This window comes from Evansella sp. AB-P1 (assembly GCF_029688925.1).
Taxonomy (GTDB): Bacteria; Bacillota; Bacilli; order Bacillales; family Salisediminibacteriaceae; genus Evansella.
In genome coordinates, this window is sequence record NZ_JARUKY010000012.1 from 1 (window position 1) to 57,671 (window position 57,671).

The following is a 57,671-nucleotide window of genomic DNA, read 5'->3' on the forward strand; positions in this document are numbered from 1 at the left end:
TCTATGTTTTTGTCTATAGACTTTTGTTCTTGCGCCTACCACCAATAGAACAATTATGTTATAGTATGTTTATTAAAAAGTGCGAATATTCAAAAAACATTAATCGACCCCATGATAAAATGCTTCGACCTCGAAAAGGCAAGTTGAATCTTGAAAACTATTTTAAGGAGATTTGTAGAAAGATCACCTTAAAAGTGGAAGCTAGGTAAAGGAGATTTGTATATATCGATAGTTTGTATCACTCCACGTATGCAAACGAACAATAGATTAATAGTATAGTATAGATTGCTTTAAATATAATGTTAAATATCTGAATATTCTTAACAATGAGGGGGGAGAACTATGGAAAATAGCGGCTTAGTGGGAGGGTTTTATCGATTATCTGAATGGATCATGCGATTAGCCTTCTTAAATATACTTTGGATCATTTTCTCAATTGCAGGTTTACTATTATTCGGCATTACCCCAGCTACCGTTGCCGTTTTCACTATTATTAGGAAATGGTTTATGGGTCAGGTAGATATCCCTATTTTTAAAACATTTACTAGTGTATTTAAAGGTGAATTTGTCAAAGTGAACGTATTAAGTTTTCTAATTGGAGCAATTTGTATCATTATATATATAGATTTTATATTGATTGCTTCCTTTGGGGGGATAGTACAAAGCCTCTTGTTTGCTGTCTTAGTCATTGTCAGTTTACTACTTTTAATAATAACCCTTTATATTTTTCCCGTTTATGTTCATTATGATTTAAAGTTTTTTGACTATTTAAAATGGTCATTAATCATTGGGTTACTTAATCCTGCAGCGACAATTACAATCATGGTTGGAATCATCGTCCTCTATCAAATTTATACCTTCATCCCTGGGTTTATCCCATTTTTTAGTATGAGTTTAATTGGTATGGCCATCATGGGACCAGCATATTTTAGTATCCAAAAAATTGAGGACAGAAAAAAGACATTACAAGAAAGTAATTAATAGTAGAATGACAATCAGGAATCTCCTATGCTTTTTTTATCAAACGTATCCTATCTAGAAATGAGTGTATCAAATGAAAAGGTGGCAAGAATTTTCATTAAAAACGAAAATGTTCGCAGCATTTTCTACAGTTGTTCTGCTACTAATTGCTTTCACATGCCTTTTGTTTTATTTTACAAATGTCTATGAAATGAAGCGTCAAACACAGTCCCTTTCTAGTGTTATTTCCATGCAGTTTAATAAAACACTAGAATTATATATTCAAGATATTGAACGACTATCGACCGTAATTTTTACAGATACAGTCATTCAAAGAAGTTTAGATAGTCATTATGACATGTATGATCCTAATGAACATATTAATATTAAAAATGATATCTTTCCAAGGCTATTTAATTATGCCTATCCGATGCATGATGTTGAGAAAATTTCCTTATATTCAACGAATAGAATCATGTACAGTTATTTTAAAAGAGGAGATATAGAAGTTGAGAGTAATGTAGCAAAGGAAGACTGGGAAGAAAAATTGGACAGTCTTTCCAAAACTGATTTTTTTCTTTTACCAACAACAGAAATGATATTACCAAATGGCAACCGTGAACAAGTCATTTCATTAGTAAAAAACATTTATCAAATTCCACGTAGACATAAAATAGGATCCATGAAGATTCAAGTGAATGTAAAAACTTTAGATGATTTACTAGTACATAATGATCATTTTGGTTTAGGTGATAATATTAGAGTTCTCATTATGGCAGAGGATAATAATGTGATATATGACAATAACGGTCAGCATACAGGAGAAACTATTAGTAACTTTGAATTCATCTACGACTATGACGAATCACATCAAGGAATGGTTAGTTGGGAGAACAAGGATTACTTATATACATTTGAAAGATCACATTATACAGATTGGAATACATTAATCTTAATTTCTAACGACTTTATCGTTTCAGAGCAGCGGAAAATACAATCCTATATTATCTTTTTTGGGCTTTTTTCTACCATCATTATTGCGATCGTTTCTTTTTGGCTATCGCATACCATTACAGAACCACTAGAAAAAATGATGAAAAAAATGAAACGTGTAGAGCAAGGAAAGTTAAGAGAAAGAATGGATTTGACAGGAAATGAAGAAATAGATGTTTTAAATCGTGTTTATAACAATATGCTTGATAGCATTAATCGCTTGATTAAAGAAGTATATGAAGCAAAACTAACGGAAAAGGATGCAAAAATAATTGCCCTTCAATCTCAAATTAATCCACATTTCTTGTATAACACATTAAACACAATGAAATCGATTAGCCGTGTAAAAGGAGTGGAGGAAGTAGCTGAAATCTCTGAAGCACTATCTGATTTATTCAAATATAGTATGAAGCATTTGAGGGAGCCAGTTAATTTATATAGCGAATTAGAACATGTACAAAATTATATGAAAATACAAAACTATCGATTCGGAGATCGATTTAAGCTTATCAGTAATATAAATGAAGAATTATATACAGCTTCATTACCTAAATTAACATTACAGCCGATTATTGAAAATGCCGTGAACCATGGTTTAAAAGACGTGAAAAAAGGAGGGTTAATAGAGTTAACAGGTGAAAAACATGGTGATATTCTACACCTCATTATTAAAGATAATGGAAAGGGGATAGAGGAGGATAAGTTAGCCGTTCTAAAACAAAAATTATTATCCTCTAGTTTCCAAGAAAAATACGGTGATGATCAAGCAGGGATTGGTCTTATTAATATTCAAGAGAGAATTCAACTATTATATGGGAAAACATTTGGTCTGAAAATTGATAGTAACCCAGAGTCAGGTACAACGATAACATTAGAAATACCTTTTGTGAATCATGAAAGGAAGGAGTTGGACCGACAATGAATATCTTTTTAGTAGAGGACGAACCTTGGGCATTAGCTGAATTAGTAGCGTTATTTAAACGTTATGAACCAAAACATACAATCTATTCCTTTGAAAATGGGGATGATGCTTATGCTGAATTGAAAAATGTTCGTCCACACCTAGCTATTTCAGATATAACGATGCCTGGAATGGATGGATTAGAATTTATTAATAAAGTGATGGAACTAGACCCTTCTATTAAATGTATTATATTAAGTGTCCATGATCAGTTTGAGTATGCACAACAAGGGTTAAAAATGGGAGTATGTGATTATTTACTTAAACCAATTAAAAAGGAGCAGTTATATAAGACCATTGACAGTGTTATTGCCTCAATAGAAAGTGAAACGATAAAAAGAGAAGAAGAGGAAATGCTGTCTATTACTAAACTCCTTTATACTACTTCAGAAGAAGAAAACGAGCATTATCTTTTTTCTAAACCATACTATCTCGTCTCTTTAATTATAGAAAACTGGAAAGGGAAGACTAGCTGGCAAGATACCAACATCTCGAAGGAGGAAATGAAAAGTTACCTTGCTATGAACGGAAACGAAAAAGGGGAAATATTCTGTTTAGATTATGACGGTCAATGTAGAATATTACTTATTCCTATATTAGACAAGTCAAACCAATCTACTATAGAAAAACACATTAAAAGGATTTTTGAGCATTTAAAAAACAAAGTGACAGTTCATGTTAGCTATCTTAAAAAAAATGAATATGAAAGTATTGCAACGGTGTTTGATTTAGTAAATAAAAAGTTAGTAGACCATATGAGATTTGGACAATCAACATACATTCCTCCAGAAACAGTGAAGGACGAATTAGATTTAACCAATATATGGGTAAAAATCAGGGTAATTGAAACACTGATCCTCAAAGGGGAATTATTAAAAATTAAAGGAATAATTTATAGTATAACTTCACAATTGAAGTTAAAGAGTATTACAATGTTGCAGCTAAAGCTTCTAATAAATAATATTCATTATGCTTTAAAATATAGATTAAAAGAAAACTTAGGTTCAAATACGGATATTGAATCTATCCAAGTTAATTTAGATACTTTAGATACCTTTTCAACTTTCGAGGAACTAGCTGACTGGCTCGAGGAAATAATACTTCGTATAGCAGAACACTTTACACCAACATTAATAGAACCGAAGAATCTTATACCAAAAGTTATCCAATGGATCCATAGTAACTATCAACAAAATCCACTTTTTCAAGATTTCGCCAACGAACACCACGTTAGTTTGAGTTATTTATCAAGGGAATTTAAAACACAAACTGGATGTACCTTTTCTGAGTATATAATGAGATATCGAATTGAAAAAGCAAAGGAGTTTTTCAGTGAAGGATTAAAGAGAACTAGTGAAGTTAGTAGCCTTGTTGGTTACGATGATCCGAAACACTTTAGTTCTGTTTTCAAAAGAATAGAGGGGATTTCTCCAAAGGACTTTAAAAAAACAATTCAATATATCAATCATTAAAAAAAGTCCCCACCTACCATTGGTGAGGACTTTTTTTATGATTTTTTCAGAACACCTTAGATGTTTTTTTATATATTTTTTGTCTTTTATCGAAACTGTCTTTTCATAATAGTAAAATACACCCCCCTAAATTGTAAAATGAAAGCGTTTTAGTTTGCTAAAATTCATAATATTATGAAAATACAAAATATTAATAAATGAAACGGGAGGGGAATTATGATGAATGCTATGAAAAAGTTATTTTGTTTGATTTTTATACTAATGATATTTTCATTAGTAGCCTGTAATTCTGATGGATCAACAAGTGGAGATGGGGGAGATGGTAATGAAGAGGTAACCCTTACACTTCTGTTAACCTCTACCCAAGCAAATGCTGGTATGGAAGCTGTTATCGAGGAGATTGAAAATAGGTACAATATTATAACGGAAGTAGAGATTCGACCAGCTGGAACAGAGGGGGATAACTTAGTAAAAACTAGATTAGCTACTGGTGATATGACAGATATCATGGTGTATAATACTGGAGCTCTATTTGATGCACTTAATCCAGAGGAATACTTTGCTGACTTAAGTGATGAACCGTTTATGGAAACGATCGAAGAAACGTTCTTGGATACAGTTACAGTAGATGGGAAGAGTTATGGCATTCCTGTATCAACTGCACAAGCTGGAGGGTGGATCTATAACAAGAAAGTCTATGAAGAGCTTGGACTTTCCGTTCCAACCACTTGGGACGAATTGATGGCAAACAATCAAGTGATTAAGGATGCTGGAATTGTACCTGTTGTTGCATCGTTCCGAGATACGTGGACATCCCAGTTAATTCTTTTAGCTGATTACTATAACGTACACAGCGTACTTCCAACTTTTGCAGATGATTATACACATAACAAAGCAAAATTCGCCGATACTCCGGTTGCCTTAAGAGGGTTTGAAAAAATGCAAGAAATTCATGATGCTGGCTTCTTTAATAATGAAGAAACAGCAACCTCTTATGAAGATGCTATTAGAATGGTAGGAGAGGGTTCAGCTGTTCATTATCCGATTCTAACTCAAGCACTCCCTGCATTTTCTGATGATCATATCAATGATATAGGCGTTTTCGGTCAACCAGGTGATGACCCAGATAATCATGGACTAACCTTATGGATGCCAAATGGGGTTTATATTAATAAAGAAATAGAGAACTTTGATGCTGCAAAAACGTGGTTTGAGTTTTTCGTTTCCCAAGATGGGCAAGATTTATATATGACTAATTTTGCACCACAAGGACCATCTGTAGTAAAAGGAATTGAATTACCGGATGATGTTTACCCAGCAGTAAAGGATATGCTTACCTACGTACAAGAAGGGCGAGTTGAAGCTGCATTAGAATTCCACTCTCCTTTAAAGGGACCAAACCTTGAACAAATCTTGGTTGAAGTAGGCTTAGGAATGACATCCGCAGATGATGCAGCTGAAAATTACGATAGAGATGTACTGAGACAAGCGAGACAATTAGGTTTAGACGGTTGGTAAGAAGAACTAACGAATAGTTCTCTATTTAATAGACTCTGTTAAAGATTACTGTTGCTTTTAATATTGAGAAGTGTAGAACGTAAGGCGCAACACACTAGCGCACCTTGTTTAGTTAGAGTCCCTATTCGAAAGGGACTCCAACTAGCAAGGGAGTATATGAAGGGAAAATCAACCTCAAAGTTTAACAGAGCAATTTTATAAAATTAGTGAATTAGAATGACTTATTAATTGGAAAGACTCATCAAAACTTTCAGATGGACCCTTTCCATTAAACATTCTGTTCACTAGATTTATTGAATAGAGATAGGGATAGGGAGTGAACAATGTTGAAATCCAAGAGTGTATATACCTATACTTTACTAATTCCTGCAGCAATAATCTATGGTGTTTTGTTCATTCTACCAACTTTACTATCATTCTTTTTTAGTTTCACTAGATGGAATCTTCGAGAATGGGAATGGATTGGTTTTGAGAATTTTATGATGTTCTTTGAAGAACCGTCACTAATGATAGGTTTTCAGAACACTTTAATATACGCTGTTCTCACTATGGGTTTGAAGGTTGTTTTAGGATTAATATTTGCCGTTTTCTTATGTTCTAAATTAAAAACAAAGAGTTTTCTTCGGGCAACTGTTTTTTTCCCAACATTAGTTAGTACGATTGCTGTTGGTATTACATTTAGTGCCTTAATGCATCCTTCACAAGGTCTCATAAATCAAACTTTGGGGTTAATTGGTATAAACGGACCTGATTGGCTTGGAAACCCCAGTTTGGCTTTAATTTCAGTGGCTTTTGTTGATGTTTGGAAAGGTGTCGGCATTGCAACTGTTATTTTTATTGCAGGTATCATGTCCATACCGAAAGATTATTATGAAGCAGCTAAGATAGATGGGGGTAATAAATTTCATGAGTTTTGGAATATTACCATACCTTTATCAAGACCGGCTATTAATACAGTAATCATCCTTGCATTTATAGGTGGTCTTCGTACCTTTGATTTAGTCTGGGCTATGACTGGGGGAGGACCTGGTTTTAGTTCTGATTTAATCGCATCTATTATCTATAAGCAATATCAAGCTGGCTTCTATGGGTTATCTACAGCTGGTAATGTCATCTTATTCATGTTAGTGGCAGCCATTGCTTTTCCTTTATATATGTTTCTCAATAGAAAAGAGGTGGATCTATGAAACCACAAACAATTCAATCCAACTCTAACGTAATTTTGAAAAAGAAAAAAGACAAAAAAAAACAAACGAATATTTTAGTTGAAGCAGTAGTAGTGTTATTTTCTGCCGTAATATTTTTAATTCCATTTTATTTTATAATTATTAATTCTTTTAAAACAAGTGAAGAAGCCAGTAGGATGTCTATCAGTTGGCCAACGGAATTCCATATAATACAGAACATAACAGAAGTTTTAAATGCGAGAAATGGCATGCTATTACTTGCCTATTTTAATAGTACAGTCATTACGATCACTTCTATCGTTATTTTAGTTTTAGTATGTTCCATGACTGGCTTTGTGCTACAACGTCGAAGTGATAAAAAAACAAATGGTATTGCCTTTGTTTTTATATCAGGATTAATGGTTCCAACGGCAATTGTACCTACTATATGGGTACTGGATAAGTTACATTTGTTTAAAACTCTACCAGGAATTATTTTAATAATGGTTGCAATAACGATTCCTTTTGCCATTGTACTATACCGAGGATTTATTGCTACTATTCCTAGGGAAATTGATGAATCAGCAATTATTGACGGATGTGGCGGTTGGATGTTGTATTTTAAAATAATCTTTCCATTGCTAAAACCAATTCACGCGACGGTCATTATCATCTCGGCAGTGAACATTTTTAATGACTTTGTTCATCCTTTGTACTTTTTCCCAGGTGCAGAGAATGCAACGTTGCAGTTAACCCTTTACAATTTCATGAGTATGTATGAAACGTCTTGGAATCTATTATTTGCAAACGTATTACTCATTACGATACCTCCTTTTATCTTATTTTTGTTCTTCAATAATAGAATTGTTGCTGGTATGACTGCAGGGTCTGTAAAGGGATAGATATGTGTCTGAATCAGTTTGGTGTAGGATACAATCCAATAAAAAGAAAGGTGATAGGTACGATGACGAAAAGAATATTAATTTTAACGGGAGATGCGGCAGAAACTCTTGAGGTAATTTACCCATTATATAGATGCATCGAAGAAGGGTTTGAGACTACGGTTGCAGTACCGAACAAAGAAGAAGTTCAAACAGTTGTCCACGATAGACAACCTGGAATTATGGAAGTTTCTACAGAAAGATTGGCCTATCGTGTCCCAGCTCAGAAGAAATTTAGCGAAGTGAATCCTGAAGACTATGATGCTCTTATTATACCAGGGGGAAGGGCACCAGAACATATCCGTACCAAACCTGAAGCCGTTCATATTGTAGGACATTTCTTAAGAGAAAATAAAGTTACTGGAGTGATTTGCCACGGAGCAATTGTTTTTCTCATTCCTGAATTGAAAGAACTTGTATTAAACAAAAAAATTACAGCTGTCCCAACATGTCGTTTTGAAGTAGAGGAATCAGGTGCGCAGTTTAGTGAAGAATTGGTGTTTACAGATGGTAATATTGTATCTGCGCAAACATGGAGAGACCTTCCTGGATTTATGAAGCAATTCCTAGAGGCAATTGGTAAGTAGGGAAAAAACGTATAGTCCTTATGTTAATACCATAGGGACTACTTTTTTGTGAGATGTACTTAAGGTATGAAAATCCAAGCCGTGAATGAATCTAACTATTGTGAGGATGATTAATATGTATAGTTTTGAAGGGAAGACGGTATTCGTTACGGGAAGTAGTACGGGAATTGGGAAGGCCACTGCAATTGCGTTTGCTCAACACGGGGCAGACGTCATTATCCATTATAATAGTAGTGTTCACGAGGCTGAAAAAGTTAAAGGTGAGATTGAAAAGCTAGAAAGAAGATCACTACTTCTTCAAGGTGATGTATCCGACTCCCAACAAGTAAATAAAATGGTAGAGAAGATTAAAGAGGAATTTGGAACAATCGACGTTCTAGTTAATAATGCAGGGTCAATGGTAAGGCGTTCTAGATTAGAGGATCTAGATGAAGGATTATGGGATCAAGTTATTGAAGTAAACTTAAAGTCTGTTTATTTAGTAACAAGAGCTACACTGCCATTACTCAAAAAAACAAAAGGGAAAATTATAAATGTCACTTCTATTGCAGCTTCCAATGGTGGGGGAATTGATTCTGTTGCTTATGCTACTTCCAAAGGGGGAGTAAGTACTTTAACTAAGGCCCTTGCAAAGGATTTAGTGGAATATCATATTAATGTAAATGCTCTTTCACCAGGGGTGATAAGTACGCCATTCCATGATAGGCATACTTCTGCTGAGAAACGTCAAAATGCAGTAAAGACCATACCGATGGGGAGAGAAGGAACGCCAGAAGAAACGGTAGGGGCTACCCTCTATTTAGCATCAGACTATGCAGCATATGTAACTGGTCAAATAATAGAAGTTAATGGCGGCCAACTTATGTAATAGTTTACTAGAATTTAGTTATGAAGGAGGAAAAGTGATGAAGACGAAGCAACAAATCCATTCAATATCAGATTTATTCAACAAAATGAAAATCGTTGATTTAACCCATACGTTAGAAGAAAACATTCCTGCGGTACCTATTCATTCTAAATTTGGACATCAACTATGGAATTCCTACCATTTAGGTGATCGTGCCTTAACCTATAATCTATCCATGAATGAACATACTGGAACACATGTGGATGCCTTCTCGCACTTTATTAAAGAGGGAGAATCGAATCAATTTATCAATGAGATCCCATTAGAGAAATTTTGTGGACCTTACTTAAGGATGGACTTCTCGTCACTTGGGCCTAAAGGGGAATTAACGAAAGAACTTATTGTTGAATGGGAAAAAAATCATAGGGGAATTCAAGAAGGGGATATTGTTTTACTTTATTATGGCTGGTCAAAGTATTGGAAAAAACGTCCTGAAGATAAACAATTTATTCAAGATTGGCCTGGAGTTGGACGTTCCGCAGCGGAATACTTAGTTGAGAAAAAAATTAAGATGATAGGTGTAGATACTATTAATGTAGAAGTATATGAATCGAAGCTTTTCCCGGCCCATCATACTTTACTGGAACATCAAATTCCAATTGCTGAAAATCTAAATAACCTAGATATTATTGAGGAGACAGGTTATTTCATGGCGTTCCCTTTACCAATTAAAGGGGGATCTGGTTCACCAGTGAGGGCTGTGGCCTTTATAGAACAGTAATGTGCAATTTTTTTTTACATTAGTCTTGTCATTGTTTGGGATTTTAGTTGGAGAATTGTAAGTAGAAGAAAGTCGCAAGGAGGAGACAAATTGAGAGTATACAATATGCGGACAAATAATGTGACTAATCCTTTAGGGTTTGAACTAGACAATCTAAGTTTATCTTGGGTGGTTGATGGAGAGGGAAGTGATTCTAAGTACCAATCGGCTGCTAGAGTGGAAATAGCTTCATCATCGGATTTCAATGATATTCTATTTGATAGCGGAAAAAAAGAAGACATAAATTTTCTAGGATACGAACCAACATTAGAATTACAACCACGTACACGATATTATTGGCGGGTAACTGTGTGGGGTGACAAAAGTGATAATACAGTTAGTGATACAGCTTGGTTTGAGACAGGGAAAATGAAAGAAGAGTGGAATGGGAAGTGGATAACGCCTAGTTTACCATCCGATACACACCCGATTATTAGGCGACCATTCGAATTGGAAAAAGAAGTAGAAACAGCAAGGATTTATATTACCGGACTGGGAATCTATCATCTTGAATTAAATGGGAAGAAAGTTAGTGATGAGTTTTTGACACCTGGATTTCATTCTTATGATTTCTGGCTGCAATACCAAACCTACGATATAACAGATGATTTAAAGGAAGGAAAAAATGCTCTTGGTGTCATGTTAGGAAATGGGTGGTATAAAGGACGTATCGGATTTTTCCAAGGATATGAGAATGTATATGGCGATTCCTTTTCTCTTATAGCTGAAGTGCATATTACTTATAAAGATCAAACAACCGAAATAATCGCTACAGATGACACTTGGAAGTGTATGGAAGCTCCAATAACTTTTAGTGGTATTTATGATGGTGAAATATACAATGCCAATATGGAAGATCATTTGTGGAGTTCTCCGGAATTAGGGGAAGAACCAGCTGGAAGTGTCTCTTATTGTGATGGATTTAGTAGTTTACAAGGACGATACGGTCTCCCAATTAAAGTGATGGAAGAATTGAAGCCGATAGAACTCATCCATACTCCAGCAGGGGAAGTTGTTTTAGATTTCGGTCAAAATATGACAGGATGGGTTCGATTTACGACCAGCGCGAAGAAGGATACCAAACAAAAACTAGAATATGGAGAAATCCTGCAAGATAGCAATTTCTATCGAGATAACTTACGAACAGCAAAGGCACAATACACCTATATCTCTGATGGGAAGGAACGACTAGTGGAACCGAAGTTTACTTTTTATGGTTTTCGCTATGTTAAATTAGAGGGCTTTGGTGAAAATCCTTCATTAGAAGATTTTACAGGCTGTGTTGTTTATAGTGAGATTGATGAAGTAGGGGCCATCGAAACTTCCAACCCGCTAATTAATAAGTTGTTCCAAAATGCCATGTGGGGACAAAAAGGGAACTTTCTTGATGTACCAACGGACTGCCCACAACGTGATGAACGGATGGGGTGGACAGGGGACGCACAAATATTTGCGTCTACTGCTTGCTTTAATATGTATTCCCCTGCGTTTTTCAAGAAGTATATGCATGATTTAAGGAAGGAACAACAGGCCCTTGAAGGTTCTGTGCCATTTATTGTCCCAATGATTAAGCCAGAGGGTGTAAAAGGGTTTATCATGGGTCATGGTTCCACTGCATGGGCAGATGCAGCAACAGTTATACCATGGATGACATACTTACATTACGGTAATAAGAGTTTGTTACGTTCTCAATTTGAAACGATGAAAGATTGGGTTGATTATCTCTATAGTATTGATGAAAGTGCTGGTAGTTCCCGTTTAATTACAAAAGGGATTCATTTAGGGGATTGGCTTGCCTTAGATGGGAAGGATCCGAATGAAGGGAAATTAGGAGGAACAGACCAATTTTTTATTGCTTCTGCTTATTATTATTACTCTACTACTCTTGTAGCGAAAGCGGCTTTTGCTTTAGAAAAACAGGAGGTAGTTAAAAAGTATGAAAAGCTAGCTTTCGAAATAAAGGAAGCAATCATCAACGAATATGTAACTGCGAACGGAAAGTTAGCAATCGATACTCAAACAGGGTTCATTCTTGCTCTCTATATGGATTTAGTGAATGAGGATCAGAAAGGAAGAGTAGCAGAGGACTTGAAACGAAAACTTATTGATAGTGATATGCATTTACAAACTGGTTTTGTAGGAACTCCATATTTCTGTCATGCATTATCAAGTTATGATGGAAATGAATATGCTTATAGTTTGTTACTAAATGAAGATTACCCTAGTTGGATTTATGCCATTAAACTTGGTGCTACAACGATCTGGGAAAGATGGAATTCTGTTTTGGAAGATGGAAGTATAAGTAGTACAGGAATGAATTCACTGAATCATTATGCTTATGGATCAATCGTCGATTGGATGTATCAGCATATGTGTGGTATTCAGCCAAATGATAGTTACCCTGGATTTCAACGATTTACATTAGAACCTAAACCAGATGGCAGGTTGACGTATGCAAATGGAGAGATTGTATCGTCTTCAGGAACCATCAAATCTGGTTGGAAGTTGTCAAAAGATCAGACCATTACTTTTACATTTACTGTTCCATTCAATACAACGGCAGATGTTGTTTTGCCAGATGCTGCTGTTGATTCAATAAAAGTTGTAGGCGGAACTATTGAGTCAATAAAGGCAGAGCAGCGAGGAGAAGCCGTTGTTGGTCAGCTAACTCCAGGAGAGTATGAAATAACTTATACACTTCAAAAAGAGTATGTTAAGACGTACAACCTTGACAGCACATTAAGAGAATTACTTGTTAATGGAGCAACAAGAAATATAATTGAGAAAGAACTACAATATCATAATGAAACACAAGAGCTATATAAGGGAGAGTTACTAGACATCCCACTTCGAGACATCAGAAATATTGAAATGGTTAGAAGCTATGTTTCAGAAGAGAGATTGGCGAAGGTGGAGGAGATGTTGAGGGACATACTAGGGACTTTGTCCCAGTAGAATTCATCAAAAGCGGGAAAAATCACAAATAAAATAGGTCTTAAAAGGTTTCCATAAATTTAATTTTGTGGGAACTTTTTTTTGTGGGAACTTTTTAAAAAGCTGAAACGTCAAAATTATGAGGTTTTACTGTTAATAATAGGATTATTTTTTTTAAAAGAAGGGAGGAATTTAATATTGTTATTAAATAACACCATTTTTTAAGTTTCTTAGTATAGGTGTTTTCACTTATATCAGTGAAATTAAATGATCAATATGCAGATAGTGAAGATCGTTTTTTATGAACTAATTGATTGGAAAACAATGTTAAACTAATGGGGGGGATTCCGGAACTAGTAACATTGTATAAAATAAAAAGGTGGGTTAATCATGAAAAGTTTTTTTCAATTATTATGCGTTTTATTATTTTTTTCAATACTTTCCATGGGGTGTCAGAGTAAAGATAATAACATTATTAAAGATTATTTTGTAGGTGTCGAGGAATACCTTCACGAGATCGATACCTTTATAAAAGATATCCCTGAACTTGTTCAAAATAATGAACTGGAAATGTCGAGGATCAACCTCATTGAAAATAGAATCGAGCAAATGAAAGAAGAAATTGAACTCTTCAGAAGTTTAGTTCCTCCAGAAACCTTAAAAAAACAGCATGAAGCCGCCCTTACCTATAATAATTCGTTTGAATTTTTACTGGAGCAATCCTTAAGAGAGATGAAAAAAGAAAATTTCCTATCCGAACAATCCAAGTTTTTTCTAACGGGATATTTTTCCACTAACGTTCAAAATAACTTGTCTCATCATCTAAAATATTTGATACTTGAAAAGAAACAAGAGGTGGGACATGATGGGATTAGCTTTGTAGAAGGGTAATAAATGATAGAAGTAGAATAATTTAAAAAGCAATAGTTTCTTGAATGTATTTTGGGTTTATGTTTTTTTCTAATGGAGGCGTTAGTATGAGAGAACACATTATTGAAGTAGTTAAACAAATTGAGAAAGATAACTGTGTAAAAATATTATTCGCTTGTGAATCTGGCAGTAGAGCATGGGGATTCCCTTCTAAAGACAGTGATTATGATGTTCGGTTTATATATATCCATAATCCAAACTGGTATCTATCAATTGATCAAAAAAAAGATGTTATTGAAATACCTACTAGGGATCCTATATCAATTCCGATTCATCCTTTATTAGACATAAGTGGATGGGAGTTAACAAAGGCACTTAGACTATTTAGAAAATCAAATCCTCCTCTTTTAGAATGGCTTAAATCAAGTATTGTTTATTACAAGTCCTATTCAACAATAGATAAAATGAGAGAACTAGATAAAAGTATATTTTCACCAACTTCTTGCTTATATCATTATTTGAACATGGCAAAAGGAAACTTCCGTGATTATCTTCAAGGAAATGAAGTTAGGATAAAGAAATACTTTTATGTACTTCGTCCAATATTAGCTGCGAAATGGATTGAAAAATATAATACTATCCCACCAATGGAATTTCAATCATTATTAGAAGATATATTGCAACCTGGAGAATTAAAAGAGTCTGTTTCTAAATTATTAAAACGTAAGATAGCAGGAGAAGAGTTAAGTTTTGATACAAGAGTAGATATTATTAATGAATATCTAAACAAAACAATAGAACATTTAGAAACTTATACAAAAGGAATAAAATTAGATATTCCTGATCCGACTCTGGAGCTTGACAAGTTATTTAGAAGTACATTAAAAGAAGTTTGGAATGAAGAGTTAACGGAATAATATTTTAGTTAATAAGCATAATCTGGTTCATAGGGAAAGGAAGGGTTAACATGGATTTTTTCATGGCAATTGCTCCTGTAGTAATAGTGGGAGGGATTGTAGTATTTGTGATTAAAAGGATTAATCATAAATATAACCAAGGTGACATAGTGGAGAAAAAATCAAAAAAGGATCAAGATTTATTAATTAGTTTAATACCAATGGGAATGCTTATTGGTTGTGTTATGGGCGTTATTTTAGGCTTGATTATCCCAATCTCTTTACTAACTACAGTTAGTTTATGCACTGGAATAGGCTATTTATTTGGATATTTTGCATTTGAAATTTATAGTAAGAAGGAAACTATCATTCATTAGCTAGATATATTCCAAAAACTGAGATCAGTAAGAGAAATGTTAGATTATTTAGGACGGTTGAATAAAATCAACAATATTCTAACCTTCGTAAACCTGTACAGATACACAAGGAGGAAACCTGATGTTCGAATCTTCTTTATACTTGTTAATTAATTCTTCTTGGGTAATCGTCGTACCTTTTTTGCTTTTATTAAATATCATCATTTTATTGAGTTGTATTGTAGTTGGAAATAAAATCGTTCATTTGTTTTATAAGAGACGGATTTCATCTATCATAACCTCTCGTCCGTCGGAAATTTATTTAGCATCGTTGTCCGTTATACTTAATACGGTTGTGACGATCCTAGGCTTTTATTTATGGAAAAATGAAGTCATTGTCTTAAGCACAACCTTTGGCTTCTTTGACTGGATCGATATTATCTTTTTACTTTTAATTATGGATTTTGTCATGTATATATTCCATAGATTTGCACATCTAAAAAAAATCTATCCTCTCATTCATCGTACCCATCATCGTTATGAAGACCCAAGACCCATCACTTTATTTGCCCTAAATCCTCTTGAAAACCTAGGTTTTGGATTACTCTGGATTATCGTATTAACCATTTATCCAGCTTCCTGGATTGGAATATCTGGTTATCTTTTTCTTAATGTTGTATTTGGTCTGATTGGCCATCTTGGAGTTGAACCATTTCCAAATTCATGGGTGAATCATCCCATCTTAAAATGGATTTCAACAAGTACCTACCATGCACAGCATCATCAGCAAGAACATTACAACTACGGTTTCTACACAATCATATGGGATCGCTTATTTGGAACCCTGTCTCCAAGATATCTATCTGATTTTGGAAAAACAGAGGAAGAGTCTCACAAACATATTGAAAGCTAGTTTTCAAAAAGGTGATAAAATGTACATGTGAACAGTTCCTTTTAGAATCGCGGGGACGGTTCTCACGATTCAAAATCCAGTATCTGGATGAGATGCAGAGTGTGGGGGGAATGCAATAGATTTCCATAAATAAAAGAAGCCGAAATGTGTATTTGATTGAATATCCTCATACACAATTCGGTTCATTTAGAGTTCTTCGTTTATTTCACTGTCACTGTTCCTTTTCCTGATCTCCTGGGACGACGTGCCTGTAAACTGTCCCAATTCAAAGTTGTCAAGTAATTCACGGACATCATCTGTTGATTCTGTGTTCATTAATTCATTTCTTAATGCACTAGCCCCTCGAAAGCCTTTCACATATATCTTGAAAAAGCGATGAAGAGCCTTAAACGAACGGAGCTCTAAACCGGAATATTTATCATGGAGATCCATATGCAATCGTAAAAGATCGAGTAACTCCTTACTACTATGCTCTCTCGGCTCTTTTTCAAAGGCAAATGGATTATGGAAAATACCACGGCCAATCATAACCCCATCAACACCATATTGGTTGACGAGCTTCAAGCCAGTTTGACGGTCAAGAATATCACCATTGATCGTCAAGAGTGTATCTGGAGCTACCTCGTCACGAAGTTTTTTAATCTCCGGGATCAGCTCCCAATGTGCATCTACTTTGCTCATTTCCTCTCTTGTCCGCAGATGAATGGAAAGATTTACGATATCTTGTTTCAATATGTGCTTCAGCCATTCCTGCCATTCTTCTATATCCGTAAAACCAAGCCTAGTCTTTACACTTACTGGCAATCCTCCCGCTTTTGCTGCATGTATTAATTCTGCTGCAACTTCTGGACGACGGATAAGGCCACTACCCTTCCCATGCCGTGCCACATTAGGTACAGGACAACCCATATTGATATCTAAACCCTTAAACCCAAGTTCCGCCATACCAATGCTCATTTTCCGAAAGTTTTCAGGCTTATCCCCCCATATATGGGCTACAATTGGTTGTTCATCCTCTGTAAAAGTCAGACGCCCACGGACACTTTGCTTTCCCTCTGGGTGACAATAACTCTCACTGTTTGCAAACTCTGTAAAAAAAACATCAGGTCTTGCAGCTTCACTCACTACATGGCGAAAAACAACATCCGTCACTTCTTCCATTGGTGCCAATATAAAAAAAGGTCGTGGTAAATCACGCCAAAAATTATCTGTCATACTCACCTTCAAATCCTCTCATGATGGGATATTAGGACAACCTATCCCAAAATAAAATGTTCCTACTTCTTTTACACTTATACCATGTTTGAGCCCTTTTTATCAAACAGAACAGAATCATGGGGACGGTTCTCATGATTCAAAATCTTGTGCCAAGATATTATACTGAAGGGAAGGGAGTATGAGGAGTCAAATGGGGAGCATCCTTAATACGATTTATGGGGCAATTCTGTAGGAATAGTTTTTTTATCATATTGTCTTAGTTCTCTCTTATAAGTAAAGTAAACTTAATATAATTCTTTTTAGAAGGAGATTGGTTTTAGTGAACAATACCCGAAGAGAAATAAAACTTATCATTCCAAATGGCTGTGACAATGCGCCAAGGAAAAAAATAGTTATTGAATTTACAGTTGCTTTATTTGAGCAGCAAAAAGAAAAAATTAAGGAATATATACAGGAATCTATTATATGGCATCAAATAAAGGAGAGTAAAAAAATAGAAGGTCAAGATTCATTCCTAACTAGTTTGCAGAGTGAAAAGAAAGAGATCATTGAATGTTTAGAAATTTACCAAGTAATAACTCACGGGAAATTCGCTTCCATAAATGGTGTCATTTCATATACAAATGGAACAAAAATTGATTTCTGTGATGTATATATGTTTAGTAATACTTCGAAGTCTGGAAAGGTAAAGGAAATAAAATCATATAGAATATAGTCTTTAGATTAAAAGTTCCAATGATCAAGAAAATTGAGCCATAAGAGAACAGCGGAAGAGGAATTTATATAAAAAATTTAAGTTATTAGGATAAGGACGAGTAGAATGTGAAGGTTGAGACAAAGGTGAAGCGGAAGCTGGATGAACAAGGGGTTGGTCAGATTTTTTCGTTATGAAACGTTGGCAGGTGATATGGAAGGGTACTAGGAGTGCCTTAGTGTTACATAGTCTGTGGTACAAGTAACCGTTCATTTAGCAGCTAGTTTAATAGTTTAGCTTTATAAACTGTAATGTAGTTTTAACTCTAAACCCTTCCGCGATCCGAAATTCTACTGGTCGCGGTTATTTCGTTTGTTTAAAATAATGTAATATCGAATGAGAACTGTCTATGTGCTTTACATGAATACTTGTTCACAAGGGTACCATAGAATCATCATTTTAAAAGCATAAACATAATTTATAAAATCGACAAAAATCGTCAATTTTTATGTTATAATCCTATTAATAGTTACTATACAGGAGTATAATGGCTGTTTCTTTTGGTTTTGTTACAAGCCATAAATGATTAATTTTATGAATGTTGTCAATTATTATGAGTTTTCTTGGCTGTTACCTCAATTGCAGGTTTTCAGGATAATGCTCTTTATATTATTGGAATACCAATTCACTTAATTTTCGTTATGTTATTAAACATTATATCTCTGTACTTATTAGGGAAAATCTTCAAACGGGAGGAGAAACGAAAAGTTTATAATGCTGAATCTACTCACGTTGAAGAGTTCCGTTCATTAGTTACTTCTGTTTGGTCTGACCGCCATGACCTAAACAATCACTTAACGGTTATATCCGGATTTATGAAAATATAAAACTTTTGTTCTTTAAAGGTGGTATCATTATTCGACTTACCTTTACTGCATATTTTAATGGATAATTATCATGTTTTTCTATAATTACAAGTATTAAAACGTCCTAGCGTACTACTAATTTCATCAAAGTTTTATTACAAGAAAGGAGTTTTTATGGAGTGGTTTAGTTTCTTTTTATTGTCGTTTCCAGAAGCATTTTTAATGCTCGCAGTTTCTTTTGCTATACTTGGTATTTCAATCAAGGAGAATTTAAAATCTATGATTATTTTCTCACTGTTATACGGTGGAGTTGCTTTTATATTAAGTATTTATATGATGAATTCAGTCAAACCTATCATTAACTTAACAGTGTTCGTACTATTATTAGTAATTATTTTCCATTTTAAAATACTTCATGGTTTTATTATTGGTATCATTGGGTTTATTTTGTTAATATTTTTTGAAATCATTTTACTTCTTCCTTTTACACAACTTGTTCCATTTGAACAAATTGCAGCTAGTCCGTGGTTACGAATCTTTGCAGGTATAACGACTATTCATATTCCATTGTTAGTCACTCTGCTAGTTATACAAAGGTTTAAACTTGTAATTAAGATTCCTTTGTTAAAATAAGAAACATTGTGAAAATAAGAGTTATAGGTACATTGATGCTATTTTAAATTAATTTCAAATAGAATTTAATGATTCATAAGAATTATTGTGTCACTGATTAATGGGTATTTAAAACTAATTTATGATGAACGATGTTGGAGGGACGGTTCTTCTGATTCAAAATGGTGTTGCTGAAGATAGAGGATTAGAAAGATATATAAAGATAATATGAAGCAAACATGTGCACTTGATATTTGAAAGACATGCATGTGTTTGCTTCTTTTATGTGATTGAAGCTATGCGATTATATTAATCGATATCGTCCCTTTATGTAATGACTCACTATATATCTATAACTATAAACAAGTCATTGTTTGCATATAAGATTTCGTTTTTTAAAAAATCAATTAGGTCCTTAGAAGGATATTTTCTTTATAACTAATAAAGCTTTTTTATTTATAAAATAAGAGATTAGAGTGTTTGATTCTATTGGGAACGATGGATTTGACGGGCTTTTGCAACCATTCACTTATAAAAAAGTAATTACTTTTTCTGTTAATAAAATTAATTTTATCCTTCAACTCTCCCTCTACTTATCCTATATAATACTTTGCTCCTAAAAGTATATTAAATAATATTTTATGAAAGCATAGAAACTCAGGCCGTTTTAACCATAGACAATCTTAAGGGATTTTATTTTAATATAGTTATAGAAAAGCCCAATATGAAAATACATAAAATAATTAATTATACATTGATTATGTTGTTTGTTTTTCCAAAAAACTTAAAACTTATCATTTACCCTCATTGCATCATTCAACTTGAAAATAGTAAAGCATAACAGCTGATAAAATTGTTTTCACACCTAAGCCTTCGTATGTATGGCGTCGGTACAGGTTGAAGAATCCTCAACAATTTTTATTTGAGGAGATATATCTTATGGATATTCCGGTAGAAAGACTGAAGGGAGGGGAGATGTAAATAAATTCACGGTTGTATTCCACTATATTTTGAAAACGTTTTCATATGAAGTTTCGGAGAAAAGAACGATAATTGTAAGTTCGTAGTCTTTAAGATATCGTATAGGTGAAAAAATAGTAAAAAATGTAGCATAAAATTTAATAGGTGAAGAATGAGGATCTGAGAAATAGAAGATGAAGCGCGATTATAGAGAGGAGATTGTAAATGAAAATTTCAAAAGTAAAAAAATGGTTCACGATCGCTTTAGCCGCGACCATGATTATTACATCCTTCGGGTTCGCGCAGCTAACAACGCAAAACCTGACCGCATCAGCAACATCAAATGATATCACGGTAAATGAATCAGGAACCTGGTACGAAACCGCGTTTGCAGTATGGACAGGCGACATTAACGCAGAATACGAAGTGTACGTTAAAGGGTCCAACGTTATCGACTGGCGCGACGGGAGCACGATTGACGATTTTCTGACTGACTGGACATTAGTCAATGATGAGGCTAACGAGCCGCTGGTCCGTGTGGTTGATCCAGCAAGAAATACATGGCGTGCTGATATCCCAGGCCTTCCGGAAGGGGATTACGAGATTCAGGTGAGAGTGGACGGGGAAGTTGTACATAGCTTCTCAAACTTACAGACTGAAGCTTTTCCGCGTAATGGTGCGGCTTTCGTTCCATCAAATGAAAATCCATACGAAGGGAATCATGAATTTGCTTTAGATGGCGCTATAGGGGGCTATTTACCGGACGGACGTGTAGATCCGGAAGCGCAGATTGTTTACATCACACCTGAAACCGCTGAAACATATGCCAACAGCTTGTTCAGTGACAGCAGTCGCGGAACAGTTGCTAATGAGAAACAGCCGCTAGTTGTGCGGTTCGTCGGAACGATTAAAGAACGGGGCGCATCAATCGGAGCAGGAAACGGGAATGTTACCATCGAGGGGATTGGACCTGATGCGACTCTTTCTCACGGTCCGTCTTTAATCAGGACAGGCGGTGCCCACAACGTCGTCATCCGGAACATGAATTTTGATTATCAGACCGATGATGCCATTGAGGTCCATGGCGGTGGTACCGGCATTAGAGCTTCAAATATTTGGGTACACAACAACACCTTCGGCCATGGCCAAAACCTGCACTTAGCTAATGCCGATGACCCTGATCAAGCAAAAGCTGATGGATCGATTGACATCGTCAACCACGCACGGAATTACACTGTAGCTTACAACTACATGGCAGGTAGCGGTAAAGCTATGCTGATTGGCGGCGGTGTCGGCTCTATGAGCGAACACTACGGAACGATTCACCATAACTGGTTCCAAGGAACAGAAGAACGGACTCCACGGGTGCGCAATGGACGTGTCCATGTATACAACAATTTATATGAAGATGTCCAAGGGCATCCTTACCATGATACTTTATTGGACAGAAATACAGGTTACGGAATCGGAGCCGCACATAATGCTACCGTTTGGGCGGAAGGGAATATTTTTGACAATGTCAACTTCCCGTTTTTAAGGAGCCGCCAAGGTCATGCCCGCGGACATACACACAATGAGTATGGAATTGACTTACCAAACGGAACGCCGAATGCGGGATTCAATCACTTTTTCCGTGACGCACCTGGATACATCGTCGCACCTGAGGCAGTCTTTGAAGGGGACTTCCCTGAAACAATGGATGGTTTCAGATTGGCATCTGATGTGAAACCAGGTATGACACAAGATGATCTAGATAATCTAAGAATGGATGCTTCCCAACTTGAACCAAACGTTTTCGATGATGCCTCGTCACAGTATTTCAATGTGAAAGAAGATATAGGAATTGTAGTTGCTTCCGACTCGACTACCGAGAACCCGAGCAACATGAGCACCAACCCTGCTTCGCAATTGGATTGGGAGTTCCGTCCGTTACGTCAAGGCGTATGGGCGACGGGTACAACTGAGCAGGCAACGGATTTAAGAACTGAAATCGAAACGAATTCTGGTTCACAGACTAATATCTCACCTGTTTCTGCGCCAGACGCTCCTGAAATCACTGACGTCCGAATCAATGAGGAAGTCCGTTCTGCGTATGGTACGAGACATATTCCAGCTCCTGGTAAAATTGTTGTTCACGAAGGTACTTTCACGATCGATTGGGTAAACAACGATGTATTGACTGAGAGCTACGAAATCCAGTTGAGTACAAATAAAGGAGATTGGGTCACTTTAGCAGAAATAGATCACAATACACGGGATAAGAGTTTTATCACACAGGATATCGATCAATTCGCCAACCTGAATAGCATACTTGCTCAAGCTGAAAACGGTGATATTTATGAATTCAGAATCCGTGCTTTGAATGCTGCAGGTGCCAGTGAGTGGTCTGATGTAGTTGTCGTGGATACAGTTGGAAATGCTGAAGCCTCTGCAGTGGTCAACCATTTGAGAGGAAATCAAAATGAATTGATTATCACTATCGATGAAGTCTATGCTGATGGTACTGGAAGCGGTTCATTGACGGAGACCATCCTCATCAACAACAATGCCGAGGATATTTATCGACTAGGACGTTACGATGTATTCGTCAACACGAAAGGCAATACCCAGATCCGAGATATCTATATCGTCGAATAGCAAAAAAAACGGTTCAGCCTTATGGTTGAGCCGTTTATTTCTATTAGAATAGGTAGTAAAGTAACTTTGAGAGATCATAACTCTCGATTATTACATAAAAAATGATAGGATAACGAGGATTAGTATATAGTATCTCGTGATTCCAAAATTTTAGTGGGATAAGATATTCTTTAGTTAAGTAATTTCTCATCTATGAGTTGTTGAGGTTTTGGAGCACATGACACAATTTATTCCTAATTTTACTAGTTTGTATTGCAAGATAGCGATTTTTTATGTAAACTATGTTGTAAAGCAAGGTACTTAAAGTGATGAAGAAAAAAGGTTTATGCAGTTCTTCTATATTGTAATACAAGGTAGGTGGCGATCGTGACAATTAGAAGTCAATTGTTAAAGGGGATACTGGAAGGATGTATCCTTGCTGTAGTATCTCGGCAAAAAGTATATGGTTATGAATTATCAATGAAACTTCAAGGATACGGGTTAGAGGTTAGCGAAGGTTCGATTTATCCTATATTGTTAAGGCTTCAGAAAGAAAGACTTATCTATGGGAAGATGGAAAAATCTAATAGTGGTCCAAATCGGAAATATTATTACTTAACACAGTTAGGAGAAGAAGCACTAAGTAATTTTAAAAAACAATGGGAAGGAATTAAAATTCCGGTTGATCTTTTATTAAATGGGGAGGAGCAATCACAATGAAAGTAGAAGAGTTACTAACGCATAACAATAAGCTGAGAGTGAAACTCACGGAGGAAAACCGGAAGTACTATGAAGATATGCTTGTTTACATTCGATTATCATATGACAAGTCGGAAAAGGAAACTGAAGAGATATTATCCGAATTATTAGGCCATCTTATTGAAGCTCAACAAGAAGGAAGAACAGCTGAGGATGTTTTTGGTAAAGACCCTAAGAAGTATGCAGACAATATTATTGGTGAACTGCCAAAAATGGTTTCTAAAGAAAGATTACTGCTTGGAAGCATGTCCCTTTTATATTTCTTAGGAGTGTCGGTTTTTTTCATTGGAATAGTTCGAATGATAAATCAGTATGTCATACCTATAGATCAAATGACTAACGAGTATTATATTCTTTCTGTGGTAGTAAAAACTCTCACTTCGATTCCGATTGCATTCCTGTTAATATTTGGTGCATTGCAATATTTAAGATGGGCTTGCTTTAAGAATATCTCGAGAGTAAAGGATTTCTTCATCTTATGGGGCTGGGAGATGCTCTCTATAGGAATCTTTGTTCTTGTATATTATTTGGTTCCCGATATTGGTCCAGTAATCGAAGTTTCAGGATGGTTTGTAGCATTATTAGGAATTTTTCTCTATCTTGCAGGGAGTTTCGTGAAAAGAATAAGTACAAACAATTAAGCTCACAAAAAATGGTGAATTTTGGATGTAAAAGGGAAAAAATTCCGTTTATCCCTTTTAACTTTATATATAATAAAAGTAGATTGTATACCCAGAGGTAATTATTACGTTCAATTGCCTCTTGAATCATAGAAATAAATAACTCTTCTTTAATATCCTCTACTTTTTTCACTTGTATATGATGCATTTGTTTACCTGTTTCTTGAAGTAGCCTTTCTTTGTCTGTAAGCTCTGAACCTTGATAAAATCCTAAGTTTACAAGTTTTTTAGCAGTGCCTATATAACATACTAGTCCATTTTGTGCATAGTTCGGTTTAGAGCATTTAATCTCTTCAATAATTTCTGGAGAGGATCTAAAAATAAGCTCTCTTAGCTGTAACCAACGTAAGCAACCCATAATTTGGTTGTTCGGGTTTAATGTTTAGTAGATCCACCCAGCGGATTCCTTACACAAGTATAGTCATTAATGAAAAAAGCAAGATTGTAGTTAAATACGTTGACATTCATATTCTCTTAGGTCCACTTTTTCTATCTGTATCGTACTGTGCTTAATATGAAGCTTTGTTTTAATATAATCTTTAGCATGTAACAAAATATCGTGATGTTTTTCCGAATAAGAAGGGTCTATGACAAGGTGCGCCGTTAGACTATTTATACCAGATGTGATTGTCCATACATGCAAGTCATGTACATTTCTGACACCATCTATTTTTAACAAGGCGCTTTCAACTTCACCTATATTAATGTTCCTAGGAGTGCCCTCCAAAAGCACATGAACCGTATCTTTTAACAGGGAAAAAGCAGTAAAAGAAATCATTATAGCGATAACGATACTTAGTATAGGATCGGCTATATACCAGCCGGTAAAGTAAATAATGACGCCAGCAATTACTGCGGCTACGGAGCCCAATGCATCACTAAGTACATGTAAATATGCTCCACGCATATTAAGGTTTTCCTTCACATCTCCACGCATTAATGCATACATAGCACCAATATTAGCGATAAGTCCAATGAAAGCAATAACGATCATCCCTCCAGCTATTACTTCTTGAGGAGCCATGAACCTAATAATTGCTTCTCGAAAAATAAAAACAGAAATAACAATTAACGCAACACTGTTGAATAATGCTGCTAACACTTCATAACGATGATTACCATACGTTCGTTTTGGACTTACCGCTTTTGCAGCAAGAGTAAAGGCAATTAAACTTATGAGCAAATTGGAAAAATCATTTAGCATATGAAAAGCATCTGCTAAAAGGGCTAGACTACCAGTCCAAAGTCCACCAATAAACTGAACGATCATCCAACTTCCAATAATTATCATGGCAATAATTAAGTTAATCTTATTTTCATGTCCAGTTTGATGATGGTGATGATGGTGATGATCCATTTTTCACTCTCCCTTTCAATATATGTTCATATAATCATATAATAACTGTACAAAATTATTTAAAAAATCACACACCTCTTATCTTATGGGAAATATATTTATACTCCGAATTCTAATTTAATTTCAATCGTGGTTGGAGTGTTCTATTGTTTTCTCAAGAATATCCATGATGTGGTCGTCTTCAGGAGAATAATAGATGGATGTTCCTTCTCGTCTTGATTTAACAAGACGTAAATTTTTTAAAAATCTTAATTGATGTGACACCGTTGATTGTCCTAGTGACAAAAGTTCTACAATTTCACCAACTGAACACTCTTTTACAGATAATAAATGTAATATTCGTATACGGGTAGGATCTCCTAAAGCTTTAAAAGTTTGAGAAACGATAAAAAGTGTTTCTTTATCAAGGTCATAATTATTCATGAATTTACACCCCTTTATATATGATCATATGTTCATATTATCATAATAAGACTTAAATGGATAGATAATAAATAGCTAAAATTAAATTGCATGATTGTAGATTCTTGATGCTGTATTCATGAAAAATGGTTTAGAGGTAGAAATTTAAACCATGATAATCTATGACAGTATAGGAAGAATGTTAATTATAGCCCAAAACGTAGAACCAGCGAAAAACAATAAAAATAACATCAAACCATTTTAAGAATATTTATAATTTTTTATATTTTTTAAATTAAATAAGCTAAAATCATTGTATACCATACAGGGGTATAGTAAGATGGAATAGATTTAAAAATATGAAGGAGGAATATCAATGGAACAAAGATCATTCATGGTTAAGGGAATGTCGTGTGGTCATTGCGTTAATTCAATAGAAGGGGAAGTACGGGATCTTGAAGGTGTAGGCTATGTGAAGGTTCATTTAAAAAGCGAAAAAGTAGATGTGCAATTTGATGCAAAAAAAATTACGCTAAATAGGATTAAAGACGTCATTGAAGAACAAGGATACGAAGTTAAACCCAAATAAGACTTAATTCATAAGGGAACCTTTTCAATAAAGAGCTAAAATAATCGTGCGGTTTTCACTTTTATTTTTAAGATTTATATACCCCCGTACAGTATATACTTTGTCAGGAGTGGTGAAAGTGGTTCAAAAGGAAATCTCAATGAAAATATCGGGCATGACATGTGCAGCGTGTGCGAACAAAATAGAAAAAGGTTTGTCAAAAATGAATGGTGTTCTAGAAGCGAATGTAAACTTTGCTCTTGAGACAACAAAAGTAATCTATGATCATCAAGAGACAAGTCCAAAAGATGTAGAAAATATAATTGAAAAATTAGGCTATCATGTTGTGCACGAAAAAAGTGAGTTTGACATTTCTGGTATGACGTGTGCAGCATGTGCAACAAAAATTGAAAAGAGGATAATCAAAATGGATGGCGTTTCTCAAGCAAATGTTAATTTTGCAATAGAAACATTGTCAGTTGAATACGATGTGCAAAGGGTTAGATCAAATGATATGATGCAAGCCGTCAAAAAACTAGGCTATACCCTTATTCCAAAAAAAGAGAATGAGCAAAAAGTTGATCATAAAGAAAAAGAAATCGAAATTCAATATGGGAAGTTTTTACTTTCCTTGGTTCTTACTCTTCCTCTTTTATGGACAATGGTGACGCACTTTGAAATAACGTCATTTCTATATTTACCAGATATGTTTATGAATCCTTGGGTGCAATTGGCGCTAGCTACCCCAGTTCAATTTGTCGTAGGAGCTCAGTTTTATAGGGGATCGTATCATGCGTTAAAAAATAAAAGTGCTAATATGGACGTACTAGTTGCTCTGGGTACTAGTGCAGCCTACTTCTACAGCATATATTTAGGATGGGAGTGGATGAACGCAGGAAGTAGGGGGATGCCTGAGTTATATTTTGAGGCAGCAGCGGTTATTATTACTCTCATTGTGCTTGGGAAGTTATTCGAAGTTCGGGCAAAGGGAAGAACAAGCCAGGCTATTCAAAAGCTATTAGGTTTACAAGCTAAAACAGCACGTTTGATTCGAGATGGAGAAGAATTAGAAGTGCCAATTGAAGAAGTGATAGCTGGGGACGTTATAATGATTCAACCAGGTGAAAAAGTACCAGTGGATGGAGAGATCATGGAAGGTCGATCAGCTGTAGATGAGTCCATGATTACAGGAGAAAGTATTCCAATTGATAAATCTATAGGAGACCCAGTGACCGGTGCCACAATTAACAAAAATGGCTCTCTGAAAATAAAAGCAACTAAGGTCGGTAAAGATACAGCTTTATCACAAATTGTAAAAGTGGTTCAAGAAGCACAGGGATCAAAAGCGGATATCCAACGAATGGTTGATAAGGTATCCAGTATTTTTGTCCCCATTGTAGTCGTCGTTGCAGTTGCTACCTTTTCCATATGGTATTTCATCGTATCACCTGGAGATTTACGTTCTGCATTAATCCCAACAATCTCTATTTTGGTCATTGCTTGCCCTTGTGCATTAGGACTCGCTACTCCGACATCGATCATGGCTGGGTCAGGAAGAGCTGCAGAAATGGGTCTTTTGTTTAAAGGAGGAGAACATTTAGAAAACACACAGTCTATTAAAACTGTTGTGTTAGATAAAACAGGAACAGTTACAAAAGGGGACCCTGAACTAACTGATTTAAAGGTGGGGAATGGATTTTCTGATAATGACGTTCTTTACTATGTAGGTTCAGCAGAACGGAACTCTGAGCATCCCTTGGCACAAGCCATTGTAAAAGGTGTCAAATCAAAGGATATTACATTAGGAAATTCATCTGACTTTGAAGCTATACCGGGCTATGGTATTAAAGCAACGGTAGATGATAAGACAATTTATGTAGGAACACGAAATCTCATGAAAGAAAACAACATCGCTTTTGTAAATGACGTTGTCGTACAAATGGAATCTTTAGAAAGAGAAGGGAAAACAGCTATGTTAATTGCCATTGATTACCATCTTGCAGGAGTGATAGCAGTAGCAGATACAGTCAAAGAAACATCAAAAGATGCCGTAAAACGTATGACGGATCTTGGTCTGGAAGTCATTATGTTAACAGGTGACAATGAACGAACAGCCAACGCCATCGCGAAGCAGGTTGGGATTAAACACGTGATTGCTGAAGTGATACCAAAACAGAAAAGTGACGAAATTGAAAGATTGCAGAAAGACGGAAAGAAAGTCGCTATGGTTGGGGATGGAATCAATGATGCACCAGCACTGGCAATGGCTGATATAGGAATGGCAATTGGAACTGGAACGGATGTTGCCATTGAAGCCGCAGATATCACTCTCATGCGTGGAGATTTGAACAGTGTGGCTGATGCAATTATCATGAGCCGGAAAACAATGAGAAATATTAAGCAAAATCTCTTTTTCGCTTTCATATACAATACTTCTGCGATTCCTGTAGCGGCAGTTGGACTGCTAGCTCCATGGGTTGCAGGTGCAGCAATGGCATTTAGTTCTGTATCGGTTGTATTAAACGCTTTACGTTTACAAAAGGTAAAATTCAATAAAAAGGAGGTGGCCTAATGGGTAAAAAAAAATGGTGGTTACTTTCAGGTATCACCTACTTGGCTCTAGTTATTGGAAGCTATAGTTTGGTGACTGGATCGAATCCTTTAGTAAGTGGTGAATTGCATAGTGAGAATGATCATAGCGAAGAACCTCATGAATCCGTTAGAAATCAAGCAGAAGATGAAGAAGGGAATAACCATAATAATGAACATGAATCTCACAACTTTGGAGACTCTGAAATAGCAATTCATCTTCAGCACGATAATGATATGATTATTGTTGATGTAAGGGATATGGAGGGAAATGCACCTGAACTGGTTGTAACCCATGAAAAGCTCATGCACCTCATACTACTTAGTAACGATTTGGAAGATTATTATCATTTCCATCCTGAAAAAGTAGAGAAAGGTTCGTTTGTACAAGAATTTATCCTCCCAGACGGTCACTACCATGCATTTGTTGATATTAAACCAGAAGGGAAAAGGTATGCGGTCGATCCTTATGAAGTTATTATTGGAGATCATCAAGATGATAATACTATAATAAACCTTCAGGTAGATCGAGAGTTAGTTATAAGTAAGAGTGATAAAGAAGTGGAGCTTATAACGTCTAATCTGAAAGCTGGAGAAACCGTTGTATTGACTTTCGACTTAAAAGACGAAATGCCTGAGCCATACTTAGGTGCACTTGGTCACGTAGTTATTGTTGATGAAAGTGTAGAAAATTATATCCATGTTCACCCTAAGTCAGATGATTCTACAGTATTTGAAGCATATTTTCCGAAAGAAGGGATTTATAAGCTTTGGGCAGAGTTTAAGTTCAAGGATGAAGGCGTCATCGTCTTTCCTTTTGTATTAGAAGTGAAATAACAAAGAGACATTCCTGCACATACGTACAGGGATGTCTCTTTTTGATCGTGATCTTTCGTTCATTCAACATTTTTGTGTGACTTACATATTTTAATTGGCTTTAATCAGTTTGTCATGGTCGACAATTTTACCGTTAATGACTACACATGGTAAAAGGTGAATCGAATACAATTCCACTTTCTTAGAAAAATCTTTGTGTTCTTCATGGTATACCATAATTTCGCATTCTGAACATGCTGTTTCTTTTACATCCTCGATTAAGCGGTGATCGGAATTTGGGTTTTGAATAAACACCTCAATCTTCATGGTTCTTCATGATCTCCCTTCGTTATGAATTGAATAACGGGACATTGATCTTTGAGAAGGGGGTAAGGGGTATTGGACTTTCGTAAGACTTGTTCTAATAAGTACTTTTGGTTTTGCAACTGAGTTATTTTCTCTTCAATTTCCTTCATTTTTTCTTCAGCTATTGCAAACATCGAGGACGTTTCAACTTCTTGAGAAGAATAAAATAACTTTATAATTTGATGGATTTCTTCTAGTGTCAATCCTAAAGCCTTTGCTGACTTTATAAAACGGATATCTTCAATAGTCTTTGGTTTAAAAATTCTGTAACCTGACTTTGTCCTAGTAGCTTGAGGAATAAGACCTCGTTTCTCGTAGTATCTCACGGTTTCGATACTTACTTGTGATAATTGTGCAACCTTACCAATTGTGAGGCCATCCATTGTCCTTCCTCCTTTTCTCAAGATTTCCCTCCATATATTATCAACCCTGACCTATACTTCAGAGTCAATTATTTAATTAGGAGTAGAAAAACATACATCTAGCAAAAGATATCACGTTTGTGTTGGAATGATACTTCGTGCGCTACTTAATCCGGGAAATCAACGGTAGTGTAGTTTTATATAAATAGCTGTTTCAAAACATAGAACATCCCTCTCATTCGTCAATACGACTATCAACTCTTTTGAGGAAATGAGCAATGATAATTCGATTTTATCATGATTTCCATGGGTGTATAGATTTTCATCTTGTGTTGATTGAATTGTTTGAAATGCGAATGCTACTTGCCATTAAAAGTAGTTAAGTTTAACAATGGTTAAGTTGCTTTTGTGTACTGGGGCATTTGTTTGATATTTATGAAGGTGATTGTAGTATAATTGTTATTTTATTCGCGGTAGGAGCCACATTTATTACTAGTTTCTTAGGTTTACAGTACAAGAAATAAGAAGAAATTCTATATAATTGGTGAGTGGATGCGGTGTAAAAGGAAACCCAGTCGGTGTGCTTTAATGCCGAGGCAGGTAATGAAGGCGGTCAGTCACAGAGCAACCACCAGTTACACACTGGTGGTTTTAATTATTTGTTTAACCATTGAACATGACCAACATTATAAGTACATTCATTTTAATGAATTTGTTATTTGATAGCACTGGGATTATATTTGGACTCATGAGAACCGTCCCTGTGATTTTACAAATCAAATTACCGATAGAGATGAAAAGAATGTACGTCGAAGATATTTCCATGAATAGCGAAGTATTATTATCCAGTGATACTACAATTAAAATTGAAGAATTTAAAAAAAGGTAGTGTGTATCATTTTTAGCGGAAGTGATTAGCTAATGAAGAAGACATACGAAGAATGGAAAAAGGAATTGGATGAAGAAAATAGGAGATCAGAAACACGTATGAGTGATAAGTTTTCTTATACTCAAAAAGGGGAAATTATCGTCAAACCACCGAAAGAAAAAGACAAACAATAATTACACCGATTGTTCACTTCATAGAATTTTGTTTTGATAGAAAATAGAACTTTAGTTAATAGTAAAGTATTCCTTCTATAATAAGAAAGAATACTTTTTTGTTTTGATTCGTAATAACCTTCATATCAGCACCTTAAGTACTGTCTCAACATTTTAGATTAGAGTAATGTAAGTCATGGTTCAATTAAAGGTGAATGGGAAAATTTTGTGCAAATAGACAATTTTTTATCATGTATTCTTAATGTGTTAGGTATGTGATATATATTGTTTTTTAAAATTTAATTATTCTACTTCCGTATTTATGGAGACGTGGGAATATTTCACCATAGATTGGAAATTCTAATTCCTTTCCTCACATGACGAAGGTCATCGTGACCACATTTGTAAGGATTGTAAAAGAAAATCGACGAATGTGAAAAGAATAAGAATTCCAATAAGTGGAAAAGAGGTTTACGAGGTAGAAGAATATCAAGCACTGTTAGTATTTGAATCAAGTGGACTCAGTAGAACCGTCCCCATGAGTAGGAGATGTTGTAAAAATGAACAATTTGTGATTATTTTCACATTTAGGTAGCAATATACAATTTTCCTAGTATGATTAGTGTAAGATTTTACATTTTATACAAAAAGGGTGGAGAAGCTCATGTTTTGGATTCAGTTTCTTATCGTTTTAGCTTGTATCCTCATTGGTGCTCGAATTGGAGGCATTGGATTAGGTGTTCTTGGTGGTGTTGGTTTAGCCATCTTAACTTTTGGTTTCCAGCTTCAGCCTACAGCACCGCCGATTGATGTTATGCTCATGATTCTAGCAGTTGTTACTGCTGCAGGAGTTTTACAGGCTTCTGGTGGGTTAAACTATCTTATTTCTATTGCAGAGAAAATGCTACGTAAAAACCCAGATCGAATTACGTTCATGGCACCGATTACAACGTATATATTCACGTTTTTTGCCGGAACTGGTCACGTAGCCTATAGTTTGTTACCTGTTATTTCTGAGGTTGCTCAAGAGTCAAAGGTTCGACCGGAAAGACCATTGTCTATTGCAGTTATTGCATCTCAACAAGCCATTACAGCCAGTCCTATTTCAGCTGCAACTGTAGCTTTGTTAGCTATTTTATCTCCTTTTGATATTACGTTACTACATATTCTTGGGGTAACGATTCCAGCTACGTTTCTAGCCATTATGCTATCTGCTTTTATTATTCGTAAAAAAGGGTTGGAATTAGAGGACGATCCAGAATATCAGCGTCGTTTTAAAAAAGGATTAGAGCCGATGGAAAAAGCACGGGAGGAGTCCTTAGAAATTACTCGTAGTTCTAAAATCTCTGTTTATTTATTTTTATTTGGAGCCGTGTTTGTGGTGTTATTAGGAAGCTTCCCAGAATTAAGACCAACGTTTACGGTTGGTGAAGATGTGTCTCAATTATCTATGGCTTATGCAATTCAAATTATTATGCTTACTGTAGCTGCCGTGACCATTTTAGTTTGTAAAACAAATGTAGAAAAAGTTGTTACTGGTAACGTATTCCGTTCCGGTATCATTGCCGTGGTGGCCATTTTTGGTATTGCATGGCTAGGGGATACATTTTTCCAAGCAAATATCGGTGTCATTGAAGAGAATATCGCAAGTATCGTTACGACAGCACCGTGGTTATTTGCCTTTGCATTGTTCATCTTATCCATCTTAGTAAATTCTCAAGCAGCGACGATTCGTGCGTTAATGCCACTTGGATTAACGTTAGGAATTTCACCATTTTTCTTAATCGCCATGTTCCCAGCTGTTAACGGGTACTTCTTCTTCCCTAACTATGGACCATTACTGGCAGCCATTAATATGGACCGCACAGGGTCAACAAAAATTGGGAAGTACGTTTTTAACCATAGCTTCATGACACCAGGACTTATCACCTGTACCCTTTCCGTTACGATCGGATTTGTGTTAGTGTTCTTGTTCTTCTAATTTGTGAGTCAGCAATGGTTCACTGTGATGGCGGCGGTGGTTCAGTGGGATTCATCGGGACGGTTCTTATGAGTCGAAATGATGATGGGACAGAGGTTAGTTGTGAACTTTTCCTCTTGGCCATGCTCAAGTAAGTGAAACAGCTAGCGTTATATTAAGAGTAAGGGGGCTAATGTTCCACGAACAAAATTAGAAGAATTAAATTAAGGATCTTTTAAAATAGTTATCGTTCTTAATGCCCACCAATACAGTGAAACTGTAGACTACTAGGAGAGAGGAATCACTTTCAAGAGCCAAATATAAATCATTTAAATCAGTAGGTTCATCAACTAAGATAAGACTAGGTTCATTTATAACAGCTCTTGCAATAGCTACCCGCTTTTTTTCCGCGCCTGATGATAGTTGAGTAACGTGGTTATTTGAAAATAATCGTCACTGAGGATGAAGATTGAATTATTTTGAAAATAAGGGTGGAAAGTTTAGATAATTTGAGTAAATAATTTTGAAAATTTAAGTGGAATAAAGGAAATAGTTGTTAGACAGACCTTTGCCTTTTATGGTAAGGGTCTTTTTTACAACATTTTATTCTAAGGGATTAATGCTCTTCGATGAATACGACTACGACATTGAACAGAAATTTTGGGCATTATTATTTGTTATTAGAATGGAAACACAGTTAAGTTCGATCGTCACAGAAGAGACCAAGAGTTATTCACGAGTGCAAATCAGAACTATATCTACTGGCAAGTATTCCAACTAGATATTGTTTATATAACCATATAGTTGGATAAGTGGACTCGGGAGAACCGTCCCCGTAAATCCTTGCAACTTTTTAATAGTATAAAACGTCGTAGATATAAGGAGGGATTATATGTATAAAAAAATTGTAATTCTGTTTATTACAATATTATCTTTTTCTATAGTGGCTGGGTGTTTGGGAAATGAAGAAAATGAAGGTTTTAGTGATGATAAGATGATTGGGTCTGTAATTGATGTTAAACACGAAGAAGAGATAGTAATGGTCAATACCTCTGAGTGGGAATACCGTGATGTTGAAAGTAACGATGAAGGGGAATTATATCTATATTATGCTGAATTATCTGCTGATAGTTTGATAAAAAAAGAAGATGGTTCTAACGTAAGCCTGCAAAATATTAAAGTAGGACAGAAAGTGTTGATTCATCCCCCAAGAATAGATAAATTTGAAGGTCACGCAGAAGAAATTATCCTATTAGATATGACATATGAAGAAAAATACGAAGAGGTGCTATCCCATTTAAAGGATATATTAAATATTGTTGTCATTCATGAAAAGGGTCAAAGCTTATCTAATGAGATCATAACTGTGGGAATGGATATTGAACAACTAACAGCTGGGAGTTTTATAGAGTATTCAGAGGACTATGTTGTTGATTATAAGGAGGCTTTTGATCTGGAATCATTACCAGTTATTCTTGTTTCTAACAGTGAAGAGGTGTTATTAAAGACAACTGATGTGGAAGAAGTAAATAGATTTTTTGAAGAGCTAGAATAAGACATTAAAATTAGAAATGAAGTCTAGTTTGTGGTTTTATTTCATTTACCAGAAGGAAGATCATTAGGGCTGTGTTACGGTTATAAGTACAAAGTGTATAAAGCATTAAAACATTAAGTGGAGTTTAAAAAATAAATAACCAACCAAACAGTACTTTACTCTTGTCAGGTTATAAAGAATTGACTGGCTATATAAATAATCGATAAATAAGTGGACTCGGGAGAACCGTCCCCATGATTCTTTGTACTTAAGGGAGTGGGCTTTTTCATACGGGAAACACGTAATTAAATGTATGCAATTGGACAGGTAATGGTACAATAATGATTAGGATATTTTACCAAATAAAAATATAAGGGGATTAGATCAATTGAGTAATTATGAAGAAAGAACAGATGTACCGGCAAATTTGAATGAATTAAAAAAGTCTATCAATAGAATGTCAAATTGGCGGGAACGGATGGACGCTGTAGAAGAGCTAGGTAAGTGGAAAAGTAGAGAGACAATTGAATTGTTAAAGTACTGTGTGGCAGGTGATCCTGTTTATCCTGTAAAGGAAGCAGCTTATCGTCAACTACAGACTTTAGGCGAGAAGGTGGCAATGCCTGAACGGAAGGATCAAGAGGTAATTCCAGGGACGGAAAAAATTCTTGTTCGAATTAAGAAAAGTTTACCAAAAGGTCATTCGTACGAAGACTTTAAAGAAAAAGTAAAAAAGATGAGATTGGACTTATATGATACTTATGAAGGAGAGAAAGGTGCAGGTTTTGATAAGTGGCTAGAGGAAGTGTGGTCAACATTGCCAGCAAAATAAGTGTGAAAGATTTTTCTGTAAAAAAGGGAAAGGAGCTACTAAAGGGATGAAGTATTCACAGTTACAAATGCAACAGCTAATAAATAAAAATAAGGAATTGCAAACACGTTTGAAGGAGTTAATGTCTGAGCATGACCTTGAGAAAATTTATGCTGTTAAAGCGTTGTACCATGCAGAGGTTGCAGATGGAGGAAAGTATCAGAAAGAATATCGTGCACTAGACTCACCTAAAAAGTAATTCTTATTTGAATTGTGGGGAGGGTTCTCACAATTCAAATTTTACGAATTTCGAGGTGTTTCTCTTCGTCTTAATTTAAAGGTTAAAAAGTAGTCAATCTTGAATATATTAGACTAAATGATCCGAACCTTTGCGAACATAGAAATCCTTTCGTTTCCTTAATTATCTAAATCTGCCCCTTTAAACCACCTCTGACTAAATTAATTGTCCATGACTCTTTGATATGAACTGGTTTTACTTAGCTCACTTGTCAAGAACACCAATTCTCCCATCCTAGTAGGTAAAGTAGGAGCTGGTCCGTTAGGTATAGGACAAATACTTTAATAAATAATTTTTCACGTACCGTAGTTATTTTAGAAAAAAAATATAAAATATAAATCATCAAAAGAGTTGAAACTTTATCTTAATTTATTCGTAAGTAAATAGAGATAGGAGAGGGGTTGAATGTATGTTTAAGCGAATGATCTTTGCTTTTGTTTTTATTGTATTTCTTTTTGTGCCTTTGCAGGTGTTTGCAGTGGATTACAACATAGATGATGTGGAGATTGATGCTTTTTTGCAGTCAGATGGGAATGTATCTGTGCAGGAACGGCATACTTATTCCTTTGATGGTGAGTTTGGCGGTATAATACGTGAGCTTGTTCCGAAAGAGGGAACAGACATAGTATACGTGGAAGCTTTTGAAAGAGGTACGTCATTAGAAATTGAAGTGAATGACCATGAATATCGTATTCATCGTGCTGGTGAGGATGAAACGATTGTTGTGGATCTTTTTTACGAGATTCATCAGGGAGTAGCTGTTCATAAAGATGTGGGGGAGTTTTATTGGCCCTTTTTTGATCGAAGAAATTCATCTACGTATGATAACTTAACGATCAATGTTTTTCCTCCAGAGACTACCTCAAATGTGATTGTTTTAGGGTATGATGAGGCATTTGAAAAAGAAGTTTTGCTAGAGGATGGTCATGTACAATTCCAGTACGGAAGAGTTCCTAGCAATACAAACGGTGATATTCGTGTTGCCTATGACGCTGAGCTGTTTGGAGAGGCTTCGGTTACCTCTAACAACGTAGTGGGTCCAAAAATTGAGGAAGATAAGGAACAAATATTGGCTGCAGCTGCTGCAAGACAGGAAAGAAGGGAAGCTTTTTCGGCGATTGGTTTTGTCATTGTTCCTCTTTTTACGTTAATGCTTTTAGTCATCGCTTTATGGACGTGGATGCAAGCGAAAGGGAAGAGAAATGCGATTTTACGAGAAATAGGAGATAGAAAAGGTTTACTACCAAAACAAGTGTTATCTTTACCAGCTACGATATATTATACTCATTTCCAACGGCTTACTCCGGAGATGGTCGGAGCTGCATTGTTAGATTTAGTGAGAAAAGGTCATGTAAAAAAGCTTGATGATTATCGTTTTCAATTAGTGAATAGAGAAGGTCTTCATCGTCATGAGCAAAGACTTGTCAGATGGTTATTTGATGAAATCGGAACGGATGATATTTTTAGTTTTGAAGAGTTAGAGGAATATACAAAGAAGAAAAAGAATCAGACGATTTATCAGGAGTATTACAGCCAATGGCATAATGAAATACGGAAAGAAGTAAGGGAAGCAGATTTATATGAAAACAAAACAGCCCTTCGTGTAACAATGGTGTTAATTGGCATTATGTTTATGCTACTTAGTTTTTTGTTTATCGCTTCTGGGTTGTTTTCTTTGTTTAGTTGGTCTCTTATGCTGTTTATTGCCTATTTGATTTTTGGTATTGGCTACCGCCCGAAAACATATGAAGGTGCTAAGATTTCTTATGAGTGGAGTTTGTTTAAAAAAGAAGTTAGTCATATGAAAGATAAGGATTGGGTCCGATTATCAGAGGATGATAAGATGAGAACGTTTATCTATAGACTTGGGATTAATGATAAAAGTCTTCAAGAGCAATCGGAAGCAACTACGAAGAGTTTTCAACAACCAGTGAATAATCAGTTTGGTCAACCAAGCACCGCATATGGTTTTGATCCTACTTGGTTTGTCATAGGTGGGGTGGCAACCTCGAGTTTCCAGTCTGCTCAAAAAGATACCACACCTTCAACAACCAGTGATTCTGGCAGTACCTTTACTGGTGGTGGCGGTATCGGAGGCGGCGGCGGTGGCTCCGGCGCATTTTGATTCGTGGGGACGGTTCTAATGAGTCGAAAGATAATACGACTTACTAGAACCGCCCCTTTCAACCAAGGAGGTGGGTATGTTGGATAAGGGTAATCTTGTTAGGTTTTTACTAACGGTTATTCTAGCTGCTATCCTTGCTGAGGTTATTTTCTTAACAATCGAAAGTAACATATTTAGACCAATCCTAATGTTTGTTGCTTTTTTTGTTATTGCTATGACAGTCAATTTTAAATCAAAGTCTAATGTAGACAAAGATATGAAATAGATTTGGCACGCAAGGTCGCTGAAGTCCATATTGCGATTGGTTTCGTTAGCAGGTCAAATATGTTCAAAATGCAAGAATTATGGTTTCGTATCACGATGTATTTTGGTTGAAAGTAGGGGAGTGCTCTACTATTCTTAGGTGCTATTATTGGAATATTTTTTTGGATTTTATAAAATAAAACTATGGTTTAGCAAACAAAATTTAATTGTAAGACAGTACGGACGGACCCACGAGTGACTCAGAAGAACCGTCCCTATGATTTCTTTTTCATGGCTTTTAGCATGTGTCCGCCTTTAAATTTCCGTGGTTCATAAGAAATGATAAATGCATTTGGTTCATATTTTTCAATGGTATTTAGTAGTTTTTCTTCTAGACTTCTTTTTGTTAATATTTGAAGTTGATAACGAACACTGTCTTTCCCCATTCCTTCAAATACAGTAACACCGAATCCACTCTCTCTTAGATGGGCAACAAGGCCTGAATTCATATTTATTAAATTGACAGTGAGAGTTGTATATCCTAAAGCAAGTTTATTTTCAATATAACCACCTAAATAGATTCCTGCTGAAAAACCTAATGCATATATAAGCATTTCAGCAATGCTTTGCTCACCGCTTAGGACAATGGATAATCCAAACACATAAATTAAAGCTTCAAGAAATCCAAAAACAGAAGCAATCATGCTCATATTTTTAACAACAAAGATAATTCGAAGAGATAAAATCGGTACTAATACAATTTGTAATAAGAATATTAAAAGGATACTGGACATAAGCAATCATACTTTCTTTTCAGGTTAGTAATCGTAATTTGTCATTATCGTACTTTTAGGATTGCCAATACTACGAAAAACATGAGTAAACAGCACTAGTGACATAATCATTTTGTAATAAATAACTAGATTTGTTTATGGAAATTGGTTTTCATTATTGTGGTGTAAGTGAATTTCAACATTTGTGAATTATAAATATAGTGGATGAACAGGCGAAATTACATAATATTTAACATTTAAAATATTCTCATAATTATTATGTTAAAATATGTTTAAAAGAATTTAATAAAATAATAAACAGTTGATAAATAACAAAGTGGAGAAGATTATACGCGTTCTTATTCAACGAAGGTCATGAAGATAATGAAAAGAGGTCGAATTAAATGAATAAAAAAATGGGTTTGTTTTGGTTATTCTTTATCATTCTATTGATTTTAAATTATTATGTTTATCGATTTATTGTTAAATATATTTATCAATTTATAGGTCAGACATGGTTAGACTTTACTAATATCATGGTTATATTAATTTTTTTAATTATTGTAATCCCATTAACGGCATATTTATCTGAAAAACTAGCTAAACTATCCTTCACTTAGGGTTTGAATGGTGACGGTTTTTGTGAGTCGATAGTATAAATGACTCACAAGAACCGTCCCTACGATTCATCTTTATACACAAGCTTCTGGTAATAATTAGCCATGGTGAGAAAGAGGAGGTACTTTAGTGGAAAAACTAGTGGTGTTTTCACTTTATACAAGTTGCTTTTAATTAGAATGAAATCAGTTACTATCATTAATAAAAGAGATTTCATTTTAGATATAAAATCTCCAGTTTTAGTCCACCAAGAAATGAGAAAGGAAATGGGTAGAATAATAATTGGTGCGAACTTAATGTGATTATTTAAAGTGCCTGTACCATAACGGATTTGTTTTAACAAAGCGAAAGCAAAGGTCATATTCATCCAAGTGACTTGAACCATATTGAAATAGGAAAAAAACAAAATTCTTGGATTTTTATTTTTTAATTCTTTGTACCATTTATCATTAATCATAAATGACAGGAAGGTTAGGAGAAAAGTGTATGTTGTTCGCCACCAATTTTTTTCGAAAATGGATAACATAATAAACATCTTTTCAATTAACGATAAGCAAAGACAAAAAAATAATTTATATTTCCATCCTAGTTGAAAAGCCGTTATAAAAAGGGCAGTAACAGGAACATAAAAATATTGAGAAAGTACTGCTCCAATCATGTTATCAAATTCTTTTCGTTTAAAAATTTTAGGACGATAAATATAGCCTTTAAAGAGAACAGCAATAAAATATTCGAAAATATAGGCTAAACCGGCAAAGTTCATTAATAATACATAATGATTTTTCCTATCTTTACTTTTGTAAAACGTTAAAATTACCATAATTAAATGAATGATGCCCAATATGATGTATGGGTATTTTTTATTATGTTGTTGAAGTCTCATACAACGAATGCACTCCCTAGCTTACTCCACACTAATAAAGAATTAAACAATTCAACTTTTACGGGTGTACAATTACAAAAATGTTATCTTCAATTTATAAATAGGGTTTGTATAATTAAAAGTATTATACTTTTCATTGGCACGGGGACGGTTCTGGTGAGTCAATATCACAAATGACTCAGCAGAACCGTCCCCATGGATGACATTGAGTAAAAAGCATTATATAATCATTGGATATTTATAGAAAAAGATTCCTTACTTTTCTCTTGGATTATTTGAAGAGTGTCGGAATTAATCATTATTACACCTTTTATTTTTCGCTAGTAACCATCTTTTAATAATTTTCCGGAAATTTGGTATTTAGCAAGAAAGAAATTTTATACAATAAACCTAGGAGGAATCGATGTTTCATAAAAGTATAAAACAATTACACCTCTTTATAGCAACTATTTCAACAATTTCAGTCCTTTGGTTTTTCTTTTTGGAAGTACATTCATGAACCTATTTATAGTAGTAAACTTTTCGTTTTACTCTGGTTAACCTTTCTATTACATTTCTTTACGTTCGGAAGTAAATACTTCATTCAGATAAGCTCTTTTTTATTTGCCTTTGTTTCAGGTGTATACGGTTATACGCATTATGTTTACGATACAAATTCTTTTTCTAACGCTATTTATTCAACCATTCGCTTATTTTTACTAAATGTGGATGTTGAACCGTTCGTAACGGAATCTGGTACCCATTTTTTATCATTGCCACTCCCAATAGATTACGGGGAATATTCTTTACTAGTGAAATTAATGTATCTAATGAATATATACACAACGTGGAGGATGAAATTATGGATGTGAATGTAAAAGAACATTTGAAAGAGTTAGAAGAAAGACATATAGGACTTGAAGTTCGTAAAAGTAATGAAGAATTAGATAAAATACTTGCAGACGATTTTTTTGAAATAGGTAGTTCAGGCTATATGTACGATAAAAAAGAGTGCCTTGAAACAGGTGTTGTTTTAACTGAAATGTCTCTACATAATTATGAAATATATCCATTAGCATCAGATGTGGTTTTATCAACTTATTTTATAGTAGATAAAACAAGGAGCCGTAATTCACTTCGCAGCTCTATTTGGAAATTTAAGGAAGGGAGATGGCAATTATATTTCCATCAAGGTACTATATCCCCTTTACAATTAAAAGAGGTTCTTAATTCTATCGAATGAACACTCTGATATTGTTGTTAACGTTTCATAAATAATGAGACTTACAAATCTAAGGGGCTATATTAAGTCTTCAGAATGCCGTTATTATTTAATTACTTGTACTAATTGAGTATTTCTTTGCACATTTTTCCAGTTTGATGCAAGATTTAAGTAAGCAAAATCCTTATAATATCAATAAAAATTACTAGTCCCATTAGCTAGATATGGGACTAGTAATTATAGTTCTATTTGTATTTTTCTCCACAAGAACGGAGGTTCATCATTTAGATGACCCTTCTTTTATTTTTTTATGGTGTACCCTAAGGCTATTAATGTTTTAATTGTTTCTGTTACTGTTATTTGATCGTAGTCTTTTTCCGATTCGGATAACTTGTCATAGGGCACCAGACTAGGGTGTTCCTTTCTTATATCGTCCCGTTTTGGGCCATATTGCCAACCATCGGAAATCCGTTGTGCTGACCAATTTTCAAGTATATTTTTTGCAAGTACTTCTGTCACGTTTTTAATTTCCTTCGATAAATTTATATTACTAGTATCAATTGGATTAGGCTTGTATGTCATGTTTTCTTTCCTCTCTAATGATGTGAATAGGGAAATCATTCATGCTAAATATATTTATTTTAACTCTTCCCGTCTGGGCATATTCGACAAAAACTGCTAAAATCCTTTCCTCTATATGTATTCAAACATAGTTGACATTGAACTTTCCATTGTTCCCTGTCCTACTGTTTCCTAAAGAAAACAAAAAAGGGGAGTTTTTCTCCCCTTATAATGTCATATTAAAATGCAGTAACTGCTGTTCCAATGATTACAAGCAGGATGAAAAGTACAAGAACTAGTGCGAAGCCACCAGCAAAACCACTTCCTTGGCTTGCACCGCATCCTACACCGGCAGTAGGGTAACCATAACCAGCTACTGGTGCACCGTATGCTCCTGCAAATCCACCTGTTGGACTTCCGTATCCGTACATTTATATTCACTCCTTCTATAAAATGTATGAACAACTTTGTTCAATACATTAACTATCCTATGTTTCCCAAGTATTTACGATTGGACTTATGTTTATTTTTCCTTCATTAATTATAATTTCTCTTTCATATAATAGTACTCTCTCATCTCGTATCGGATATAATGTTAGTAACAGGGGGGCGATACGAATGAAGCATTTTTTGCTCGTTGAGGACGAACAAATTTTAGCTAAAAACATTGCTTTTTTTCTCGAACGTGAAGGATATCGTATTGATACGGTATATGATGGTGAAGCAGGTTGGACATCCCTTCAAGAGAAAGCGTATGATCTCATTTTACTAGATTGGACGCTACCGAAAAGAAATGGACTTGCCCTCTGTAAGGAAATTCGTAAAGTTTCCAATGTACCAATTATAATGATTACGGCTAAAAGTGAAATTCTAGATAAAGTGATTGGACTAGAAGTTGGGGCTGACGACTATATTGTGAAGCCCTTTGATCAACGGGAATTACTTGCGCGGATTCATGCTGTACTAAGAAGAAAAGAAGTTGCAGAATTTGAAACCAAAGAGCAGTGGATTCACTATGAAGGATTGAAATTGGATCGGGAAAAGCTCCTTATTTCATTTGAAGGGAACAGTGCATCTCTAACAGCAAATGAGTATAAGCTAATGGAGATTTTCATAAAGAAGCCTAAGAATGTGTACTCACGGGAATTTTTATATGAACAGGTGTGGGACGGATTACTTGAATACAGTGAACGAACTGTTGATGTAACCATTAGCCGATTAAGGAAAAAGATAATGGATATTTCCGGTAAAAAATATATTTATGCTATTAGAGGCATGGGGTACCGTTTTGGTGAAAAGTCATGAGACTCCAATCTCAATTATGGCTCCTGTTCTCTGGCTTATTTCTAATCGTTGGTTTCACTGTTTATATGTTCGTTTCTACTATGTACGAACAGCGGATTAAAGAAGGATATGAACAATTATCAATGACACAAGGTGCTTCGATTTTAGATCAATTAAAGAGCACGTATCCCCATTCCCAAAACCGAAGTATTGGTTATTTACGTAGATACAGTGAACAACTGGAAATTCGTTTAATTATGCTTGACGATGATAACACGGTTTATGCCGATAGCTTTCAGCAGCTTGAGGAAGGTACTGCGCTAAATCTTGCAATCTTAAATAAAAATAATTTCTCAGGGTCATATTTTACAGAAACAGATTCATTTGGCTATGTTCAATACACGCTAATACCCTTTGAAACGATACACAGAGATGGATCCTTATTAATGATTCAGGAAGCAAATGAATTGTACGGGGAATTAACCACTTTTCGAAGCTGGATGGTACAAACCTTAATGATAGCTTTAATTTTCTTCTTTGTTATTTCATACTTTGTTTCTAATTGGTTTACAAGGCCAATACGTCAGATCATTTCCCGCATGAAAAAAATCACACCTCATACACGTGCCTTTTCCATGAAATATCGTAGCCGTGATGAGATTAAAGAATTAATTGATGCCACACAAAACATGGTAGAAGAATTAAACCGCTATGATGAAAGACAGCGGAGGTTTTTGAGCACCTCCTCTCATGAACTGAAAACCCCATTAACTACAATGCAGTTTATTATTGAGAATCTTCCATATGTCCGTGAAAACCAAGAGTTGCATCATGAATTTCTTCAAGATCTTACTTTTCAAGTTAAAAAAATGAAGGAAATGGTAGGACAATTATTACAGATTAATCGTATATGGGACCAAAAGCTACAAAGGGAACTAATTAATAGTGAGGATATTCAGGAGTATTTACTTCAGTCTTTTCAACAAATTAGTCTTGAAAAAGGTATAACCATAGTATTTGAACTGGAACAAATAGAGTTTGTTGTAGATCGAGCATTGTTTTTACATGGAATAGAGAATCTCTTATCCAATGCTATTCGTTATTCTGCTGAAGAGAAAACGGTGATAGTAAGGATCAAACGAAATAACGATCAAATGAAGATAAGCGTATGTGATCATGGAATAGGTATATCGTCAGAAGACCTTCCACATATCTTTGAACCTTTTTATCGTTCCAATGATGCAACAGCTTGGAACCAAGAGGGTACAGGTTTAGGGTTAGCAATTGTAAAACAAATGGTGGAGCTGCATAAGGGTACGATCCAGATTGATACAGTACAAAATGAAGGAACGTGTTTTCATTTGATTCTCCCAGATTCTTAACTGATACTCCCACATCTATAGGAGATGGGTTTTCTCGTTCGGAAAGTTCTGTAACAAAAATGTTACACTTCATCAATTCCTATGATACAAATGGTGATTATAGTATAAGTAAGTCAAGTAAAACAAGCATAAGGAAATCTATGATTGCTTCATTACACACTTATAAGGAGGTCACCATGATGAAAAGAATGCTAATAAAAATGACCATGTCCCTATTATTAGTCAGTGGTGTCATGTTAACTGCATGTTCTAGTAACGGTGGAGATGACGAATTGAATGGAAATGCTTCCCCTATCACGAATGAAGATAATCAAGATGAAGGTGGAGAGCAAGACTCAAAAGGTGAGAATGATCAGGAACGAGAAGAGGATGCTAATGAACCAGTAAATAATGACAATGGAAATGATAAAACAGTGGATGAATCCAATTTATCTCCAACTCCTGAAGAAAGCATGGAAACACATGAAGTTGTCCTGTATTTCTCTGATCATGACTTAATGGGGACGTATCGATTGAAAACTGAGGTTGAGGTTCGTAACAAAGAAGAGCTAGCAAAAGCAGCATTAGAAGCTTGGATTAATGGATCAGATCATGATGAATTAACAAGTCTCATATATTCAGGTGTAATCATTGAATATGTGGAAGAGGTTGATGGGGTTGCTCATGTGAGTTTTTCAAAGGAAATTCAGGAAAGTAATCTCGGTTCAACTGGTGAACTAATGTTTGCGGAACAGCTAGCTATGATCATGGAGCAATTTGGCTATGAACAGACGCAAATTTTAGTAGAAGGAAGAGTGGGAGAATCGTTACTGGGACATTTATACACCGGTGAACCAATCGTGGCGAAAAATCCTGAAAGCTATTTATGGGTAGAAGAAATTGATTCTCGGGATATTGTGCTACAAAACGTGGCCTTTCGTATCTTTGAACCCGCACCTAATGCTGAAGTGAAGGATCAAATTGTTGTTAGAGGTTTAGCTCGCACGTTTGAAGGCACGATCTTATATGAATTTGAAGATGGACATTTCATACTAGACGAGGGATTTACAACTGCATCTGAAGGTGCACCTGGTTGGGGAGAGTTTGAAATTGTCATTGAACTGGATGATCACACTAATTACCACGGTAGAGTGTTCCTTTTTGAAGAAAGTGCAAAGGACGGATCGCGAATAAATGAGTTGAGTATCCCTGTTTATGTTACGGAATAGTTGAACAGAATTGAACAGAATTTGAGGAATGAATTAGTTTGGATCCACCTAATTTTTTTAGGTGGATTTTTATATGTTGTCAGCATTTATTATTGTTGAGAGGGAATGGTGTACATTTGTCAATTGTGTAAACACGGTGAGTAAAGTGGTCGTAACGTTGAGTAAAGTGCCAGTAATGGATAGTAAAGTACTCATTACGGCAAGTAAAACCCTTCTAACGGATAGTAAATTAATTAATATATCCTGTAACCTGCTGATCTTGTCTTTTTTATACTGCCATAACTACCACTTATGTAAGGATTTTAACCACTTATACCAAATATTAAATTATTTGTGTTAAATGATACTATAATAAGCTTAACGAGAGGAGGACGTCATGAAAATAAACTTTGATCTCAATGATGATCATGAGGAAACGTATATAACTATCCATGCTAAAGAATGGTCTGAAGAGCTTGAAGAGCTTGCGAAAAGATTAAACCATCGTTCGACAAAGCGAATATTAGGTATGGACAAAGATAAGTCTATTCTACTTTATCCTAATGATATTGATTATATTTATGCAGAAAAAAGAAAAGTTTTTGCTTCTGTTAAGAAACAATCTATTGAACTAACATTGAAGTTGTATGAATTAGAGGATATGTTAAGTGGCTATCAATTCTCTCGCTTTTCCAAATCAGTTATTGGGAATCTACAACAAATTAAATATTTTCAGTTAGTATTTAACGGGAATCTATGCGTAATCTTTAACTCTGGCAGTAAGGAATATGTATCTAGGAAATATGCTTTACAAATAAAAGAAAAATTAATAATGGGAGTTGGTAATGATGGTATTTGAAGGTGTGAGAAGAAGTATGATTGGCTTAGGTTTTTCAGCCATATTTGTCTTTTCTTTTTTAACGTATTTCACTATGTCTGGTTTAGATATTTCTACTTCAGTTATTTGGAAAAACATGTTAGGTAGTATATTAATGGGCATTTATTTCGGAAGTGCGTCTCTTCTTTTTGAGATAGAAGAATGGAGTCCGTTAAAGCAAACTAGTATTCACTTTATCCTTTCCATTTCAATTTGGCTCCCTCTTTCCATCATCATTGGTTGGGTACCATTCGAAGTACTTCCTATATTAATAGGGATTACAGTTTTTGTTATTACTTATATAATATTTTGGATTGGTACCCGTTTTTATTTGATAAAACTAGAAAAAGAAATGAACAGTACAATAAGAAAATAACTCGACAGTTGCCTAGATAAAATCAAATCATTTCTGTTGTAAATCCTTTGTTCTTTAATGCCTCCAAGATTTCTTGAATATGTTCCTGATTTTTAGTTTCAACAGAGATAGATAATTGGGCATAGCTAGGATAAATTTTGTCCCCCATATGACTAAAGGATATATCAAGTATATTTCCTTGTAGGGCTGTTATTACTTGGAGAACTTTTTCAAGGTTACCAGGCTTGTCTTTTAGAATCGTATTGAATCGCATAAAGCGTCCTGCTTCTACCATTCCTCTTTCAATGATTCTGGAAATGAAGCTAACATCAACATTGCCTCCACTAATAATGGTTACTACTTTTTTATTTTTTATTGGAAGCTTTTGCTTTAAGGTTGCTGCGAGGGAAACTGCACCAGACCCTTCCACAAGTAATTTATTTCTCTCTAGGAGCATTAGCATTGTTTGCGCAATTTCTGTTTCATCAACAGTAAACATATCATCAACGTATTTTTGAGCTATTCGAAATGGATGTATTCCTGGTCTTTTTACAGCAATACCATCAGCCATTGTGGGTTTAGCATTTATTGTGACAGGTTCCATTTCTTTCAGTGAATGTGCCAAACTTGGGCAAGCTGATGCTTCTACTCCATAGATCTTAATAGATGGATTTTTTTCTTTCACGGCAGTAGCAACTCCTGCAATTAATCCTCCACCGCCAACTGGACAAACAATGGCATCAACATCTGGTATTTGCTCCATTATCTCCAGCCCAACAGTTCCTTGACCTGCAATGACATCTTCATCATCGAAAGCGTGTATAAATTCTTTATTTGATTGGTCTTTTAGAGAAAGGGCATGTGCAAGGGCTTCATCAAATCCGTCGCCGTGCAATTCTACATTTGCACCATATTCTCTCGTCGCTTGTATTTTACTAATTGGTGCTCCAGTTGGCATGATAATGGTACATGGAATCCCGAGCATCGTACTAGCGTAAGCAACTCCTTGTGCATGGTTTCCTGCAGAAGCAGCAACTATCCCCTTTTGTAATAGTTGGTTATTTAATGAAATCAATTTATTGTAGGAGCCGCGCACTTTAAAAGACCCTGTTTTTTGTAAATTTTCAAGCTTTAAATAAACTTCGTTCGAAGAATGTTTGCTAAAGGTATATGAATAATCTAAAGGAGTACTATGTACTATGTTTTTCATATTCTCATATGCCCTTACTATATCATTGAAAGTTACCATTTATATCCTCCTTTTAAACCTATACAGGCATTCAATCCTATATTAGTTTTTACAGAGGTGAATAGGTTATTCAGAAAAAATGTTTTCATTCCGCAAACACACAAGAGGAATTATTTTATAAACTTTTTCCGTAATGCAAGCAAATAGTAGACAATAAATAAAAATATTCCTAAAACGAATAAAAGTGAAAAAAAGTAATGCTGAAAAATAGTAATTAAGATAAATATCGTAATGATATAAATACCAAAAACGGCTGAAAATTTCGCATTAGCAATTGCTAATTCAGAGAACTCTGGCTCTTCGTTATACTTCCATCTCTCCAAAAAGAGCATACTGTCTTCCGGGTAAAAATAGGTCCATACTAAAATACCATATACTGGTGCACAAATTAAAATCGTTAAAATTGTCGTAGCCAAATTCTATCCTCCTAAAACTTGAAAGTACAAAATAATCTCATCAAATTATGTACGTTTTATTAGCAAAATTAGTTTCGGTAAAGTCATTATCAGCTAAAATAGCTGGTGGATTTCCGTATTCTTTTCATTTCCGTTATCTCTTCTTGCACTCAATTTCCTCCTTTAATTTTTTAGCTTCTTTTCTATTTCTTAGAAATTGTTATACATTGATTTTATCATTTATTATCTTTAACTAGTAAAAATTTTTCGACAATTATCCTTGTGAAGAGTAACGTCTATAATCTTACTCATGAAAGGAGATAAATAGTCGGAAGAAAAATTATAGGCATATATATTGCATGGAAAAGTTAATGGATATTATAATAATTCTGTTAAAAAGTATGAAATGTCATATATATAGAATCATATCCAAGTAGATTTTTATAGTACAACTAGTTCAAGACATCACAATTCGGTATCAACGATTTTTTCGTTTTTCAAGACATATTAGCATTGACCTCAATTTTTAGCTTATTTAATACAGCAGTATTCTGCTTATTTAATAATAAAAAATGAACAACATTGAAATTGTCCAGGAGGGAAAAAGAAATGTCAGAAAAAAGAAGAATTACTGTGGCACAAGGAGACGGAATTGGTCCTGAAATAATGGAAGCAACATTAAGGATATTAGAAGAAGCAGGAGCAAAAATTGAACCGGAATTTATCGATATTGGAGAAAAAGTGTACTTATCAGGAAATACATCAGGAATTCCTGATGAAGCTTGGGAATCATTGAGAAGAACAAAGGTCTTTTTAAAAGCTCCCATTACAACTCCACAAGGTGGAGGGTACAAAAGTTTAAATGTTACCATAAGAAAGACATTAGGCTTGTATGCTAATGTAAGGCCGAATATTTCTTATGCTCCTTTTGTAAAAACAAAACACCCCGATATGAATATGGTGATTATTCGTGAAAACGAAGAGGATCTATATGCAGGTATTGAGCATCAGCAAACACCAGAAGTGGTACAGTGCTTAAAGCTAATCACGCGCCCTGGTTCAGAAAAAATCATCCGTTATGCTTTTGAATATGCAAAGAAGAATAATCGCAAAAAAGTCACTTGTTTATCTAAAGATAATATTATGAAATTAACAGATGGGCTATTTCACAGTGTCTTTAAGGAAGTTGCGAAAGAATATCCTGAAATTGAAACAGAGCATTGGATTATTGATATTGGAATGGCAAAGATAGCGGACTCCCCTCAAGAGTTTGATGTTATCGTTATGCCGAACCTATACGGGGATATTGCTTCCGATGTAGCTGCGCAAATTACAGGAAGTGTTGGTCTTGCAGGTTCTGCAAATATCGGAGATCACGTTTCTATGTTCGAAGCGATTCATGGAAGTGCTCCGGATATTGCAGGAAAAGGAATCGCTAATCCATCAGGTTTAATTCAAGGAGCAATCATGATGCTTGTTCATATTGGGCAAGGAGATGTTGCGTCAAAAATTCAAAATGCATGGTTAAAAACAATAGAAGACGGAGTATTTACAGGGGATATTGCAAAAGGTGGAAAAGCTGTTAATACAAAAGAATTTACAGATGCCGTCATTGAAAGATTAGGACAGAATCCATCAACATTTAATGTTGTTTCTTATAACGAGGAAGATGCAAAAGAAGTCACAAAATCTACATTACCTTCACAAGCACATGAACGGGTGGATGATAGTATTGTTCGCCAATTAGACGGTGTCGATGTTTTCTTGTTTGATAATAGACGGACACCAAATCAAATTGGTGAAATATTAGAATCGATTGAAGGGGAGCATTTTGAACTGGCAGTCATAACAAATCGTGGGGTAAAAGTGTATCCAAACGGATTCCCTGAAACATTTACGACAGATCATTGGCGCTGCCGTTTTCAAGCAAAAGGTCATGTGACTAATAAAGAAATCACAGAGCTTTTAGAAAGAGTACGTCATGCAGATTTAGATTGGATAAAAATTGAAAACCTATACTTGTTTAACGGAGAAAGAGGCTACTCATTAGGGCAAGGACAATAAAATATTCTCTTTAACATTATTACCTCACCCCAATTGTTGGACACTACAGTCTAATAATTGGGGTGTGCTGTTTTATTCAATAGAGATAGTAATTATTTGTTACTTCTCCATATTCTCTATATAATTGGGGACTGAAGAAATACATAAGAAAGGTGTTGTGTTACATTGAAAATTCTCGTTATCATTGCTCATCCTTCTTTGGATGAAGACTCCAGACTTAATGCTGCATTAAAAGATGCTATTGAAAATAAGTCAGATATTACAATAAATGAATTATATAAAGAATACCCAGATGAAGAAATTGATGTGAAGAGAGAACAGCAGCTAGCGGAGGAGCATGATCGCATTATTTTTCAGTTTCCGAATTATTGGTACAGTTATCCCCACTTATTAAAAAAATGGTTTGATGTAGTGCTTGAAAAAGGGTGGGCGTTCAATGGAGTTTATAAATTAGAAGGAAAGGAATTGGGGATTGCCATTAGTTCTAATGCTCATCCTCATGATTACCGGTATGACGGTCAGCATCGTTTTACAATTGAGCAAATTATGACCCCAATATATGCCACTAGCAGTATTGTTCGGACGAAAACATTGCCCATTTTCAATACCTTCACTGAATTAGTAGAAACAGAAGAGTCATTGAAAAAGCATGGTGAAGCATATGTGGAATATATTAGATCTCCTTATACTTTTCATTATAAGTCTTAATTTCTACTGCATTCCTAATAGGTGCAATAACGGAGCATGAAGGAGAATGACAGAGATTGAACCAGGGGAAAATGAACCAGGTACGGTTGAAGCAGGTACAAAAGTATCCAGTTCAATCCAGGAGCATGAGGGAGAATGAGAGAGATTGAACCAGAGGAAAATGAACCAGATACGGTTGAAGCAGGTACAATTGAACTAGGTAAGAATAAATCATATAAAAAGGTAGGTCTACCCTGAAAATACGGGGTATAAAAGCAAATTGAAGTATCGACAAAAATAACTATTTTCATACCTCATGGTGCAAGTTTTTCTTGCATCGGCAGTCTACCCTGAAAATAAGATAGAAGCCGCCAATGAGCCTGCAAATCGGAAAATAGAATTTGCGGTAGTATAGAGGGTCGTCAATAAGCCTGCAAATCGGAAAAAGAGATTTGCGGTAGTATAGAAGCCGCCAATGAGCCTGCAAATCGGAAAAAGAGGTTTGCGGTAATATAGAAGGCCGCCAATAAGCCTGCAAATCGGAAAAAGAGATTTGCGGTAGTATAGAAGGTCGTCAATAAGCCTGCAAATCGGAAAATAGAATTTGCGGTAGTATAGAAGGCCGTCAATAAGCCTGCAAATCGGAAAAGGAAGGTTTGCAGGGGAATATAGAAGGTCGCCAATGAGCCCGCAAATGGAGATAAGAAGAATTGCGGGAAGGTAGTATACTTTAGAAAGAACATTTTCATGCGCCATGGTGCAAGCCTTCACTTGCACGGGCGGTCTACCCTGAAAATAAGAAACGTTTTAGAAGCCCGCAAATCAGGAAAAAACACAAATGCGGGAATATAAAAGCCGTTTACGTTACCGCAAATGCTGGAAAGCAGAAATGCGGGAATATAAAAGCCGTTTACGTTACCGCAAATGCTGGAAAAGCAGAAATGCGGGAATATAAAAGCCGTTTATGTTACCGCAAATGCTGGAAAGCAGAAATGCGGGAATATAAAAGCCGTTTACGTTACCGCAAATGCTGGAAAAGCAGAAATGCGGGAATATAAAAGCCGTTTATGTTACCGCAAATGCTGGAAAGCAGAAATGCGGGAAGGTAGTATATTTTTGATGAACATTTTCATCCCCCATGGTGCAATTCCTCACTTGTATAGATAGCCAACCATTATAAGAAGAATTAGTTCAGGAGTCAGCAAGACCTATTACAAAAATCCCCAGTTCAGCGACGTAGCTTGAGGTTAAGATAACTTGGATTTTTGTTTTAACTCCTGCACTTGATGGCGTTTCTCCTTCATACTTATCACACCAATTAAGCCGATAATGGAGAAAATAACTGGAGTGATAAAGCCATAATAATATCCAGTACTAATACTTCCTGAGACAGCCTGGAAATGATCCAATACCTTTCCAAAAATACTTGGTAGTAATACAGCACTGAGGAATCCACCGGTATTAGCAAATCCCGAAACAATACCAGCTTCTTTTATAGGGAATGATTGGCGAACAGCAGCGAAGGTTAAGGCATTTGCCCCATAGGCAAGACCAATAATAAAAAACAATGGTGATAACATGTAGATAGGTGGATTGCCATGAAAGAAAAGAAAGCTAGACCAGCTCAATAACAGTATTATGTGAACAATAATATAAGGTCTTTTTATTACTTCTAATCGACTAGAAATCCAACTTGCTAGAGGAGCACCAATAAGAGCTCCAATAAGACCAAGCATCATGAGCTGACTAGCATTGGAACGGGTCATATCATACATATTCATTCCATAAGGTACACCCCATGAACTTATAAATCCTACGTACGTTCCTACAATCCCAAAATGACAACAGAATAAAGCCCATGCCTGACGACTAGAAAATGTTCTTCGTATAATAACCCACGTTTTTTCCCGTATTTTCTCCTTTTTAATAAACACGGTTTGTCTCGGAATTTTTATTAAAACAAAATAAAGAAGTATGCTACATAAACAAAGGAGTAGTCCTGCTGAAAAAAATGCTGGTCTCCATCCAAGAAAATCAATCCATAAGGCAAAAGGAACAGTGGCTAAAAGAAAGCCAAGGCTTCCTGTCATGGCGGTTATACCAATTAATCGTGTAAATTCCTTTGCATTAAACCATTGACTCAATATTAATACCATATTGACCCAAATGGTAGCATCACCTATCCCAATCAAAATTCGTGCAAAAAATAAAATGAATTCATGGGCACCAAGACTATACATGATGGTACCTACACCAGTAAGAAGAGCTCCACTAATAAGAAAGAAATTTGGGCCAAAACGATCAGCCATTAATCCCATAGGAATTTGAAGACCGGTGTACACAAAAAATTGGATACTAATAAGTAATCCAATTGTTGTGGCTGTAACGTTAAAATCTAACATGATTTGATCTGTAATCAATCCTGGTGCTGTTCGCTGGCTTGACATAAATAAATAAGTAAACAGTACAGAAGCAAATACTACCCATCTAAATTTACTGTATTGTTTATCCAATGATATCTACTCCTGTTAGGCATTTACTCTATATGTATGTTGGTCAGCAAATGAAGGTACTAATTTTAATAATTATTTTGTACGTAAATTCTTCTCGATTGTTTAACAGTGCATTACAATGTAAATAGGATTAAATTAGTCTTATGAAATACTATAGAAAAATGGTTAATCATTCCTTTAAAGGTTGGAGGTAAGTCCATGAAAAAGAAAAATCAATCAAAAAATGACCAATTGATTACTGACATACAGAGAAGTGTTAAATTCAATTTTTCCAAACAGCTAAAATCAGACTATCTTTCTATTACATATAACGAGAAGACTGGTGTACCTTTGTACGACAGTAACATTGGATATGGTTTTGTTCAGGAGACCTGTGCTTTTCCCCCTAGACCTGTACATACGAAAGAAATTACTACAAGTGATTATGGCTTCGTTATTACTGAACCTTATTTTTCCCATCCGGTTGAAAAAAATAGTGATGATTATAATCACTTTGGAATGGCTTTTCGGATAAACGTTCCACCAGGTGCTTATGAAATCGTTGTGAGAACAACCTCTCCTGTAAAGGAAACGATGATTGGCATATCAGGTATGCGTCCACTTACGGAAGAGAAGGAAAGGTTTTGGGATGCATCGAAATTAATTCAAAAAAATACGACGGCTGAAACAAGTGAGTATGACTGGAGATTTCAGTATGTAAATGGTCGTGATTTTATAGATGTAGAACTTGAACCAAAATTTCCGAAAGTTCCAGTTGGTTTGCAGGAGATCGTTGTTACCTCCATTCCACCGAACAATAAAAAAGTAGACGACCTACCAACAATTTCTTTATTAGGCGATTCTACAGTAAAAAGCTATACCTTTGAGCAGGCACCTATGAGTGGTTGGGGTCAAGTAATTGGTCGTTTATTTGATCAAAGAAAAGCTAGGGTAATAAATTATGCTATGGGTGGAAGGTCATTTAAGAATGCTTATGCAGAAGGACGTTTAAATGATATTTTAATGACTGGAAAGATGGGCGACTATATTTTTATCCAATTTGGTCACAATGATGAAAGAGTAGACGAGCAACATCGATTTGGTAGAGGGTCATCGGAGGAACAGTATATAACATTTATGAAAGATCTCTATGTACCAGCCATTGAAGCTAGAGGTATGATCCCAATCTTTGTCACACCAATGTCTAGATTAGACGCTTCAGTTTCAGAGGACGGTGCTTACATTAATTCTTTTCAAAAGAAAAGGTTTCCAGACATTATGAAAAAAGTGGGGGAGGATCTCCGTATCCCAGTAATAGACCTAAATGCTAGAAGTGTAGAATACTACAATGAGATCGGAGTAGAAGCTACTGTGGCCTTATATATGTCCGTTGAAGCGGGAGAATCTCCTGGAAAAACAAACGATGGAACGTATGCAAATGGTCATCCTTCAAACAAGATTGATGAATCTCATTTTAAAGAAGCACTGGCTCATCAGTTTGCTAGAATGATTGTTACGGAAATAGTGAAGGTTAGTGAAGCAGGAGATGAAGTATTAGGAAATATTGTCCCTTTATTAAAGGAAGAGGTTATGACAGCCATTGAAAAGAATAATTGGGATCGAATTTTTCCTCAGATGTCAAAAGATACTCTTTCTGGTCCTCTAGCATATTACCGAAATCAAATTGAAAAAATGCTGCAACTAGGAGTAATGAATCAGGATGAATTTGGGAATTTTCATCCTAGTGAATCTATGAAAACGACTGACTTTGTTGCAGCATTATGTAAGCTCTTAAACATTGATCACCTTAAATTTGTAGCTTACGATGAAGAAGAGTTAACACGTGAATTAATGGGAGCCATTCTTTATGATGCCTATGAGATAGCTTTTACTGAAAAACCACAATATATGATAGATGACTATGAAAAAAGCAATAGCAATGATGATCCAAATTTAGATTTTGGAAGAGAAACATCCTACTATCCAATTATTCTTTATCCTTCTCTAATAGATGTAGATCAAGTATCTGCAACCTTAGCATCAAAAGTGCAAAAAGCGTATGAATTTGGACTTATTCGTACTGAAAAAGGGATTCGTAGAGGGGAAATGTGTAATGGCATTGAACTTGAACCGAAAAAAGTCGTAACACGTGAGAAAGCTGCAAAAGCATTATACTTTATGTGGGTATTAAAAAATCCAATGAATCTCGAGAACGACCTTTCTTCTTGTTGAAACGAGATAGGTGTATACATGATTGAATGGAAGAGCAACAGCAAGAGGTGAGTTTATGAGGAAATTTCTGATTATGATAACGACTGTGATGATATGTATTATCCTACTATTTTTTGGTGGAAATATATATGAATCCATGAGAAAAATGCCTACCGGTAATCACATTTCAGTAGCAACTGAAGGAAACTACCATGTAACCCTTGAATCTGAAAAAGAAATCTATTCACTAGGGGAAGAAATTAAAGTGTGGGGAAGTATTCAATATAATGGTTTAAAACCTATTACCCGCGTTCATCATGCGAAAAATGGATTTTTTAATG

Annotated in this window: 53 protein-coding genes and 2 pseudogenes (1 of these 55 running past the window's edge); 41 read left to right on the forward strand and 14 right to left on the reverse strand. The window is 35.3% G+C overall.

Features of this window, described 5'->3' with window-relative positions; genetic code table 11:
* The first annotated feature begins 342 nt into the window (after positions 1-342).
* The 14 genes from QA612_RS13460 to QA612_RS13525 all read left to right on the forward strand — a co-directional run bounded on the left by QA612_RS13460 (position 343) and on the right by QA612_RS13525 (position 16,234).
* Positions 343-981, forward strand: coding sequence for a YesL family protein (locus tag QA612_RS13460; protein WP_278284338.1), 639 nt, complete (start codon positions 343-345; stop codon positions 979-981).
* Between the two features lie 73 nt (positions 982-1,054).
* Positions 1,055-2,875, forward strand: a complete 1,821-nt coding sequence (locus tag QA612_RS13465; protein WP_278284339.1) for a cache domain-containing sensor histidine kinase — start codon at positions 1,055-1,057, stop codon at positions 2,873-2,875.
* Positions 2,872-4,386 carry a response regulator transcription factor gene (locus QA612_RS13470; RefSeq protein WP_278284340.1) on the forward strand — a complete coding sequence of 505 codons (1,515 nt, stop codon included), beginning with the start codon at positions 2,872-2,874 and terminating at the stop codon, positions 4,384-4,386. Before QA612_RS13465 ends, QA612_RS13470 begins: the two co-directional genes overlap by 4 nt.
* A gap of 216 nt (positions 4,387-4,602) precedes the next feature.
* Entirely contained in the window at positions 4,603-5,904 is a 1,302-nt protein-coding gene (locus QA612_RS13475; protein WP_278284341.1) for an ABC transporter substrate-binding protein, read from the forward strand.
* Positions 5,905-6,227: 323 nt separating this feature from the next.
* Positions 6,228-7,091: a carbohydrate ABC transporter permease gene (locus QA612_RS13480; protein ID WP_278284342.1), complete on the forward strand. Its 864-nt coding sequence runs from the start codon at positions 6,228-6,230 to the stop codon at positions 7,089-7,091.
* Entirely contained in the window at positions 7,088-7,972 is an 885-nt protein-coding gene (locus tag QA612_RS13485; RefSeq protein ID WP_278284343.1) for a carbohydrate ABC transporter permease, read from the forward strand. Before QA612_RS13480 ends, QA612_RS13485 begins: the two co-directional genes overlap by 4 nt.
* Positions 7,973-8,034: 62 nt before the next feature.
* On the forward strand, positions 8,035-8,598 hold the full coding sequence (locus QA612_RS13490) for a DJ-1/PfpI family protein (RefSeq protein WP_278284344.1): 564 nt from the start codon (positions 8,035-8,037) through the stop codon (positions 8,596-8,598).
* A 115-nt stretch (positions 8,599-8,713) separates the two neighbouring features.
* Complete coding sequence (locus QA612_RS13495) at positions 8,714-9,466, forward strand: SDR family NAD(P)-dependent oxidoreductase (protein WP_278284345.1); 753 nt, start codon at positions 8,714-8,716, stop codon at positions 9,464-9,466.
* 37 nt (positions 9,467-9,503) lie between these two features.
* Positions 9,504-10,226 carry a cyclase family protein gene (locus tag QA612_RS13500; protein WP_278284346.1) on the forward strand — a complete coding sequence of 241 codons (723 nt, stop codon included), beginning with the start codon at positions 9,504-9,506 and terminating at the stop codon, positions 10,224-10,226.
* A 90-nt stretch (positions 10,227-10,316) separates the two neighbouring features.
* Positions 10,317-13,220, forward strand: a complete 2,904-nt coding sequence (locus QA612_RS13505; protein WP_278284347.1) for an alpha-L-rhamnosidase — start codon at positions 10,317-10,319, stop codon at positions 13,218-13,220.
* Between the two features lie 369 nt (positions 13,221-13,589).
* Positions 13,590-14,090 (forward strand): DUF6376 family protein, encoded by a 501-nt coding sequence (locus QA612_RS13510; protein WP_278284348.1) that lies wholly within the window; start codon positions 13,590-13,592, stop codon positions 14,088-14,090.
* A gap of 86 nt (positions 14,091-14,176) precedes the next feature.
* Positions 14,177-14,986: a nucleotidyltransferase domain-containing protein gene (locus QA612_RS13515; RefSeq protein WP_278284349.1), complete on the forward strand. Its 810-nt coding sequence runs from the start codon at positions 14,177-14,179 to the stop codon at positions 14,984-14,986.
* A gap of 50 nt (positions 14,987-15,036) precedes the next feature.
* Complete coding sequence (locus QA612_RS13520) at positions 15,037-15,342, forward strand: hypothetical protein (RefSeq protein WP_278284350.1); 306 nt, start codon at positions 15,037-15,039, stop codon at positions 15,340-15,342.
* 121 nt (positions 15,343-15,463) lie between these two features.
* Complete coding sequence (locus tag QA612_RS13525; RefSeq protein WP_278284351.1) at positions 15,464-16,234, forward strand: sterol desaturase family protein; 771 nt, start codon at positions 15,464-15,466, stop codon at positions 16,232-16,234.
* 186 nt (positions 16,235-16,420) lie between these two features.
* Here the strand turns inward: QA612_RS13525 and QA612_RS13530 are convergent, their stop codons facing one another.
* The gene (locus QA612_RS13530) at positions 16,421-17,449 is read right to left on the reverse strand and encodes a tRNA dihydrouridine synthase (protein WP_278284480.1); all 1,029 of its coding nucleotides are present in this window, start codon (positions 17,447-17,449) and stop codon (positions 16,421-16,423) included.
* Positions 17,450-17,771: 322 nt separating this feature from the next.
* Between QA612_RS13530 and QA612_RS13535 the strand changes: the two genes are divergently transcribed.
* The 6 genes from QA612_RS13535 (at position 17,772) to QA612_RS13560 (ending at position 24,600) form a co-directional block, all read left to right on the forward strand.
* Positions 17,772-18,167 carry a hypothetical protein gene (locus tag QA612_RS13535; protein WP_278284352.1) on the forward strand — a complete coding sequence of 132 codons (396 nt, stop codon included), beginning with the start codon at positions 17,772-17,774 and terminating at the stop codon, positions 18,165-18,167.
* Positions 18,168-18,769: 602 nt separating this feature from the next.
* Complete coding sequence (locus QA612_RS13540; RefSeq protein WP_278284353.1) at positions 18,770-19,033, forward strand: hypothetical protein; 264 nt, start codon at positions 18,770-18,772, stop codon at positions 19,031-19,033.
* Between the two features lie 153 nt (positions 19,034-19,186).
* Entirely contained in the window at positions 19,187-19,645 is a 459-nt protein-coding gene (locus tag QA612_RS13545) for a hypothetical protein (RefSeq protein ID WP_278284354.1), read from the forward strand.
* 1,164 nt (positions 19,646-20,809) lie between these two features.
* Positions 20,810-23,221, forward strand: a complete 2,412-nt coding sequence (locus tag QA612_RS13550) for a pectate lyase family protein (protein WP_278284355.1) — start codon at positions 20,810-20,812, stop codon at positions 23,219-23,221.
* A 366-nt stretch (positions 23,222-23,587) separates the two neighbouring features.
* Entirely contained in the window at positions 23,588-23,920 is a 333-nt protein-coding gene (locus QA612_RS13555) for a PadR family transcriptional regulator (protein WP_278284356.1), read from the forward strand.
* The gene (locus QA612_RS13560; protein ID WP_278284357.1) at positions 23,917-24,600 is read left to right on the forward strand and encodes a DUF1129 family protein; all 684 of its coding nucleotides are present in this window, start codon (positions 23,917-23,919) and stop codon (positions 24,598-24,600) included. Before QA612_RS13555 ends, QA612_RS13560 begins: the two co-directional genes overlap by 4 nt.
* Positions 24,601-24,724: 124 nt before the next feature.
* Here QA612_RS13560 and QA612_RS13565 read toward each other — a convergent pair.
* The 3 genes and pseudogenes from QA612_RS13565 to QA612_RS13575 form a co-directional block, all read right to left on the reverse strand.
* A pseudogene (locus tag QA612_RS13565) lies at positions 24,725-24,997 on the reverse strand (DUF1801 domain-containing protein); the annotation flags it as partial.
* 90 nt (positions 24,998-25,087) lie between these two features.
* Positions 25,088-25,996: a cation diffusion facilitator family transporter gene (locus tag QA612_RS13570; RefSeq protein ID WP_278284358.1), complete on the reverse strand. Its 909-nt coding sequence runs from the start codon at positions 25,994-25,996 to the stop codon at positions 25,088-25,090.
* 123 nt (positions 25,997-26,119) lie between these two features.
* Entirely contained in the window at positions 26,120-26,419 is a 300-nt protein-coding gene (locus tag QA612_RS13575; protein WP_278284359.1) for an ArsR/SmtB family transcription factor, read from the reverse strand.
* A gap of 355 nt (positions 26,420-26,774) precedes the next feature.
* Here QA612_RS13575 and copZ point away from each other — a divergent pair, with 355 nt between their 5' ends.
* The 3 genes from copZ (at position 26,775) to QA612_RS13590 (ending at position 30,392) form a co-directional block, all read left to right on the forward strand.
* Positions 26,775-26,987 carry a copper chaperone CopZ gene (gene copZ, locus QA612_RS13580; protein WP_278284360.1) on the forward strand — a complete coding sequence of 71 codons (213 nt, stop codon included), beginning with the start codon at positions 26,775-26,777 and terminating at the stop codon, positions 26,985-26,987.
* Positions 26,988-27,126: 139 nt separating this feature from the next.
* Complete coding sequence (locus tag QA612_RS13585) at positions 27,127-29,538, forward strand: heavy metal translocating P-type ATPase (RefSeq protein WP_278284481.1); 2,412 nt, start codon at positions 27,127-27,129, stop codon at positions 29,536-29,538.
* Positions 29,538-30,392, forward strand: coding sequence for a hypothetical protein (locus QA612_RS13590; RefSeq protein ID WP_278284362.1), 855 nt, complete (start codon positions 29,538-29,540; stop codon positions 30,390-30,392). The genes QA612_RS13585 and QA612_RS13590 overlap by 1 nt, the downstream gene beginning before the upstream one ends.
* A 302-nt stretch (positions 30,393-30,694) precedes the next feature.
* Here the strand turns inward: QA612_RS13590 and QA612_RS13595 are convergent, their stop codons facing one another.
* Positions 30,695-31,120 carry a MerR family transcriptional regulator gene (locus QA612_RS13595; protein WP_278284363.1) on the reverse strand — a complete coding sequence of 142 codons (426 nt, stop codon included), beginning with the start codon at positions 31,118-31,120 and terminating at the stop codon, positions 30,695-30,697.
* A 900-nt stretch (positions 31,121-32,020) separates the two neighbouring features.
* Between QA612_RS13595 and QA612_RS13600 the strand changes: the two genes are divergently transcribed.
* Both QA612_RS13600 and QA612_RS13605 read left to right on the forward strand, forming a co-directional pair.
* Entirely contained in the window at positions 32,021-32,161 is a 141-nt protein-coding gene (locus QA612_RS13600) for a hypothetical protein (RefSeq protein ID WP_278284364.1), read from the forward strand.
* Between the two features lie 643 nt (positions 32,162-32,804).
* Positions 32,805-34,121 (forward strand): anaerobic C4-dicarboxylate transporter family protein, encoded by a 1,317-nt coding sequence (locus QA612_RS13605; RefSeq protein ID WP_278284365.1) that lies wholly within the window; start codon positions 32,805-32,807, stop codon positions 34,119-34,121.
* Positions 34,122-34,319: 198 nt separating this feature from the next.
* Here the strand turns inward: QA612_RS13605 and QA612_RS13610 are convergent.
* A pseudogene (locus QA612_RS13610) lies at positions 34,320-34,526 on the reverse strand (ATP-binding cassette domain-containing protein); the annotation flags it as partial.
* A gap of 466 nt (positions 34,527-34,992) precedes the next feature.
* Here QA612_RS13610 and QA612_RS13615 point away from each other — a divergent pair.
* The 5 genes from QA612_RS13615 to QA612_RS13635 all read left to right on the forward strand — a co-directional run bounded on the left by QA612_RS13615 (position 34,993) and on the right by QA612_RS13635 (position 39,133).
* Complete coding sequence (locus QA612_RS13615; protein WP_278284366.1) at positions 34,993-35,655, forward strand: hypothetical protein; 663 nt, start codon at positions 34,993-34,995, stop codon at positions 35,653-35,655.
* Between the two features lie 367 nt (positions 35,656-36,022).
* The gene (locus tag QA612_RS13620; protein WP_278284367.1) at positions 36,023-36,466 is read left to right on the forward strand and encodes a HEAT repeat domain-containing protein; all 444 of its coding nucleotides are present in this window, start codon (positions 36,023-36,025) and stop codon (positions 36,464-36,466) included.
* A gap of 46 nt (positions 36,467-36,512) precedes the next feature.
* A complete protein-coding gene (locus QA612_RS13625; protein ID WP_278284368.1) occupies positions 36,513-36,704 on the forward strand; it encodes a hypothetical protein in 192 nt (63 codons plus the stop codon).
* Positions 36,705-37,152: 448 nt separating this feature from the next.
* On the forward strand, positions 37,153-38,868 hold the full coding sequence (locus QA612_RS13630; RefSeq protein ID WP_278284369.1) for a DUF2207 domain-containing protein: 1,716 nt from the start codon (positions 37,153-37,155) through the stop codon (positions 38,866-38,868).
* 79 nt (positions 38,869-38,947) lie between these two features.
* Complete coding sequence (locus QA612_RS13635; RefSeq protein WP_278284370.1) at positions 38,948-39,133, forward strand: hypothetical protein; 186 nt, start codon at positions 38,948-38,950, stop codon at positions 39,131-39,133.
* A 253-nt stretch (positions 39,134-39,386) separates the two neighbouring features.
* Here QA612_RS13635 and QA612_RS13640 read toward each other — a convergent pair whose 3' ends face one another.
* The gene (locus QA612_RS13640; RefSeq protein ID WP_278284371.1) at positions 39,387-39,905 is read right to left on the reverse strand and encodes a DUF2179 domain-containing protein; all 519 of its coding nucleotides are present in this window, start codon (positions 39,903-39,905) and stop codon (positions 39,387-39,389) included.
* A 383-nt stretch (positions 39,906-40,288) separates the two neighbouring features.
* Here QA612_RS13640 and QA612_RS13645 point away from each other — a divergent pair, with 383 nt between their 5' ends.
* Entirely contained in the window at positions 40,289-40,504 is a 216-nt protein-coding gene (locus QA612_RS13645; RefSeq protein ID WP_278284372.1) for a hypothetical protein, read from the forward strand.
* Between the two features lie 59 nt (positions 40,505-40,563).
* Here QA612_RS13645 and QA612_RS13650 read toward each other — a convergent pair whose 3' ends face one another.
* Positions 40,564-41,385, reverse strand: a complete 822-nt coding sequence (locus QA612_RS13650) for a hypothetical protein (RefSeq protein WP_278284373.1) — start codon at positions 41,383-41,385, stop codon at positions 40,564-40,566.
* Positions 41,386-42,226: 841 nt separating this feature from the next.
* Here QA612_RS13650 and QA612_RS13655 point away from each other — a divergent pair.
* The gene (locus QA612_RS13655; protein WP_278284374.1) at positions 42,227-42,607 is read left to right on the forward strand and encodes a nuclear transport factor 2 family protein; all 381 of its coding nucleotides are present in this window, start codon (positions 42,227-42,229) and stop codon (positions 42,605-42,607) included.
* Positions 42,608-42,886: 279 nt separating this feature from the next.
* On the opposite strand, the gene QA612_RS13660 is transcribed toward QA612_RS13655, so the two are convergent.
* Complete coding sequence (locus QA612_RS13660; protein WP_278284375.1) at positions 42,887-43,168, reverse strand: RyR domain-containing protein; 282 nt, start codon at positions 43,166-43,168, stop codon at positions 42,887-42,889.
* Positions 43,169-43,386: 218 nt separating this feature from the next.
* Complete coding sequence (locus QA612_RS13665; protein WP_278284376.1) at positions 43,387-43,578, reverse strand: YjcZ family sporulation protein; 192 nt, start codon at positions 43,576-43,578, stop codon at positions 43,387-43,389.
* Between the two features lie 187 nt (positions 43,579-43,765).
* Between QA612_RS13665 and QA612_RS13670 the strand changes: the two genes are divergently transcribed.
* From QA612_RS13670 to QA612_RS13690, 5 genes are all read left to right on the forward strand, one after another.
* The gene (locus QA612_RS13670; protein ID WP_278284377.1) at positions 43,766-44,452 is read left to right on the forward strand and encodes a response regulator transcription factor; all 687 of its coding nucleotides are present in this window, start codon (positions 43,766-43,768) and stop codon (positions 44,450-44,452) included.
* Entirely contained in the window at positions 44,449-45,813 is a 1,365-nt protein-coding gene (locus QA612_RS13675; protein WP_278284378.1) for a sensor histidine kinase, read from the forward strand. The genes QA612_RS13670 and QA612_RS13675 overlap by 4 nt, the downstream gene beginning before the upstream one ends.
* 179 nt (positions 45,814-45,992) lie before the next feature.
* Positions 45,993-47,021, forward strand: coding sequence for a Gmad2 immunoglobulin-like domain-containing protein (locus QA612_RS13680; protein ID WP_278284379.1), 1,029 nt, complete (start codon positions 45,993-45,995; stop codon positions 47,019-47,021).
* Between the two features lie 376 nt (positions 47,022-47,397).
* On the forward strand, positions 47,398-47,859 hold the full coding sequence (locus QA612_RS13685; protein ID WP_278284380.1) for a LytTR family DNA-binding domain-containing protein: 462 nt from the start codon (positions 47,398-47,400) through the stop codon (positions 47,857-47,859).
* On the forward strand, positions 47,846-48,253 hold the full coding sequence (locus QA612_RS13690; RefSeq protein WP_278284381.1) for a DUF3021 domain-containing protein: 408 nt from the start codon (positions 47,846-47,848) through the stop codon (positions 48,251-48,253). The genes QA612_RS13685 and QA612_RS13690 overlap by 14 nt, the downstream gene beginning before the upstream one ends.
* Before the next feature lie 22 nt (positions 48,254-48,275).
* On the opposite strand, the gene ilvA is transcribed toward QA612_RS13690, so the two are convergent.
* On the reverse strand, positions 48,276-49,481 hold the full coding sequence (gene ilvA / locus QA612_RS13695) for a threonine ammonia-lyase (protein WP_278284382.1): 1,206 nt from the start codon (positions 49,479-49,481) through the stop codon (positions 48,276-48,278).
* A gap of 110 nt (positions 49,482-49,591) precedes the next feature.
* Positions 49,592-49,897, reverse strand: coding sequence for a DUF6199 family natural product biosynthesis protein (locus QA612_RS13700; RefSeq protein ID WP_278284384.1), 306 nt, complete (start codon positions 49,895-49,897; stop codon positions 49,592-49,594).
* A 588-nt stretch (positions 49,898-50,485) separates the two neighbouring features.
* Here QA612_RS13700 and QA612_RS13705 point away from each other — a divergent pair.
* On the forward strand, positions 50,486-51,940 hold the full coding sequence (locus QA612_RS13705; RefSeq protein WP_278284385.1) for an NADP-dependent isocitrate dehydrogenase: 1,455 nt from the start codon (positions 50,486-50,488) through the stop codon (positions 51,938-51,940).
* Between the two features lie 165 nt (positions 51,941-52,105).
* Positions 52,106-52,648, forward strand: a complete 543-nt coding sequence (locus tag QA612_RS13710; RefSeq protein ID WP_278284386.1) for an NAD(P)H-dependent oxidoreductase — start codon at positions 52,106-52,108, stop codon at positions 52,646-52,648.
* Positions 52,649-52,972: 324 nt separating this feature from the next.
* On the opposite strand, the gene QA612_RS13715 is transcribed toward QA612_RS13710, so the two are convergent.
* A complete protein-coding gene (locus QA612_RS13715) occupies positions 52,973-53,383 on the reverse strand; it encodes a hypothetical protein (protein WP_278284387.1) in 411 nt (136 codons plus the stop codon).
* A gap of 491 nt (positions 53,384-53,874) precedes the next feature.
* Positions 53,875-55,140: an MFS transporter gene (locus QA612_RS13720; protein ID WP_278284388.1), complete on the reverse strand. Its 1,266-nt coding sequence runs from the start codon at positions 55,138-55,140 to the stop codon at positions 53,875-53,877.
* A 198-nt stretch (positions 55,141-55,338) separates the two neighbouring features.
* Between QA612_RS13720 and QA612_RS13725 the strand changes: the two genes are divergently transcribed.
* Complete coding sequence (locus QA612_RS13725) at positions 55,339-57,351, forward strand: GDSL-type esterase/lipase family protein (RefSeq protein WP_278284389.1); 2,013 nt, start codon at positions 55,339-55,341, stop codon at positions 57,349-57,351.
* Positions 57,352-57,406: 55 nt separating this feature from the next.
* Positions 57,407-57,671, forward strand: partial view of a hypothetical protein gene (locus tag QA612_RS13730; protein WP_278284390.1) — the 5' portion only. The gene runs 254 nt beyond the window's last position; only the first 265 of its 519 coding nucleotides appear in the window; its start codon is at positions 57,407-57,409; its stop codon lies off the right edge, out of view.

Excerpts from the sequence above, each read along its gene's own strand:
- QA612_RS13530 (WP_278284480.1), bottom strand. The coding sequence starts at position 17,449 with ATGACAGATAATTTTTGGCGTGATTTACCACGACCTTTTTTTATATTG.
- QA612_RS13725 (WP_278284389.1), top strand. The coding sequence starts at position 55,339 with ATGAAAAAGAAAAATCAATCAAAAAATGACCAATTGATTACTGACATA.
- QA612_RS13550 (WP_278284355.1), top strand. The coding sequence starts at position 20,810 with ATGAAAATTTCAAAAGTAAAAAAATGGTTCACGATCGCTTTAGCCGCG.
- QA612_RS13500 (WP_278284346.1), top strand. The coding sequence starts at position 9,504 with ATGAAGACGAAGCAACAAATCCATTCAATATCAGATTTATTCAACAAA.
- QA612_RS13585 (WP_278284481.1), top strand. The coding sequence starts at position 27,127 with ATGAAAATATCGGGCATGACATGTGCAGCGTGTGCGAACAAAATAGAA.
- QA612_RS13495 (WP_278284345.1), top strand. The coding sequence starts at position 8,714 with ATGTATAGTTTTGAAGGGAAGACGGTATTCGTTACGGGAAGTAGTACG.
- copZ (WP_278284360.1), top strand. The coding sequence starts at position 26,775 with ATGGAACAAAGATCATTCATGGTTAAGGGAATGTCGTGTGGTCATTGC.
- QA612_RS13575 (WP_278284359.1), bottom strand. The coding sequence starts at position 26,419 with ATGAATAATTATGACCTTGATAAAGAAACACTTTTTATCGTTTCTCAA.
- QA612_RS13615 (WP_278284366.1), top strand. The coding sequence starts at position 34,993 with ATGTATAAAAAAATTGTAATTCTGTTTATTACAATATTATCTTTTTCT.
- QA612_RS13465 (WP_278284339.1), top strand. The coding sequence starts at position 1,055 with ATGAAAAGGTGGCAAGAATTTTCATTAAAAACGAAAATGTTCGCAGCA.
- QA612_RS13690 (WP_278284381.1), top strand. The coding sequence starts at position 47,846 with ATGATGGTATTTGAAGGTGTGAGAAGAAGTATGATTGGCTTAGGTTTT.
- QA612_RS13685 (WP_278284380.1), top strand. The coding sequence starts at position 47,398 with ATGAAAATAAACTTTGATCTCAATGATGATCATGAGGAAACGTATATA.
- ilvA (WP_278284382.1), bottom strand. The coding sequence starts at position 49,481 with ATGGTAACTTTCAATGATATAGTAAGGGCATATGAGAATATGAAAAAC.
- QA612_RS13520 (WP_278284350.1), top strand. The coding sequence starts at position 15,037 with ATGGATTTTTTCATGGCAATTGCTCCTGTAGTAATAGTGGGAGGGATT.
- QA612_RS13545 (WP_278284354.1), top strand. The coding sequence starts at position 19,187 with ATGGAGTGGTTTAGTTTCTTTTTATTGTCGTTTCCAGAAGCATTTTTA.
- QA612_RS13660 (WP_278284375.1), bottom strand. The coding sequence starts at position 43,168 with ATGACATACAAGCCTAATCCAATTGATACTAGTAATATAAATTTATCG.
- QA612_RS13670 (WP_278284377.1), top strand. The coding sequence starts at position 43,766 with ATGAAGCATTTTTTGCTCGTTGAGGACGAACAAATTTTAGCTAAAAAC.
- QA612_RS13665 (WP_278284376.1), bottom strand. The coding sequence starts at position 43,578 with ATGTACGGATACGGAAGTCCAACAGGTGGATTTGCAGGAGCATACGGT.
- QA612_RS13625 (WP_278284368.1), top strand. The coding sequence starts at position 36,513 with ATGAAGTATTCACAGTTACAAATGCAACAGCTAATAAATAAAAATAAG.
- QA612_RS13705 (WP_278284385.1), top strand. The coding sequence starts at position 50,486 with ATGTCAGAAAAAAGAAGAATTACTGTGGCACAAGGAGACGGAATTGGT.
- QA612_RS13650 (WP_278284373.1), bottom strand. The coding sequence starts at position 41,385 with ATGAGACTTCAACAACATAATAAAAAATACCCATACATCATATTGGGC.
- QA612_RS13470 (WP_278284340.1), top strand. The coding sequence starts at position 2,872 with ATGAATATCTTTTTAGTAGAGGACGAACCTTGGGCATTAGCTGAATTA.
- QA612_RS13460 (WP_278284338.1), top strand. The coding sequence starts at position 343 with ATGGAAAATAGCGGCTTAGTGGGAGGGTTTTATCGATTATCTGAATGG.
- QA612_RS13630 (WP_278284369.1), top strand. The coding sequence starts at position 37,153 with ATGTTTAAGCGAATGATCTTTGCTTTTGTTTTTATTGTATTTCTTTTT.
- QA612_RS13640 (WP_278284371.1), bottom strand. The coding sequence starts at position 39,905 with ATGTCCAGTATCCTTTTAATATTCTTATTACAAATTGTATTAGTACCG.
- QA612_RS13605 (WP_278284365.1), top strand. The coding sequence starts at position 32,805 with ATGTTTTGGATTCAGTTTCTTATCGTTTTAGCTTGTATCCTCATTGGT.
- QA612_RS13590 (WP_278284362.1), top strand. The coding sequence starts at position 29,538 with ATGGGTAAAAAAAAATGGTGGTTACTTTCAGGTATCACCTACTTGGCT.
- QA612_RS13560 (WP_278284357.1), top strand. The coding sequence starts at position 23,917 with ATGAAAGTAGAAGAGTTACTAACGCATAACAATAAGCTGAGAGTGAAA.
- QA612_RS13600 (WP_278284364.1), top strand. The coding sequence starts at position 32,021 with ATGAAGAAGACATACGAAGAATGGAAAAAGGAATTGGATGAAGAAAAT.
- QA612_RS13525 (WP_278284351.1), top strand. The coding sequence starts at position 15,464 with ATGTTCGAATCTTCTTTATACTTGTTAATTAATTCTTCTTGGGTAATC.
- QA612_RS13510 (WP_278284348.1), top strand. The coding sequence starts at position 13,590 with ATGAAAAGTTTTTTTCAATTATTATGCGTTTTATTATTTTTTTCAATA.
- QA612_RS13655 (WP_278284374.1), top strand. The coding sequence starts at position 42,227 with ATGGATGTGAATGTAAAAGAACATTTGAAAGAGTTAGAAGAAAGACAT.
- QA612_RS13595 (WP_278284363.1), bottom strand. The coding sequence starts at position 31,120 with ATGGATGGCCTCACAATTGGTAAGGTTGCACAATTATCACAAGTAAGT.
- QA612_RS13485 (WP_278284343.1), top strand. The coding sequence starts at position 7,088 with ATGAAACCACAAACAATTCAATCCAACTCTAACGTAATTTTGAAAAAG.
- QA612_RS13715 (WP_278284387.1), bottom strand. The coding sequence starts at position 53,383 with ATGGCGCATGAAAATGTTCTTTCTAAAGTATACTACCTTCCCGCAATT.
- QA612_RS13645 (WP_278284372.1), top strand. The coding sequence starts at position 40,289 with ATGAATAAAAAAATGGGTTTGTTTTGGTTATTCTTTATCATTCTATTG.
- QA612_RS13680 (WP_278284379.1), top strand. The coding sequence starts at position 45,993 with ATGAAAAGAATGCTAATAAAAATGACCATGTCCCTATTATTAGTCAGT.
- QA612_RS13515 (WP_278284349.1), top strand. The coding sequence starts at position 14,177 with ATGAGAGAACACATTATTGAAGTAGTTAAACAAATTGAGAAAGATAAC.
- QA612_RS13475 (WP_278284341.1), top strand. The coding sequence starts at position 4,603 with ATGATGAATGCTATGAAAAAGTTATTTTGTTTGATTTTTATACTAATG.
- QA612_RS13675 (WP_278284378.1), top strand. The coding sequence starts at position 44,449 with ATGAGACTCCAATCTCAATTATGGCTCCTGTTCTCTGGCTTATTTCTA.
- QA612_RS13570 (WP_278284358.1), bottom strand. The coding sequence starts at position 25,996 with ATGGATCATCACCATCATCACCATCATCAAACTGGACATGAAAATAAG.
- QA612_RS13490 (WP_278284344.1), top strand. The coding sequence starts at position 8,035 with ATGACGAAAAGAATATTAATTTTAACGGGAGATGCGGCAGAAACTCTT.
- QA612_RS13480 (WP_278284342.1), top strand. The coding sequence starts at position 6,228 with ATGTTGAAATCCAAGAGTGTATATACCTATACTTTACTAATTCCTGCA.